This is a genomic window from Streptomyces graminofaciens (assembly GCF_030294945.1).
In the GTDB taxonomy this organism is placed as follows: Bacteria; Actinomycetota; Actinomycetes; order Streptomycetales; family Streptomycetaceae; genus Streptomyces; species Streptomyces graminofaciens.
Genome location: NZ_AP018448.1, coordinates 9,617,185 through 9,673,840, shown reverse-complemented (window position 1 = coordinate 9,673,840; position 56,656 = coordinate 9,617,185). Strand labels below are relative to the sequence as shown.

Annotated in this window: 50 protein-coding genes and 3 pseudogenes (2 of these 53 running past the window's edge); 23 read left to right on the top strand and 30 right to left on the bottom strand. The window is 69.7% G+C overall.

Annotation, left to right across the window (positions count from 1 at the left end; genetic code table 11):
* The 6 genes from gap to uvrC form a co-directional block, all read right to left on the bottom strand.
* On the bottom strand, window positions 1–181 hold the beginning of the coding sequence (gene gap / locus SGFS_RS42570) for a type I glyceraldehyde-3-phosphate dehydrogenase (protein ID WP_286257715.1). It extends 830 nt beyond the left edge of the window; only the first 181 of its 1,011 coding nucleotides appear in the window; its start codon is at window positions 179–181; the stop codon falls past the left edge of the window.
* 257 nt (window positions 182–438) lie between these two features.
* A complete protein-coding gene (locus SGFS_RS42565) occupies window positions 439–3,393 on the bottom strand; it encodes a M14 family metallopeptidase (protein WP_286257714.1) in 2,955 nt (984 codons plus the stop codon).
* A gap of 182 nt (window positions 3,394–3,575) precedes the next feature.
* Complete coding sequence (gene whiA / locus SGFS_RS42560) at window positions 3,576–4,565, bottom strand: DNA-binding protein WhiA (RefSeq protein WP_286257713.1); 990 nt, start codon at window positions 4,563–4,565, stop codon at window positions 3,576–3,578.
* On the bottom strand, window positions 4,556–5,626 hold the full coding sequence (locus SGFS_RS42555; protein WP_286257712.1) for a gluconeogenesis factor YvcK family protein: 1,071 nt from the start codon (window positions 5,624–5,626) through the stop codon (window positions 4,556–4,558). The genes whiA and SGFS_RS42555 overlap by 10 nt, the downstream gene beginning before the upstream one ends.
* Complete coding sequence (rapZ, locus tag SGFS_RS42550) at window positions 5,623–6,648, bottom strand: RNase adapter RapZ (protein WP_286257711.1); 1,026 nt, start codon at window positions 6,646–6,648, stop codon at window positions 5,623–5,625. The genes SGFS_RS42555 and rapZ overlap by 4 nt, the downstream gene beginning before the upstream one ends.
* Window positions 6,645–8,777, bottom strand: coding sequence for an excinuclease ABC subunit UvrC (gene uvrC, locus SGFS_RS42545; protein WP_286257710.1), 2,133 nt, complete (start codon window positions 8,775–8,777; stop codon window positions 6,645–6,647). The genes rapZ and uvrC overlap by 4 nt, the downstream gene beginning before the upstream one ends.
* Window positions 8,778–9,205: 428 nt before the next feature.
* Here uvrC and SGFS_RS42540 point away from each other — a divergent pair, with 428 nt between their 5' ends.
* Entirely contained in the window at window positions 9,206–10,171 is a 966-nt protein-coding gene (locus SGFS_RS42540; protein WP_286257709.1) for a hypothetical protein, read from the top strand.
* 220 nt (window positions 10,172–10,391) lie between these two features.
* Entirely contained in the window at window positions 10,392–10,970 is a 579-nt protein-coding gene (locus SGFS_RS42535; RefSeq protein WP_286257708.1) for a YceI family protein, read from the top strand.
* An 84-nt stretch (window positions 10,971–11,054) separates the two neighbouring features.
* Here the strand turns inward: SGFS_RS42535 and uvrA are convergent, their stop codons facing one another.
* Window positions 11,055–14,096, bottom strand: a complete 3,042-nt coding sequence (gene uvrA, locus SGFS_RS42530; protein WP_286257707.1) for an excinuclease ABC subunit UvrA — start codon at window positions 14,094–14,096, stop codon at window positions 11,055–11,057.
* A 224-nt stretch (window positions 14,097–14,320) separates the two neighbouring features.
* On the opposite strand from uvrA, the gene SGFS_RS42525 reads away from it, so the two are divergent.
* Window positions 14,321–15,007: a maleylpyruvate isomerase family mycothiol-dependent enzyme gene (locus SGFS_RS42525; protein ID WP_286257706.1), complete on the top strand. Its 687-nt coding sequence runs from the start codon at window positions 14,321–14,323 to the stop codon at window positions 15,005–15,007.
* 37 nt (window positions 15,008–15,044) lie between these two features.
* The gene (locus SGFS_RS42520) at window positions 15,045–15,698 is read left to right on the top strand and encodes an MBL fold metallo-hydrolase (protein WP_286257705.1); all 654 of its coding nucleotides are present in this window, start codon (window positions 15,045–15,047) and stop codon (window positions 15,696–15,698) included.
* Window positions 15,699–15,910: 212 nt separating this feature from the next.
* Here SGFS_RS42520 and SGFS_RS42515 read toward each other — a convergent pair whose 3' ends face one another.
* The 5 genes and pseudogenes from SGFS_RS42515 to SGFS_RS51560 all read right to left on the bottom strand — a co-directional run.
* On the bottom strand, window positions 15,911–16,672 hold the full coding sequence (locus tag SGFS_RS42515) for a metallophosphoesterase family protein (protein ID WP_286257704.1): 762 nt from the start codon (window positions 16,670–16,672) through the stop codon (window positions 15,911–15,913).
* 71 nt (window positions 16,673–16,743) lie between these two features.
* Window positions 16,744–16,935: a hypothetical protein gene (locus SGFS_RS42510; RefSeq protein WP_286257703.1), complete on the bottom strand. Its 192-nt coding sequence runs from the start codon at window positions 16,933–16,935 to the stop codon at window positions 16,744–16,746.
* A gap of 449 nt (window positions 16,936–17,384) precedes the next feature.
* On the bottom strand, window positions 17,385–17,747 hold the full coding sequence (locus SGFS_RS42505) for a hypothetical protein (RefSeq protein WP_286257702.1): 363 nt from the start codon (window positions 17,745–17,747) through the stop codon (window positions 17,385–17,387).
* A 133-nt stretch (window positions 17,748–17,880) separates the two neighbouring features.
* Window positions 17,881–18,105, bottom strand: a complete 225-nt coding sequence (locus SGFS_RS51565; RefSeq protein WP_350284052.1) for a hypothetical protein — start codon at window positions 18,103–18,105, stop codon at window positions 17,881–17,883.
* Between the two features lie 98 nt (window positions 18,106–18,203).
* Window positions 18,204–18,260: pseudogene (locus SGFS_RS51560) on the bottom strand (hypothetical protein); the annotation flags it as partial.
* A gap of 172 nt (window positions 18,261–18,432) precedes the next feature.
* On the opposite strand from SGFS_RS51560, the gene SGFS_RS42495 reads away from it, so the two are divergent.
* Window positions 18,433–18,765 (top strand): hypothetical protein, encoded by a 333-nt coding sequence (locus SGFS_RS42495; protein ID WP_286257700.1) that lies wholly within the window; start codon window positions 18,433–18,435, stop codon window positions 18,763–18,765.
* Between the two features lie 215 nt (window positions 18,766–18,980).
* Here the strand turns inward: SGFS_RS42495 and SGFS_RS42490 are convergent, their stop codons facing one another.
* Entirely contained in the window at window positions 18,981–20,033 is a 1,053-nt protein-coding gene (locus SGFS_RS42490) for an aldo/keto reductase (RefSeq protein ID WP_286257699.1), read from the bottom strand.
* Between the two features lie 107 nt (window positions 20,034–20,140).
* Between SGFS_RS42490 and SGFS_RS42485 the strand changes: the two genes are divergently transcribed.
* Window positions 20,141–20,770, top strand: a complete 630-nt coding sequence (locus tag SGFS_RS42485; protein WP_286257698.1) for a TetR/AcrR family transcriptional regulator — start codon at window positions 20,141–20,143, stop codon at window positions 20,768–20,770.
* A gap of 31 nt (window positions 20,771–20,801) precedes the next feature.
* Here the strand turns inward: SGFS_RS42485 and SGFS_RS42480 are convergent, their stop codons facing one another.
* Together SGFS_RS42480 and SGFS_RS42475 are read right to left on the bottom strand one after the other, a co-directional pair.
* On the bottom strand, window positions 20,802–21,107 hold the full coding sequence (locus SGFS_RS42480; protein ID WP_286257697.1) for a hypothetical protein: 306 nt from the start codon (window positions 21,105–21,107) through the stop codon (window positions 20,802–20,804).
* 103 nt (window positions 21,108–21,210) lie between these two features.
* Window positions 21,211–21,948, bottom strand: a pseudogene (locus SGFS_RS42475) (dienelactone hydrolase family protein).
* A 364-nt stretch (window positions 21,949–22,312) separates the two neighbouring features.
* Between SGFS_RS42475 and SGFS_RS42470 the strand changes: the two are divergent.
* Entirely contained in the window at window positions 22,313–23,092 is a 780-nt protein-coding gene (locus tag SGFS_RS42470) for a hypothetical protein (protein WP_286257695.1), read from the top strand.
* An 899-nt stretch (window positions 23,093–23,991) separates the two neighbouring features.
* Here SGFS_RS42470 and SGFS_RS42465 read toward each other — a convergent pair.
* The gene (locus SGFS_RS42465) at window positions 23,992–24,336 is read right to left on the bottom strand and encodes a hypothetical protein (protein ID WP_286257694.1); all 345 of its coding nucleotides are present in this window, start codon (window positions 24,334–24,336) and stop codon (window positions 23,992–23,994) included.
* 187 nt (window positions 24,337–24,523) lie between these two features.
* On the opposite strand from SGFS_RS42465, the pseudogene SGFS_RS42460 reads away from it, so the two are divergent.
* From SGFS_RS42460 to SGFS_RS42445, 4 genes and pseudogenes are all read left to right on the top strand, one after another.
* Window positions 24,524–24,709, top strand: a pseudogene (locus SGFS_RS42460) (MBL fold metallo-hydrolase); the annotation flags it as partial.
* 408 nt (window positions 24,710–25,117) lie between these two features.
* Window positions 25,118–26,017, top strand: coding sequence for an ABC transporter substrate-binding protein (locus SGFS_RS42455; RefSeq protein WP_286257693.1), 900 nt, complete (start codon window positions 25,118–25,120; stop codon window positions 26,015–26,017).
* Complete coding sequence (locus SGFS_RS42450; protein WP_286257692.1) at window positions 26,014–26,931, top strand: amino acid ABC transporter permease; 918 nt, start codon at window positions 26,014–26,016, stop codon at window positions 26,929–26,931. Before SGFS_RS42455 ends, SGFS_RS42450 begins: the two co-directional genes overlap by 4 nt.
* Window positions 26,928–27,698: an amino acid ABC transporter ATP-binding protein gene (locus tag SGFS_RS42445; protein WP_286257691.1), complete on the top strand. Its 771-nt coding sequence runs from the start codon at window positions 26,928–26,930 to the stop codon at window positions 27,696–27,698. Before SGFS_RS42450 ends, SGFS_RS42445 begins: the two co-directional genes overlap by 4 nt.
* Window positions 27,699–28,166: 468 nt before the next feature.
* Here SGFS_RS42445 and aroQ read toward each other — a convergent pair whose 3' ends face one another.
* The gene (gene aroQ, locus SGFS_RS42440) at window positions 28,167–28,640 is read right to left on the bottom strand and encodes a type II 3-dehydroquinate dehydratase (RefSeq protein WP_286257690.1); all 474 of its coding nucleotides are present in this window, start codon (window positions 28,638–28,640) and stop codon (window positions 28,167–28,169) included.
* A 228-nt stretch (window positions 28,641–28,868) separates the two neighbouring features.
* On the opposite strand from aroQ, the gene SGFS_RS42435 reads away from it, so the two are divergent.
* A complete protein-coding gene (locus SGFS_RS42435) occupies window positions 28,869–30,176 on the top strand; it encodes an MFS transporter (protein ID WP_286257689.1) in 1,308 nt (435 codons plus the stop codon).
* A 31-nt stretch (window positions 30,177–30,207) separates the two neighbouring features.
* Here SGFS_RS42435 and SGFS_RS42430 read toward each other — a convergent pair whose 3' ends face one another.
* From SGFS_RS42430 to SGFS_RS42405, 6 genes are all read right to left on the bottom strand, one after another.
* Window positions 30,208–31,308: a calcium:cation antiporter gene (locus SGFS_RS42430; protein ID WP_286257688.1), complete on the bottom strand. Its 1,101-nt coding sequence runs from the start codon at window positions 31,306–31,308 to the stop codon at window positions 30,208–30,210.
* Window positions 31,309–31,444: 136 nt separating this feature from the next.
* Window positions 31,445–32,458: a TerC family protein gene (locus tag SGFS_RS42425; protein WP_286257687.1), complete on the bottom strand. Its 1,014-nt coding sequence runs from the start codon at window positions 32,456–32,458 to the stop codon at window positions 31,445–31,447.
* Window positions 32,459–32,737: 279 nt separating this feature from the next.
* The gene (locus tag SGFS_RS42420; protein WP_286257686.1) at window positions 32,738–34,798 is read right to left on the bottom strand and encodes a TerD family protein; all 2,061 of its coding nucleotides are present in this window, start codon (window positions 34,796–34,798) and stop codon (window positions 32,738–32,740) included.
* Window positions 34,799–34,845: 47 nt separating this feature from the next.
* A complete protein-coding gene (locus SGFS_RS42415; protein ID WP_286257684.1) occupies window positions 34,846–35,424 on the bottom strand; it encodes a TerD family protein in 579 nt (192 codons plus the stop codon).
* Window positions 35,425–35,593: 169 nt separating this feature from the next.
* Window positions 35,594–37,732, bottom strand: coding sequence for an excinuclease ABC subunit UvrB (gene uvrB, locus SGFS_RS42410; protein ID WP_286257682.1), 2,139 nt, complete (start codon window positions 37,730–37,732; stop codon window positions 35,594–35,596).
* A 40-nt stretch (window positions 37,733–37,772) separates the two neighbouring features.
* Window positions 37,773–38,642, bottom strand: a complete 870-nt coding sequence (locus tag SGFS_RS42405) for an MHYT domain-containing protein (RefSeq protein WP_286257681.1) — start codon at window positions 38,640–38,642, stop codon at window positions 37,773–37,775.
* 277 nt (window positions 38,643–38,919) lie between these two features.
* Here SGFS_RS42405 and SGFS_RS42400 point away from each other — a divergent pair, with 277 nt between their 5' ends.
* Together SGFS_RS42400 and SGFS_RS42395 are read left to right on the top strand one after the other, a co-directional pair.
* Window positions 38,920–39,792 (top strand): glycerophosphodiester phosphodiesterase, encoded by an 873-nt coding sequence (locus SGFS_RS42400; protein WP_286257680.1) that lies wholly within the window; start codon window positions 38,920–38,922, stop codon window positions 39,790–39,792.
* Window positions 39,793–39,931: 139 nt separating this feature from the next.
* Entirely contained in the window at window positions 39,932–40,486 is a 555-nt protein-coding gene (locus SGFS_RS42395; protein WP_286257679.1) for a methylated-DNA--[protein]-cysteine S-methyltransferase, read from the top strand.
* An 82-nt stretch (window positions 40,487–40,568) separates the two neighbouring features.
* Here SGFS_RS42395 and SGFS_RS42390 read toward each other — a convergent pair whose 3' ends face one another.
* Complete coding sequence (locus SGFS_RS42390) at window positions 40,569–40,997, bottom strand: VOC family protein (RefSeq protein WP_286257678.1); 429 nt, start codon at window positions 40,995–40,997, stop codon at window positions 40,569–40,571.
* Between the two features lie 100 nt (window positions 40,998–41,097).
* Here SGFS_RS42390 and SGFS_RS42385 point away from each other — a divergent pair, with 100 nt between their 5' ends.
* Window positions 41,098–42,003 (top strand): pseudouridine-5'-phosphate glycosidase, encoded by a 906-nt coding sequence (locus SGFS_RS42385; protein WP_286257677.1) that lies wholly within the window; start codon window positions 41,098–41,100, stop codon window positions 42,001–42,003.
* Window positions 42,004–42,044: 41 nt separating this feature from the next.
* Entirely contained in the window at window positions 42,045–42,968 is a 924-nt protein-coding gene (locus SGFS_RS42380; RefSeq protein WP_286260333.1) for a carbohydrate kinase family protein, read from the top strand.
* 257 nt (window positions 42,969–43,225) lie between these two features.
* Here the strand turns inward: SGFS_RS42380 and SGFS_RS42375 are convergent, their stop codons facing one another.
* Window positions 43,226–44,020 carry a methyltransferase domain-containing protein gene (locus SGFS_RS42375; RefSeq protein ID WP_286257676.1) on the bottom strand — a complete coding sequence of 265 codons (795 nt, stop codon included), beginning with the start codon at window positions 44,018–44,020 and terminating at the stop codon, window positions 43,226–43,228.
* Between the two features lie 210 nt (window positions 44,021–44,230).
* On the opposite strand from SGFS_RS42375, the gene SGFS_RS42370 reads away from it, so the two are divergent.
* Complete coding sequence (locus tag SGFS_RS42370; protein ID WP_286257674.1) at window positions 44,231–45,358, top strand: magnesium and cobalt transport protein CorA; 1,128 nt, start codon at window positions 44,231–44,233, stop codon at window positions 45,356–45,358.
* 52 nt (window positions 45,359–45,410) lie between these two features.
* On the opposite strand, the gene SGFS_RS42365 is transcribed toward SGFS_RS42370, so the two are convergent.
* From SGFS_RS42365 to SGFS_RS42355, 3 genes are all read right to left on the bottom strand, one after another.
* Window positions 45,411–45,839, bottom strand: a complete 429-nt coding sequence (locus SGFS_RS42365; RefSeq protein ID WP_286257673.1) for a CBS domain-containing protein — start codon at window positions 45,837–45,839, stop codon at window positions 45,411–45,413.
* Between the two features lie 229 nt (window positions 45,840–46,068).
* On the bottom strand, window positions 46,069–46,464 hold the full coding sequence (locus tag SGFS_RS42360) for a PPOX class F420-dependent oxidoreductase (RefSeq protein ID WP_286257672.1): 396 nt from the start codon (window positions 46,462–46,464) through the stop codon (window positions 46,069–46,071).
* Window positions 46,465–46,535: 71 nt separating this feature from the next.
* A complete protein-coding gene (locus SGFS_RS42355) occupies window positions 46,536–47,177 on the bottom strand; it encodes a nucleoside/nucleotide kinase family protein (RefSeq protein ID WP_286257671.1) in 642 nt (213 codons plus the stop codon).
* Between the two features lie 92 nt (window positions 47,178–47,269).
* Between SGFS_RS42355 and SGFS_RS42350 the strand changes: the two genes are divergently transcribed.
* The 6 genes from SGFS_RS42350 (at window position 47,270) to SGFS_RS42325 (ending at window position 55,447) form a co-directional block, all read left to right on the top strand.
* Window positions 47,270–47,953 carry a DUF2293 domain-containing protein gene (locus SGFS_RS42350; RefSeq protein ID WP_286257670.1) on the top strand — a complete coding sequence of 228 codons (684 nt, stop codon included), beginning with the start codon at window positions 47,270–47,272 and terminating at the stop codon, window positions 47,951–47,953.
* 287 nt (window positions 47,954–48,240) lie between these two features.
* Entirely contained in the window at window positions 48,241–48,720 is a 480-nt protein-coding gene (locus SGFS_RS42345; protein ID WP_286257669.1) for an anthrone oxygenase family protein, read from the top strand.
* 130 nt (window positions 48,721–48,850) lie between these two features.
* Window positions 48,851–50,338, top strand: coding sequence for a glutamate synthase subunit beta (locus SGFS_RS42340; RefSeq protein ID WP_286257668.1), 1,488 nt, complete (start codon window positions 48,851–48,853; stop codon window positions 50,336–50,338).
* Between the two features lie 456 nt (window positions 50,339–50,794).
* On the top strand, window positions 50,795–53,605 hold the full coding sequence (locus SGFS_RS42335; protein WP_286257667.1) for a PEP/pyruvate-binding domain-containing protein: 2,811 nt from the start codon (window positions 50,795–50,797) through the stop codon (window positions 53,603–53,605).
* Entirely contained in the window at window positions 53,602–54,495 is an 894-nt protein-coding gene (locus tag SGFS_RS42330) for a hypothetical protein (RefSeq protein WP_286257665.1), read from the top strand. The genes SGFS_RS42335 and SGFS_RS42330 overlap by 4 nt, the downstream gene beginning before the upstream one ends.
* Before the next feature lie 310 nt (window positions 54,496–54,805).
* Entirely contained in the window at window positions 54,806–55,447 is a 642-nt protein-coding gene (locus tag SGFS_RS42325; protein WP_434028241.1) for a protein-tyrosine phosphatase family protein, read from the top strand.
* A gap of 32 nt (window positions 55,448–55,479) precedes the next feature.
* On the opposite strand, the gene SGFS_RS42320 is transcribed toward SGFS_RS42325, so the two are convergent.
* Entirely contained in the window at window positions 55,480–56,295 is an 816-nt protein-coding gene (locus SGFS_RS42320; RefSeq protein WP_434028144.1) for an SAM-dependent methyltransferase, read from the bottom strand.
* 129 nt (window positions 56,296–56,424) lie between these two features.
* Window positions 56,425–56,656: the 3' portion of a DUF397 domain-containing protein gene (locus SGFS_RS42315; RefSeq protein WP_286260332.1), read on the bottom strand. Its footprint extends 29 nt past the window's final position; only the last 232 of its 261 coding nucleotides appear in the window; the start codon falls outside the window, past its right edge; the stop codon is at window positions 56,425–56,427.

Sequence of the window (56,656 nt, the reverse complement as noted above, 5' to 3'; positions counted from 1 at the left end):
GCGACACCTCGGCCTTGAGACGGCCCAGGATGGTGTCGTACTTCAGGAGGTGTGCGGTGGTCGCGGTGTCACCCAGGTCGTTGACAGCCACGATCTCGATGTCTGCACCCTGCTCCAGCAGCGCGCGGAAGTAGTTACGACCGATGCGGCCAAAGCCGTTGATGCCTACGCGGATCGTCACGAACCGATCTCCTCGTTGGTACGCCGGCTCAGTGCCGGCGAGCTGTATGGGATGTCCCCGACCGCCTACGACCCTACCTCCCCGGGGCCCGCCGAGTGACATCGAGATGCCCTATACATGGCAGTGCGGCCCGTACCCGCCAGTAGAGGCACGGACCGCCCTGGTTTTGCAAGGTGATTACCTTTTGAGCGGCCCTCCGATCATCTGATTCCAGACGTTCGGGGCGCGCTTTTTATCCTCTTTATCGAGCTTTTGGTTCAGCCCTTCAGCGCCGCCAGCGCCTTGCCTATCAGTGCCGTGCGGTCGGCCGCCGCGGTGACCTGCTCCAGGCCGAAGCCCAGCAGCACGGTGTCGCGCGTGGTGACCGCTCCATAGGTCTTGAACAGCTCGCCGGACAGACCCCAGTCCTTGATCACCGCCGGGCTGCCCGCGGGCGGGCCCGGAGTGCTCCAGGCGCCGAGCGACGTCTCGAAGCCCTCGGTGGCGCCGGCCGTGCCGCCGATGACGACGGTGGCGTTGTCGGCGAGGACGCCGCGGCCTCCGGAGCCGGGGTCGGTGATGTAGCTGAGCGAGACCTCGACCTTCTTGCCGGCGTACGCGGAGAGATCGAACTCGACCTGCTGCCAGCCCGCCGAGGCCCCGGTGAAGCTGTTCCAGGAGCCGCTCGTGCCGGTGGCCTTGCAGCCGCCGTCGGCCAGGGTCAGATACCGCTTGAGCGCGGGGTGGCCCTGGATGAAGTACCCGGCCTCGCACTCGGCGGGCACGGTGGTGCTGGTCGCGCCGCCCTTCTCCGGGAGCGTGGTCCAGTCGTCGGCCCCGGCCGTGTGCGCCTCCAGCAGGGCGTGGTCGTAGCCCTCCTCGGTGTCCCACAGCAGCCGGGTCCGCAGCGTCGGCGCGTCGGCCGCGCTCACCGAGGTGAGGTCGATGGTGCGGGTGAGGCGGTTCCAGGCGTAGTCGGAGTGCGTGACGGCCGCCATGGACGCGCCCTCGTACGGCCCGTACGGGTTGACCGTGCCCGGGTACTGGCCCGCGCCCGCGCTCCTGAACTGCGGGAACGTGTTTGCGGGCAGGGTGTCCGAGGTGACGGTGAAGGAACCGGCCGAGTCCAGCGGGTTGCCGGGCGCGCCGCCGAGGGCCCCGGTGTAGCCCGCGAGGCCGCCGAGGCCCTGGAACGCCGTGGCGTTCGGGAGGTTCGTACGGCTGTAGGCGCCCAGGTAGTACTGGCTGAAGTCGTTCGACAGCGTGCCGCCGCCGAGGTCGACCGAGCCGCCGGCGCTCTCGCCGGACTCGACCAACTTGCCGCCCTCATTGAGGTAGGCCCGCAGTTCGAGCTGGGTGGCGACACCCGGACGGACGGCGCCCGTGTAGTGCACGACCGTCTTGAAGTGCTTCAGTACGCCCAGCGCGTCGGGAGCACCCTGGGTCGCGACATCCCAGACGAGCGCCTTCTTGCCGTTGGCCTTGAGCGCGTCGACGTACGTCTGGGCCTGGGTCGCGGTCGCGCCCTCCTCGGCCACGACGAGGGTGTCGGCCTTGGGCCGCTTGGCGATCGTGTACGTGAAGTGCTTACTGGAGGTGCGCTTTCCGGCCTTCGTCCTGCCGGTGAACCAGACCTCGACCTTGTCGCCCGGCTTGCCGTCCTTCACCTTGGCGCGGTACTCGTCGAAGTACAGGTTGTCCTCGCCGCCGAACGTCTCGCCGCCCTTCCAGGCCTTGAGCGTCTGGTGGTGCTTACGACCGCCGTTGACGCGGTACTTCAGCTCCTTGTCGCGCACGGACTTGCGTACGACGACGGAGACCTGCTGGTCCGCGCCGCGCGAGTACGACGTGCTGAAGCCGGCCGGAGTGAAGTCGGGGGCGTCGATACCGACCGAGGACTTCGGCTGGTCGGGCTTGGCGGCCGACTCGGCGACGGAGAGCGCGAACGGGATGTTCTTCTTGAACTCTTCCTGGATCAGCTTCTCGTCGTCCGGGAAGGTGAAGACGGACGCGCAGTCGGAGGCCACCCACGGGTCGTCCGGGTAGAGGTTCGAGACCGTCTGGCACGTCGACATCTCGGGGGTGAACATCGCGGTGCCGTTGACGTTGGCCGCGTGGCCGTCCGCCTCGCCGTTGGTGGTGTACAGCTCGGAGGAGAGCTGCGGGTGGTAGCCGGGGATCGCGGAGTTCTCGGGCGTGCCGGCGAGGGACTCGTAGAGCACGTCGTCCGGCGTCGGGCTCGCCACCTGCCAGCCGACTCCGTAGAGGAGCAGCTCGGCGGCGGAGTGGTAGTTGATGCCGTACTCGAAGCCGATGCGCTTCTCGAAGGCGTCCAGGGCCTTGGTCTCGGGCTCCGAGCCCGGGCCGGCGCCGCGGTAGGTCTCGCTGGTGGGGAACGGGGAGGAACCCTCGTTGTCGTAGCCCCATTTGTAGGCGAAGTTGCGGTTGAGGTCGACGCCGTCGCCGATGGCGATGGTGCCGTCGCCGTTGTTGTCGCGCAGGTTCTTGCGCCACTGGCGGTTGCCGTCGGCCTTGTGCGTGAAGTCGTAACCGTCCGGGTTGGCGGAGAGGACGAACCACAGCTCGGTGGTGTCCACGAGCTTCTTGATCCGCTTGTCCGTCTTGTAGTTGTCCACGTAGTAGTGCATCAGACGCCGGGTCATCTCCGGCGTGATCCACTCACGCGCGTGCTGGTTGGACATGTACAGGACGGAGGGCTTGGCGCCGTCCTTGGTCTTCTTGGCGTTCTTGGTCAGTTTGAGCGCCAGGATGTCCTGCCCCTGGAGGGTCTTGCCTATCGAGACCACTTTGGTGAGGGACGGGTTCTTCTGGCCCGTCCGGACGATCTCCTCCTTGAGGTTGCCCGCACCGCTGTACGGGCGGAAGACCCCGTCGCCGGCGGCGTCCACGCGCGCCTCGGCCTTCTTGGTGAGCTTGTGCTCCTTGAGGTCGACGCCCTGCTCCTCCAGGGCCTCGGCCTGCTTGTCGGTGAGGTAGACCTCGACCGAGGCGGTGCCCTTCTCTGGCGCCTGCTCGCTGAGTTCGTGGCCGTCCTGCCCGGCCGCGAGCAGCAGGGGTATCTGCTTCTTCGTGACCTCGGCACGGAAGACCTTGACCTCGTCCGCGTCCGGAGAACCGTCGCTCTCGGCCGCCTGCGCGACCGGCGCGAATCCGGCGCCGCCGCCCAGCAGGAGCGCGCCCGCGGCGAGGATCGATCTCGCTCTTCGTCTCATGAGCCCCCCTTGCAGTGGTCCGCCACAGTGGCGAACAGCTGCCAGGCTCTTGTCAGTTCAGGGTCAAGTCAAGGGCGTCTCGCAGGCCACACAAGGAATTCACGGGTAAGGCAAAAAACCGATGCCGACAACCCCAACGGGGCGTCGGCATCGGCTTGTTGAGCAGGAGTCCTGACGGGCTGTCACCCCACCAGGTTGTCGGCCATGTCCTCCGTAAGGCTGGATTCCGTCCCCGGAATACCGAGGTCCGAAGCCCGCTTGTCGGCCATGGCGAGCAGCCGGCGGATCCGGCCCGCGACGGCGTCCTTGGTCAGCGGCGGGTCGGCGAGCGCGCCCAGTTCCTCCAGGGATGCCTGCTTGTGCTCCATGCGCAGCCGGCCGGCCGCCGCGAGGTGCTCGGGCACGTCGTCGGCGAGGATTTCCAGGGCGCGGCCCACGCGGGCACCGGCGGCGACGGCCGCGCGGGCCGAGCGGCGCAGGTTGGCGTCGTCGAAATTGGCCAGGCGGTTCGCCGTGGCGCGGACCTCGCGGCGCATCCGCCGCTCCTCCCAGGCCAGCACCGACTCGTGCGCGCCGAGCCGGGTGAGGAGAGCGCCGATCGCGTCCCCGTCGCGTACGACCACCCGGTCCACGCCCCGGACCTCGCGGGCCTTCGCGGCGATCGACAGCCGACGGGCGGCGCCGACCAGCGCGAGCGCGGCCTCCGGACCCGGGCAGGTCACCTCGAGGGACGAGGAGCGGCCGGGCTCGGTGAGCGAGCCGTGGGCCAGGAACGCCCCGCGCCAGGCGGCCTCCGCGTCGCAGGTGGCCCCCGAGACCACCTGCGGGGGCAGACCGCGGATGGGGCGGCCGCGGCCGTCCACCAGGCCGGTCTGGCGGGCCAGCTGATCGCCGCCCGCGACCACGCGGACCACATAACGGGAGCCACGGCGCAGACCGCCGGGGGCCATCACGATCAGTTCGGAACTGTGGCCGAAGATCTCCAGGATGTCCCGCTTGAGCCGTCGGGCCGCCATCGCCGTGTCCAGCTCCGCCTCGATCACGATGCGCCCGCTCACCAGGTGAAGGCCGCCCGCGAACCTGAGAATGGCGGAGACCTCCGCTTTCCTGCAGCAGGTCCGGGTGACGGGTAGCCGGGAGATCTCGTCCTTCACCGCTGCCGTCATCGCCATGGGCCGATCCTTCCATGCATCCGAAAAATACGGTCGTACGCGGCGGCCAACAGCTCCGGATCGTGCCGCGGAGATCCATCGGGTCGGGCCACCGGCGCCAGCTCGACCGCGGCGCCGAACCGCGTGGCGGCGTCGGTCAGCAAGTCGCGATCGGGCACGGCGGCCTCGTCGGCCAGCACCACGTCCAGGGCGAGTTTAGGGGCGTGTCGTGCCAAAACCTCCAAATGACGCTGCGGGGAGAACCCATCGGTTTCTCCCGGCTGCGGCGCGAGGTTCAGCGAGAGTACCCGGCGGGCCTTGGTCTGCGTGAGCGCGTCGAGCAACTCGGGCACGAGCAGGTGCGGGATCACCGAGGAGAACCAGGAGCCGGGGCCGAGCACCACCCAGTCGGCGTCCAGCACCGCCTCGACGGCCTCGGGGACGGCGGGCGGGTCGTGCGGCACGACATGCACGGACTGCACCTCGCCGGGAGTGAGGGCGACGGTGGCCTGTCCCCGTACGGTGTCGACGTCGTCCGGGCGCGCCGGGTCGTGGCCCTTGACCAGGGCCTGGAGCTCCAGGGGGACGGCCGACATGGGCAGGACCCGGCCCTGGGCGCCCAGGAGTCTGCCGACCAGGTCGAGGGCCTGGACGTGGTCGCCGAGCTGTTCCCACAGGGCGACGATCAGCAGGTTGCCGACCGCGTGCTCGTGCAGGTCGCCCTTGGACTGGAAGCGGTGCTGGATGACCCGTGCCCAGGTCTGGCCCCAGTCGTCGTCGCCGCACAGCGCGGCCAGGGCCTTGCGCAGGTCGCCGGGCGGGAGCACGCCCAGCTCGTCGCGGAGGCGCCCGCTGGAGCCGCCGTCGTCGGCCACGGTGACGACGGCCGTGAGGTCGCCGGTGATCCGGCGGAGGGCGGCGAGCGAGGCGGACAGGCCCATGCCGCCGCCGAGGGCGACGACCTTGGGCTGGGCACCCCGGCGGCGCGGCCTTGCCCCGCGGGCCTCTGCGGGTCTGCCCGCGCGGCCCTCGGGGGTGACCCGGCGCAGCCTGCTCAGCCGCGACGCGGCACGTCCGCTCACTCGCGCCCCATGTCCCGGTGCACGACCACGGTCTCGACGCCCTGGGAGGCGAGGCGGGCGGCGAGCTTCTCGGAGGTGGCGACCGAGCGGTGCTTTCCGCCGGTGCAGCCGACCGCGATGGTCACGTACCGCTTGCCCTCGCGGCGGTAGCCTGCGGCGATCATCTGGAGGAGCTCCGTGTAGCGGTCGAGGAACTCCTTGGCGCCGGGCTGGTTGAAGACGTACGCCGAGACCTCCTCGTTGAGGCCGGTGAAGGGGCGCAGCTCCGGGACCCAGTGCGGGTTGGGCAGGAAGCGCATGTCCACGACCAGGTCGGCGTCGACCGGGAGGCCGTACTTGAAGCCGAAGGACATGACGGTGGCCCGCAGCTCGGGCTCCTCCTCGCCGGCGAACTGGGCGTCCATCTTGGCGCGCAGCTCGTGCACGTTCAGGCTGGAGGTGTCGATCACCAGGTCGGCGTCGCCGCGCAGCTCGCGCAGCAGCTCGCGCTCGGCGGCGATGCCGTCGACGATGCGGCCGTCGCCCTGGAGGGGGTGCGGGCGGCGCACCGACTCGAAGCGGCGGACGAGGGCCTCGTCGGAGGACTCCAGGAACACGATCCGCCGGGTGACGTTCTTCGTCTCCAGCTCGGAGAGGGAGTCGCGGAGGTTGTCGAAGAAGCGGCGGCCGCGCACGTCGACGACGACCGCGATGCGCGCCACGTTGCCCTGGGAGCGGGCGCCGAGCTCCACCATGGTGGGGATCAGCGCGGGCGGGAGGTTGTCGACGACGAACCAGCCGAGGTCCTCCAGACACTTGGCGGCCGTCGACCGGCCGGCACCGGACATGCCGGAGATGATCACCAGCTCGGGGATGGCCGCCTCGGGGACCCCGGCTGTTTCGATGCCCGTACTCACTTGTGCTCCGTCTTCCTGTGCCGCTGGGTGCTGCGAGGCATGGTCGCCCGTTTCCTTGTGGGCGTCCTCGTGCTGTGCTGTGTGCTCTTCGTGCGCTTCTTGGGGGCGCGCTTCGTGCTCGGTCATCTCTCCTGGCCCCGTCGCTCGCTCTGGGCGCCCGCGGCCACGGGCTCCTCCGGAGAGCCCGGCGGAGTGCCGGGCTCCTCTTCTTCAATGATCTCTCCGGTGGCCGTGTTCACGGCGGGTGCGGCCGGGGCGGCCTGTGCCAGGGCCGCGGCGATCGTCTCGGCGGTCTTTCGGCCTATGCCGGGGACCTCGCAGATCTCGTCGATCGTGGCGGAGCGCAACTTCTTCAGCGAACCGAAGTGCTTGAGCAGCGCCTGCTTTCGAGCCTCCCCGAGGCCGGGCACGTCGTCCAGGGGGCTCGCCCGGAATCGCTTGGCGCGCTTGCTGCGCTGGTAGGTGATCGCGAAGCGGTGGGCCTCGTCGCGGACGCGCTGGAGCAGATACAGGCCCTCGCTGGTGCGGGGCAGCACCACCGGGTCGTCGTCCCCGGGCAGCCAGACCTCCTCCAGCCGCTTGGCGAGGCCGCAGACGGCGATGTCGTCGATACCGAGGTCGTCGAGGGCTCTGCGGGCGGCGGCGACCTGCGGCTGCCCGCCGTCGACGACGACCAGCTGAGGCGGGTAGGCGAAGCGCTTGGGGCGGCCGTCGTCGTCCTTGAGGCCGCTCAGGGGGCCGCCGAGGCCGTTCAGGGAGCTGTCGAGGCCGTTCGTGGAGTTGTCGAGCCCATCCGCGGCGGCGTCGGAACCGTTCCGGGGCTCCGCGGAGTCGTCGACCCACTCGCCGGTCTTCTCCTTCTCGGCGAGATAGCGCCTGAAGCGGCGGGTGATCACCTCGTGCATGGACCGGACGTCGTCCTGGCCCTCGAAGCCCTTGATCTGGAAGCGGCGGTACTCGCTCTTGCGGGCCAGCCCGTCCTCGAAGACGACCATGGAGGCCACGACGTCGTCGCCCTGGAGGTGCGAGATGTCGTAGCACTCGATCCGCAGGGGGGCGCTGTCCAGGTCGAGGGCGTCGGCGATCTCCTCCAGGGCACGGGAGCGGGTGGTGAGGTCGGAGGCGCGCTTGGTCTTGTGCAGGACGAGCGACTGCTGGGCGTTGCGCGCGACGGTCTCCATGAGTGCCTTCTTGTCGCCGCGCTGCGGAATGCGCAGGGAGACGTTGGATCCGCGGCGCCCGGTGAGCCACTCCTGGACGGGCTCGACGGGGGCGGGCAGCGCCGGGACGAGGACCTCCTTGGGCACCGAGTCACCGGTCTCCTCGCCGTAGAGCTGCTGGAGCGCGTGTTCGACGAGGTCGGCGGTGGTGACGGCCTCGACCTTGTCGGTGACCCAGCCGCGCTGGCCGCGCACGCGTCCGCCGCGTACGTGGAAGATCTGGACGGCGGCCTCCAGCTCGTCCTCGGCGACGGCGATCAGGTCGGCGTCGGTCGCGTCGGCGAGCACGACCGCGTTCTTCTCCATGGCCTTCTTCAGGGCCTCGATGTCGTCGCGCAGGCGGGCGGCCCGCTCGTACTCCATCTCCTCGGCCGCGTCCATCATCTGCTTCTCGAGGCGGCGGATGTACGTGCCCGTACGGCCGGCCATGAAGTCGCTGAACTCCTCGGCCAGTTCCACGTGCTCCTCGGCGGAGATCCGGTCGACGCAGGGGGCCGAGCACTTGCCTATGTAGCCGAGCAGGCAGGGGCGGCCGGTGCGGGTCGCGTTCTTGAACACACCGGCCGAGCAGGTCCGGACGGGAAAGACACGCAGGAGGAGGTCGACGGTGTCGCGGATCGCCCACGCGTGCGCGTACGGCCCGAAATACCTGACGCCCTTCTTCTTGTGACCGCGCATCACCTGCACGCGCGGGTACTGCTCGTTCATCGTGACCGCGAGATACGGGTAGCTCTTGTCGTCGCGGTACTTGACGTTGAACCGGGGGTCGAACTCCTTGATCCACGAATATTCCAGCTGGAGCGCCTCGACCTCCGTGGACACGACGGTCCACTCCACGGAGGCGGCCGTGGTGACCATCGTGCGGGTGCGGGGGTGGAGACCGGCCAGGTCCTGGAAGTAGTTCGCCAGGCGTTGGCGCAGGCTCTTCGCCTTCCCGACGTAGATCACCCGGCGGTGCTCGTCACGGAATCTGTACACCCCGGGAGAGTCCGGGATCTGTCCCGGCTTGGGGCGGTAGCTGGAGGGGTCGGCCATGTTTCACACCCTACTGGCGGCCACCGACATCACGACGGCCCCGTGGACAGAGCGGAGCCACCCTGCGCAGCGAAGCCCTGACGCTGCGTGGGCGGTGACGCCCGGTGCGGGGATCGTCGCCGAGTCGTCGTCGCCGGGGGAAAGCGACACGGGGCCTCGCGGGGACCCGCCCCCTGGCCCAGGCACGGCGGATGCCCCGGGCGGTGCTGTCCGGCCATGTCGCGCACCAGGTGTTGTCCGGGCTTGGTCAACACGCTTCAATGCGGGGGAACTCGGGACCGAACGCCGTCGTACGGGTGTGAAGACGTGACGTCGGGACGCGGGGACGCGGGGACGCCGGCCGTCCCACGCGTCCACCGGACGTCCCCGATCGGTCCGTGCGAGCGGTCCGGTCGGCCGTCGCGCCCCCTCACAGAAAGGCCCCCTGCATGCCGCACGCCACAGAGCACGCGGACGTCGCGGACGTCGCGGACGTCGCCACGGCGGAGTTGGAATCCGCCCTGCGGGGCGGCCCCTTCCATGTCGCGCTGCGCGCCGCGATCGCCGCGCGGAGACTGCCGCTGCAGCGCGTGCAGCACCATCTGTCGCGCTACGGGGTCAAGGTCGGCGTCACGAGCCTCAGTTACTGGCAGCAGGGGGCCCGCCGCCCCCAGCGCCCCGAGTCGCTGCGGGCCGTCCGCGCCCTGGAGGAGATCCTCGAACTCCCGGACGAGTCACTGATCCGCCTGCTCGCCCAGGCCGACGGGCACTCCGCCCGGCAGGGCCCCACGGGCCGCTCGTACCGCTCCCTGGTGGCCGCCTCGGGTGCGCTGGAACGTCTGCTGGGCGAGTTGGAGACACCGCTCGACGGCGGGGTGCACACCATCGGCCACCACGAGCGGGTACACGTCGGCGCGGGCCGGGAACTGCTCGGCCGCGAGTCCCAGCACATCGTGCGCGCCCACAAGGACGGCGTGGACCGCTATGTGGCCGTCCACCACGGCGACCCGGGCTGTGCGCCCGAGCGGATGACCGTGCGCGCCCTGGAGAACTGCCGTGCGGGCCGCGTGCGCTGGGACGGCGACTCCGGCGTCCTCGTCGCGGAACTCCTCTTCGACACCCTGCTGCGCACCGGCGATACGTTCCTCTTCCGCTACGGGGTCGACGACGGCACCGCCGGCGCCTCCACCGAGTACGTCCGCGGCTTCCGTTCCGCCGGCGGCCAGTACGCCCTTCAGGTGCGGTTCGACGAACGCGCGCTCCCACTCCGCTGCCACCGCTTCACCCAGCACTCCACGGCCGCCCCGCGCACCGCCCGCCAGGACCTCCCGCTGAGCGCCCTCCACCACTCGGTCCACCTCGTGGAACCGCGCGTGCGGACGGGGTTCCTGGGGATCGGATGGGACTGGGAGTGAGGGGCTGGCGGACAGACGGGGCCGAGGTTCTGAAGGGGCGCCCGGCGGCGTAGGCGCTTGCGCAAGCATTTACGCCACTCCTGGTTGCAGTACGTCCCGCCTGGGGGCACTCGCGGGAGAGGCACTCCCGGGGGAGGAACTGTTAAGGCTCACGGAGGGTGGCCATGTCACTACGCCGCCCGGCCTCCCTCTCGCGTCGCCGCCGGCGCAGGCTGGAGGTATGACTCACGACAACTCTCCCGACACCTCCGCCACCTCGCGCGCCACGCTTCCACTGGCGCCCGGCGACTGGGAGCTCGACCCCCTTCACTCGTCCGTCAACTTCACCATCCGCCACCTCGGGATCACGAAAGTGCGCGGCCGCTTCGGCGAGGTGAAGGCCGAGCTGCATGTCGGTGGGTCGGCCGACGACGTGAGGGTGAGTGCCGAGATCGCGCTCGCGTCCATCGACACCGGGAACGCGGACCGTGACGCGCACACCCGCTCGGCGGAACTGCTCGACGTGGAGAAACGTCCGACGATGACGTTCCGCTCGACTCGGGTGTCCGGAAAGGGCGAGGACTGGTCGATGGCGGGCGACCTGACCATCGGGGACGTGACGCGTCCGGTGACGCTGGCCGTCGAGTTCGGCGGTGCGGTGGACTCCCCCGGGCGACAGGGAAGGCGTGCCGGGTTCGAGGCCACGGGTGAGATCCGGCGCGGCGACTTCGGCCTGGACTTCGGGACCGGACTTCTCGGTGATCTTGTCAAGGTTCAGTTGGACATGCGGTTCATCGAAACGCAGGGGCGGGGCGGCTGACTGTGCAACGGTCGGTGCCCCGCGGGGAGTTCCCGCGGGGCACCGACCTTTTCCCGATTTCTTCGGACCTGTCGCCCGTGTGTCTCAGGCCTTGCGTGCCCGCGTGGTCTTCTTCGCGGGAGTGGCCTTCTTCGTGACCGCGGCCGCCTGCTTGGTCGCCGCGTTGTTGGCGGCACCCTTGGTCGTCCGGGCCGTCGTCGCCTTCGTCGCCGTCGACCTGGCCGCGACCGTCTTCCTGGCCGCGGTCTTGCGCGGGGCCTTCACCGGGGCGGCGTCGCTGATCCGGTCGGCGCCGAGGATGTCCCTCAGGAACTTGCCCGTGTGGCTGGCCGGTACCCCGGCGACCTGTTCGGGTGTGCCCTCGGCGATGACGAGGCCACCGCCCGCACCGCCCTCGGGACCCATGTCGACGACCCAGTCGGCGGTCTTGATGACGTCGAGGTTGTGCTCGATGACGATGACCGTGTTGCCCTTGTCGACCAGGCCGGACAGCACCTTGAGGAGCTTGCTGATGTCCTCGAAGTGCAGACCCGTGGTCGGCTCGTCCAGGACGTAGACCGTACGGCCGGTGGAGCGGCGCTGCAGCTCACTGGCGAGCTTGACGCGCTGGGCCTCACCGCCGGACAGGGTGGTCGCGGACTGGCCGAGCCGGACGTAGCCGAGGCCGACGTCCTTCAGCGTGTTGAGGTGGCGGGCGATCGCGGGGACCGCCTCGAAGAAGCCCGTGGCCTCCTCGATCGGCATGTTCAGCACATCTGCGATGGACTTGCCCTTGTAGTGGACCTCCAGGGTCTCCCGGTTGTACCGGGCGCCGTGGCAGACCTCGCACGGGACGTAGACGTCCGGGAGGAAGTTCATCTCGATCTTGATGGTGCCGTCGCCCGCGCAGTTCTCGCAGCGGCCGCCCTTGACGTTGAAGGAGAAGCGGCCGGGTAGATAACCACGGACCTTCGCCTCGGTGGTCTCGGCGAACAGCTTGCGCACATGGTCGAAGACACCGGTGTACGTCGCCGGGTTGGACCGGGGGGTACGGCCGATGGGCGACTGGTCGACGTGCACGACCTTGTCGACGAGGTCGTCGCCGTCCACGCGCGTGTGGCGCCCGGGGACGTTCCTCGCGCCGTTCAGCTCGCGGGCCAGGTGCGTGTACAGGATGTCGTTGACCAGCGTCGACTTGCCGGAGCCGGACACACCGGTGACGGCGGTGAAGACGCCCAGCGGGAAGGACACGTCGATGTCCTGGAGGTTGTTCTCCCGGGCGCCGTGCACCGTGAGCTGCCGGGTCGGGTCGAGCGGGCGGCGTATGTCGGGCAGCGGGATGGCCTTCCTTCCCGCGAGGTACTGCCCGGTCTGCGACTCGTCGTTGACGAGCAGCTCCTTCAGGGAGCCGCTGTGCACGACCTTGCCGCCGTGCTCGCCGGCGCCGGGGCCGATGTCGACGATCCAGTCGGCCATCTTGATCGTGTCCTCGTCGTGTTCTACGACGATGAGCGTGTTGCCCATGTCGCGCAGCCGGACCAGGGTCTCGATCAGCCGGTGGTTGTCCCGCTGGTGGAGCCCGATGGACGGCTCGTCGAGGACGTAGAGGACGCCGACGAGGCCGGAGCCGATCTGGGTGGCCAGGCGGATGCGCTGTGCCTCGCCGCCGGAGAGCGTGCCGGCCGCGCGGTTCAGCGACAGGTAGTCGAGGCCGACGTCGACCAGGAACCGCAGCCTTTCGTTGACCTCCTTCAGCACCCGCTCGGCGATCTTCTTGTCGCGGGCGTTGAGCTTCAGCTCGCCCAGGAAGTCCGCGCAGTCGCTGATCGACATGGCGGAGACCTCGGCGATCGACTTCTCCATGATCGTGACCGCGAGGACGATCGGCTTCAGGCGGGTGCCCTCGCAGGTGGGGCAGGGCACCTCGCGCATGTAGCCCTCGAAGCGCTCCCGGCTGGCGTCGCTCTCGGCCTCGCTGTGCCGCCGCTTCACGAAGGGGACGGCGCCTTCGAAGGCCGTCGTGTACACCCGCTCGCGGCCGTACCGGTTGCGGTAACGCACCTCGATCTGGGTCTTGTGGCCGTACAGCAGGGCCTTCCTCGCGCGCTGCGGGAGACCGGCGAAGGGGATGTCGGTCCGGAATCCCAACGCGTCCGCGAGAGCTCCGATGAGGCGGCCGAAGTAGTCCTTGGTGTGTCCGTGCGACCAGGGGTGGATGGCGCCCTCGTCGAGCGACTTGTCCTCGTCCGGGACGATCAGCTCGGGGTCGACCTCCATGCGCGTACCGATGCCGCTGCAGTCGGGGCAGGCGCCGAAGGGCGAGTTGAAGGAGAAGGAGCGGGGCTCCAGCTCCTCGAAGGACAGGTCGTCGTACGGGCAGTACAGGTGCTCCGAGAACATGCGCTCGCGCTCGGGGTCGTCCTCGGGGAGGTCGACGAAGTCGAGCACGACCATGCCGCCGGAGAGACCGAGCGCGGTCTCCACGGAGTCCGTGAGGCGGCGCTTGGCGGAGTCCTTCACCGTGAGGCGGTCGATGACCACCTCAATGGTGTGCTTCTCCTGCTTCTTCAGGGTGGGTGGGTTGGAGAGCTGGACGGTCTCGCCGTCCACCCGCGCACGGCTGTAACCCTTGGTCTGGAGATCGGCGAAGAGGTCGACGAACTCGCCCTTGCGCTCGCGCACCAGCGGCGACAACACCTGGAAGCGGCTCCCCTCCGGCAGCTCCAGGACCCTGTCGACGATGGCCTGCGGCGACTGGCGCGAGATCGGGCGGCTGCACTGGGGGCAGTGCGGCTTGCCGATGCGCGCGAAGAGCAGACGCAGGTAGTCGTAGACCTCGGTGATCGTGCCGACCGTCGAGCGCGGGTTGCGCGAGGTCGACTTCTGGTCGATGGAGACCGCCGGGGACAGCCCCTCGATGAAGTCCACGTCCGGCTTGTCCATCTGACCGAGGAACTGCCGGGCGTACGAGGAGAGCGACTCGACGTAGCGGCGCTGCCCCTCGGCGAAGATCGTGTCGAAGGCCAGCGAGGACTTGCCCGACCCGGACAGGCCCGTGAAGACGATGAGCGAGTCTCGTGGGAGGTCGAGCGAGACGTTCTTGAGGTTGTGCTCGCGCGCGCCACGGACGATGAGACGGTCGGCCACGCCGGTCCGCACCTTTCTTGAGTGAAGTGAGCAGGAGCGGAGCCCCCGTCCTTCACAGACTAGGGGGAGCCACTGACAGCGCCGGTCCTGTTTCCCCGTTCCACAACAATCCCGGGCCTTCAAGCATGCCCGACGCAGGACTCGACCATATAGCACGTGCATTCGATTTGCGGCCGTGGTCAGCCACCTTCACCCGAAGGTGTGGCGGAGCTAGGGTCGGCGTCATGATGGATCACGCACGTGACCTGGACTCTGTACGTGAGGCGACCGACCGGCTCCTCACCGCAGCCGCCGAATTGGACAACGCCACCGTCGCCGAGCCGTCACGGCTGCCCGGCTGGAGCCGCGGCCATGTCCTCGCCCACCTCGCCCGCAACGCGGACGCGCTCGTGAACGTCCTCCAGGGCCGCCCCATGTATGTCTCCGGGGAGGCGCGGGACGCCGACATCGAGCGGGACGCGCCGCGCCCCCTGGAGGTCCAGCTCACCGACGTACGCGAGAGTGCGGCCCGTTTCCAGGAGGCGGCGGCCGCGCCCGCGGACTGGTCGCGGACCGTGGAGCTGCGCAACGGGGTGACGGATTCCGCGTCCCGGGTGCCGTTCAGGCGGTGGGTGGAGGCCGAGCTGCACCACGTGGACCTCGGGATCGGGTACGAGCTGGAGGATCTGCCGGGGGAGTTCGTGGAACGGGAGATCGACTTCCTCACCGACCGCTTCAGCGGGCATCCAGAGGTGCCTCCCACCCGGGTGACGGACGGCACGCGCGCGTGGAACACCGGTAGGGCCGCTTCCGCTCCCGAGGTCACGGTTGCGGGGCCCGCGCCGGTACTGCTCGGATGGCTGGCCGGACGTCGGGACGGAGCCGCTCTGACCGTGGAGGGCGGGCCGCTCCCCGTGCTGCCCCCGTTGTAGCGACGCCACCTGTTCCCCGCGACCTAGACTGATGGTCATGACGTACAGCGGAGCAGTGAAGGTCGGCGGCCCTGCGGATGTGCACGAGCTGCCCGACCTGATGATCTCCAAGGTCGCGGTCGGCCCGATGGACAACAACGCCTATCTGCTGCGCTGCCGGGCCACCGACGAGCAGTTGCTGATCGACGCCGCGAACGACGCCGACACCCTGCTCACACTGATCGGCGCCGACGGGATCGCGTCCGTCGTCACCACGCATCAGCACGGCGACCACTGGCAGGCGCTCGCCGAGGTGGTGTCGGCCACGGGGGCACGCACATACGCGGGCCGGGACGACGCCGAGGGCATCCCGGTGGCGACCGACGTCCTCGTCGAGGACGGGGACACGATCCGGGTGGGGCGCGTGGAGCTCACCGCACGCCATCTGGTGGGTCACACGCCGGGTTCGATCGCCCTGGTCTACGACGACCCGCACGGACATCCGCATGTGTTCACAGGGGACTGCCTCTTCCCGGGCGGTCCTGGCCGGACAACACGTCCGAAAGAGTTCAACTCCCTGATGGACGGCCTGGAGACCAAGGTATTCGACGTCCTGCCCGATGAGACCTGGGTCTACCCCGGCCACGGCAACGACACCACCCTCGGCACGGAGCGGCCCCACCTCGCGGAGTGGCGCGCACGAGGCTGGTAACCGTCCAACGACGACCGCCCCCGTTTCGAAAACCGAAGCGGGGGCGGTCGCGCGTCGGCCTGTCGACGCTCGGGCAGCATCAGCCCCACGGACGGTGGCGTCCAGAGCTCCGTCACCGACGCGGGCAGCAGTGACCGTGGGTGGGATTGGTAGGCGTCGTTGATCGTGTAGTCGGTGTTCGGCTGCCCGCTGTCGTGGATGGGGAGCGGGTGTCACGGGCTGTGGTCGCGCCCGTCCCGTGGTGCGAAGGCTGTGAGGGCGTCGGCGTCGGTCGCGCGAGCGTGCAGGAAGTAGTCGGCCCATTCGGTGATGTCGGGGTAGGACGAGTCCTGGCTGAGCTGGGTGGCTGCGGCTTGGAGGTCGAAGTGCGTGGTGCGGAGTTCGACGCCCGGGCCCAGGAGGGCCCAGTGCGCTCCGGTTCGTCCGTAGGGCATGCCGATGCTGCCGGGGTTGATCACGAGTCGGCCGTGAGCGAGGCGGACGAACGGCATGTGGGTGTGGCCGCAGACCACGGTGCGAATATCGGCATCGAGTCCGTCAAAGACTTCCTCCCAGCGGTCGAGGCGGGAGTCGACCAGGACGACCTCCTCGTCGTCGCGAGGGGTGGCATGGCAGAACAGCACCTTTCCCAGGCCGTTCACGGACAGGGAGAGTGATCGTGGAAGCGAGCTGAGAAGGTCGAGATGGTCCTCGCGGAGCTGTTCGGCTGCCCAGGGGACGATCGGATCGGGGATCGTTTCGCGTTGCCCCCGGCGGTATTCGAGGAGTTCGCGGTCGGCGTTGCCGCTGATCCAGACGACGCGGTCACCGAAGCTGGTCAGCAGGTCGAGGACCTGGGTCGGTTGCGGGCCGGCGGTGATGTCGCCGGTCAGCACGACGTGATCGGCAGTGCTGACGTCTGGTTCGGCGAGTACTGCCTCCAGGGCCGGCAGGACTCCGTGAATGTCGGACAGAACGGCTACTCGGTTCAGCATGGTCACCACTGTGGGGCGAAGGCAGCCGAGTGGTGTGATCTTTCGCCGGGCGCGTAGTTCGAGGGGGCCGTTCAGCGTTTGTGGTCGCCGGGTGCGTAGTTCTTCCAAGGGGCTCCGGCCTCAGTGGCGATGCGGGTGGTGCTCTTGTCGTGGTAGTCCAGTGCCTGGGCGATGACGGGCGCCGGGGCCTGAAGGACGAGCTGGCGGATGGCCGAGGTGCGGCCCTTCTCGGCCGGGACGCCGAGTTTGCCGGAGCGCGTCACGCAAAGTGCCGGGGTTCATCGGCTGGCTCGGGCGGCGGCCTGGGAAGAGCCAGGGTGAATCCTGGTTGATGGCAGGGGTCTTGCCGGGCAGGGCCTGGAGGTAGTCGAGCAGGAGGACGGCCACCGGCTCGGGGACTGGGGTGGGCGGATCGCCGAGTCGGAGTACGACATGCTGGCCGTCGTGGACAACATCGTCGGTGACCATGCGGACGATCCGGCTGTACGGGCTGGGCGAACAGCAGGACCAGACAGGCGGCGAGCCGGACTCTCGGCGAGCTGCTGTCGTCGGCGAGGACCCGTTGCAGGGCGGTGATGCGCTGGTGTTGGCCCATCGGCTGGGGGTTGGTGGTCGGGCGGTTCGGGATGGTCAGCCGCGGCATCCGGCGGGTCTCCATGCACCAGCGCAGGAATGACTGTGCGGGGCGCCGGGTGGCGTACTTCTCCGCGTGTCAGGCATCGAGATCGGTCTGGGTGCAGGCGTCCAGCGTGACGTGTCGGGCGGCGAGCCAGACCAGGAAGGCGCCTGCCTGGGTGATCTGCTGACGGGATTCCTGCGTCGTGCTGGTGCCCAGCGGGCTCCTGGCCGCCTTGGCGCGGAGCTTGCGGAGCTGGTGCCAGGTGGCGAAGTGCTGGAGCATGCGGGCGTGTTCGGTGTTCTCGGTGGTGGCGATTCGCTGGGCGAGCCACCGCTCGAACAGCAGGAGTCGACGGTCGAGGTGAGGCAGGACGCCGCTGTCCATGAGCAGGTCGCGCAGGTAGGCGGCGGTCCGCCAGTTCGGCAGGGCCTGGATGGCGTCGTGTGTGAGCGGCACTGGTCCGCCGACCTGCCATGATCATCCGGACGGGTCCCGTGATGGGAGGCAAGAGTCGCTGTCGTCCCCAACCACATATGCACGCCGGTGAATCTCGTCGAGGAGCTGCTGGTCGTCGTCACCTCGCCAGCTTTCAGACGCCCGGCGCTGCGCCGTCCGCTACATAGGCCAGGGCGGGCGCGTAGAGCCCGCGCGGCACATACTCGGGAATCTGTTCGAGGGTGACCCAGGCGACGGCGGAGACTTCCCGCAGGGAGGCCGTTCCGGCTTCGCCTCGGAGGACCCGGCAAGCCACGTGGGCGATGCGTCGGCCGGTATCCGGATGGATCCGCCCACCAAGGGACTTGATCGCCTCCACGGAGACGCAGGTCTCTTCCTGCGCCTCTCGGACAGCTGACCCGGCGCAGTCTCGTCGGCTTCAACCTTGCCGCCAGGTAGCGCCCACAGCAGTTCCCCCTCGGCCACGCTGCGTCGGACCAGCAGGAGACGGCCGCCATCGACGATGACGGCCATAGACACCTGCGACAGGTCAGCCATCCGCCAGCGTCTCCGTGTTCACGATTCGGCGCACCTACTGGCGGGTGTACCCCGTGGCCTCGCAGATGTCCTTCTGCTCGGCTTCGCCCAGGAGCGCGGAGACGGCTATGGCCGACACCGGCCAGGAACTCGGAAGAGGATTGCCCTTGTGCCTGTCCGTCGTAAGCTGCCCGGCCCACGCCCGTTCCTGTTCGGTACCACCGTCTCCAAAACACGACTCCTCCGGTACCGGACATGGATCGCGCGGGTCTGGGCCTTCGACCTGAACGACGCCGTCCGCCTGAACCGCCAGCTGAACCGGCTCGCCCGGCAGGCCGCACGAAAACGGTTCCCCTGGGACTGGGGTAACCGGAGCGCGGTCAAAGCGCACCGCCGCTACCTCCTCCAACGCCGGATCATCCTGGGCAATGCGACGTCGTGCACGTTCCCCGCGAAGGCCTTCCATCAGGTGGGCCGTGAAGGGCCCGGGACGGTCGCTTAGGGGTCCAGCACTGGCGACCTCGCGTATTCGGCTGTCGCGTATTCCTCTCTGCAGGAGGTTCTCTGGTCACCGTCTGTGGTCGTGCCGACAAGTTGACGGACAGGCGGAGAGGCTGTCACCGCAGCTGTCCAGGCCCGGGCAGGCGTTGAGCGAGGGAGCCTCCCAGTCCGAGTCTGGGACGCGCGGCTATACGCTCCAGCTGCTTGACGCGGATGTCATGCAGCGGGCGGAGGCGCGACAGCTGGTGGGTTGAGGCGGGCGAAGCCTTCCTGGCGCTGGTAAGGGAAGTACGGGTAGGGCGCTGTCTTGCCGCTCGCCGCATCGAGCTTCGCCATCTGGTCGGGCGTGAGCGTCCAGCCGACGGCACCGAGGTTCTGGCGAAGCTGGTTCTCGTCGCGGGCGCCGATGATGACGGAGGAGACGGTCGGTCGCTGCAGCAGCCAGTTGATGGCGATCTGCGGAATGCTTTTGCCGGTCTCCTGCGCGATCTCGTCGAGGGCCTCGACCACGCGGTAGAGGTGTTCGTCCTCCACCGGCGGGCCGTAGTCGGCGGTATGGTGCAGTCGGCTGTTGGCCGGTAGCGGCCGGCCGCGGCGGACTTTGCCGGTGAGCCGGCCCCAGCCGAGCGGGCTCCAGACGAGGGCTCCGAGGCCCTGATCGAGCCCGAGGGGCATCAACTCCCATTCGTAGTCGCGGCCGATGAGTGAGTAGTAGACCTGATGTGCGACGTAGCGCGGGTGGCCGTACCTCTCCGCGCTCGCGAGGGACTTCATCGCCTGCCAGCCGGAGAAGTTGGAGATGCCGAGGTAGCGGACCTTCCCTGCTCGTACGAGATCGTCGAGTGCGGACAGGACTTCCTCGATCGGCGTGCCGGCGTCAAAGGCGTGCAGCTGGAACAAGTCAAGGTAGTCCGTGCCGAGCCGGCGCAGGGCGTCCTCACATGCGGTGATCAGGCGCGAACGAGAGGAGCCCGCATCGCCTGGACCGTCACCCATCGGCAGGCCGGTCTTGGTGGACACGATCACCTGGTCCCTGCGGCCTTTGATCGCTTCGCCCAGCACCTCCTCGGAGGCCCCGCTGGAGTAGACGTCGGCGGTGTCGAACATCGTGATCCCGGCGTCGAGGCAGATGTCCACGAGACGGCGTGCTTCGTGCGCATCGGTGTTGCCCCAGGCACCGAACAGCGGCCCCTGGCCGCCGAACGTGCCGGCGCCGAAACTGAGTGCAGGGACCTTGAGGCCGGATGCGCCCAGCCGCCTGTATTCCATGGCTGTTCCTCTCTCGTCGCCCGCACCTAACTAATGGGCTTAAAGTTCCGTTAGCGTGGTGTCTCAACGTAGCAGGCGCGAGTGGTTAACGAAACTGGAGTCCCGTTATGGGGTTTGAGGGTGCGGATCCGGGGACCGTCCGTCCTGGAGGGCGCACGGCGCGGGTGCGGGCGTCGGTGCTGCAGGCGGCTGGGGACGCCTTGGCGGAGCATGGCTTTGCCCACCTGGACCTCGCCGACATCGCGCGCCGTGCCGAGGTGGGCAAGACCACCGTCTACCGCCGCTGGGGAACGGTGACCAGCTTGGTGGCTGACTTGCTTGTGGAGATGGCCGAGCAGTCACTGCCGCGTACCGAGACCGGCTCGCTGCTCGGTGACCTCAAGGCCAACGCCCGGCTCGTGCAGCGCACCCTGGCCGACCCGCGGCAAGGAGCGCTGTTCAAGGCAGTGGTCGCCGCCGCCACCTGCGAGGCGAAGACAGCCGAGGCCCTGCACCGCTTCTACGACATCCGCGTCAAGGAGTGGGCACCATGCGTCCAACAGGCCATCGACCGGGGCGAGGTGCCCGAGGGCACCGATGTCCACGAGGTAATCCGCGCTGTCTCCGCCCCCCTCTACTACCGCTTGCTGACCAGCAACGACCGACTCGACGAAGCCGCCGCAGACCAGGCCGCCGAGGCCGCAGTGGCTGCAGCACGTGCGGGAGCGTACCTGCGGGGCGACGAAGGCCGTGCGTGACCGGCTTCCCGCATCCGTCGCTGAGCGCGGGTCACCTTGCGTGATCCCCGGGGGCATAACGTTTCCAGGTTCCTCCGGCCTCTTCGGCGAGACGGGTGGTGTGGTCGTCGTTGTCGCCGAGCATCCGGGCGATCACTGGGTCCGGGGCTTGGAGGACGAGTTGGCGGATCGCCACTGTGCGTCCTGGCCGGGTCGGGAAGCCCAGCCGGCGGAGCCGAGGTGCCATGCCTTCCGGGGTCATGGGCTGTCCGGCCCGGCGGCCGGGGAAGAGCCATCGGGCATTGAGGTTGGTCGCGGTCTTGGTGTTCGGTCGCTGCCCCAGATAGTTGAGCAGCATTGCGTCGAACGGGGCGGGGCCGGGCGACGGTGGGTCGCCGAGCCGGACGAGAACCTTGCCGTGCCCGACGCGGGCCAGGCCTGGCGCCAGGCTGTTGCCGGGGTCATGCCCCCAGATCCTCCGTCACGGGCAGGCACTCGGCGAGCAGGTCGACGACGTCGCGCCAGGCTCGCTGCGCGTGCTGTGGGTGGTAGCCGACGCCGGGGACCGCGGGGTGGTCGACCGGCGGGTGATGGAAGGCGTGCAAGGCGCCGCCGTAGACAGTGAGGCGTCAGTCGACGCCCGCGGCCTGCATCTCGGCGGTGAACGCGTTCCGTTGCGCGGGCGGCATGATCGGGTCTTCCGACCCGACCCCGGCCCACACTGGGCAGCGAATGCGCGCCGCCTCGCCCGGTCGGCCCGTGGTCAGTGCGTTGACTGTCCCGATCGCGCGCAGGTTGACGCCGTCGCGCCCGAGTTCCAGCCCGATGGCGCCCCCGGTGCCGTAGCCGACGGCGGCGATCCGGTCGGGGTCGGTCCGCGGTTCGGTGCGCAACACGTCGAGCGCCGCATGGCCGATGCCCCGCATTCGGTCGGGATCAGCGAGCAGTGGTATGCAACGGGCCAGCATCTCCTCGGGGTCGCCCAAATAGCGTCCGCCGTGAAGGTCGAAGGCCAGCGCTACGTATCCCAGCTCGGCGAGGGCATCGGCCCGGCGGTGCTCGACGTCGCCGGGCCCCATGCCCTCGGGTCCGAGCAGCACCGCAGGCCGGCGGTCGATGCCGGTCGGGAGCGCGAGGTGCCCGATCATCGTCAAACCGTCCGCCGGGTACTCGACCGTGCGCGTCGTAATCGTCGTCATGAGCCTGGCCTGTAGTGATCTTCGAGCCTGGTCCGGCCGGTGTTCTGCCGCTGGCAGAACAGCGCGCGTGTCCCTCTGAAATGCGAGGGCCGAGCGCTCAGGGCTTCAAGATCATCCCATTGCCCCTTTGGCGAGTACCTCGGTCGCACCCCGCTTACTTCGCCGAGGGGCTGGGTGGGGATCTGGATCGGCTGGTGCTCGCGCTGAAGAGGCATCAGACCGCTGCGGCCAAGGCGATCGGCGAGGTCGTCACGGCCCGGGCACGGAACCTGAAGTACGCCTGCCAGTAGAACCAGCGCGCCGCTACTCTGCGTTCTTCAGCAAGGGGGCGCATGACCGATCACATTAGGGAGCGTTTCTTCCGATGACCGCACAGCCCGCACGCCCTGAGCGCGGCGGTCCCAAGACCGCCTCGGTCATGGATGTCTCGCCGTTCAAGCCTTCTCTCGTCAAAGCGGTGTTCAGGGACGTGACCTCGATGCACGTCTCTCGGTCGGCCGCATGGGCCGCCGCGTCGGTGACGCGGACAGTGCTGACGGAGATCATCGACGGCGCGAAGAGAGCGGCGGCGGAGGAGGCCCGGAAGAAGCTGATTCCCGGGGACCTTCTCTCGGCGATCGACCGGAACGTCGAGCTCGAGGTGGGGGACAAATGGTACGATCACAGCCCGACGTTTCAAGGCCTGACCGGTGTCCTGTACGACGCCGAGGGAGTCATCGCGCCTTCTCGTAAGCGCAGCAGGTCACGCAAACCGAGTGCTGTGGTTGGCGCCCACAGGTTCGAGGCCGGGGTCAAGAAGCTGTTGCGGAGCCAGGGGGCGACGGCCGTCCCGGCGATGGTCCGCGACCTGGACGGAATCGCGAGCGTGTTCCTGACGGACCTCGCCCGGGACGCGGCGTTGGTCGTCCGCGAGGGCGGGGTCAAACGTTTCGGTACGGCCACCCTGGCGATCTCGGGCGAACCGGCCCCACCTCCGTTCCTCCAGGATTCCCTCCGGGCCCTGTCCGCCCGCAGGGGGGACGGGCGGACCATCGGCAGGGATGACATCCTGGCCGCCACCACGATTCAGTTGTTCGGAGGCAACCTCAGGCAGCGAGCCCTCACCGAGGCACGCAAGGCGACACAGAACACTTCGGCCGACTGAGCGGGTGCGACACAGAATCGCCGCCTGCACTCTCATCTGCTACCGCAGACTCGCCAAATGAGATGGCCTCTAGAGAGCATTCGTTTTCCTTCGAAGTGAATACAGCGGACGCTTCTATGTATTCCATTGCCGATTTCAGGTGTTGATCTACTGGCCGGTGGGGTTCCGGGACAGCCGTACGGGTCGGGGAAAGTGGCAGGCGAACCCTCGACTGGGGTGGCCATGGTCCGGGGGTGCCGACCAGTAGGAAGCGGAGAGTCAGCAGGGGAAGCGTCCGGGCGCGCAGGTGTCGGGCAACCCGCAGGTGGAGCGCGTCTCTTCGCCGCGAGGTCGGCTTCGGCCGTTCTTCAAGCTGATGGAGGATGTGACGTCGGCGGCAGACAGGGCCGTACTAGAGACACCTGATATCGAGAACCAGCTCACCCGGTTCGACGCGGAGATCCTTGTGCGAGGGATCAACAGCCTAAAGGCTGTGCGGTCTTTGTCGGAGCATGGCCATTGGGAACATGCTGTCGGTGTGACGCGTCAGCTGTTCGAACTGTTCGTCAATATGGAGTATCTCGGCACAGTAGAAAACCGCGGGGAGGCGACTGTGCGGTTCGCACGATTCGGTCTGCTTCAGTTCCTGTTGGCGGAGGAAAGACGGTTCGCTTACAACCGCAAGAAGGGGCATCCGGTTGATGACCAGATGACCGCCATGGTGGATGGACATCTGAAGATGGGGCGGTGGAGCAGGCTGTTGCGGAGAATGATCGGTCGAGCAGGGACACCATTGCGTTCACGCTCATGTTCTTCTTGCGCCTGTGGGTGGCGCTGCCTCACATGGAGGTGTCGCGTGAGCGTGCGGCTGTGCGGTTGGGCAAGTTGAGCACGCTGAATGGTGGGCCCGGCCTTCCGCCTCATCCTTGGACTGCCGAGGAGGTTTCCGCGTTGTGATCGGGCGCTGGGTTCTCACCGTGTGAGGCCAGTCGGGCCAGATGGTGATCGGGTAGAACGATCCCCCTTTCCTCGAGAGCCTGCTCGAATGTGTCACGGATGCCCCGGGGGTCCGCATGACGTAGCACACCGGCCAGTTCACGCAGGACCGGCGAGTTCATTCCCATTGCGAGCGCCTGGGCCGCGGTCATCGGCAAGCCTTCCGGACACACCCGATCCGCCTGATACGGCCACGCTTCCTCCAAAAGGGGCGGACAAGCACTGCGGAAAGAGCCGTCAGGCTCGGATGTGCCGTCAATCGCCGCCATGGTTCATACGATGCCGGCACGACTCCCGGGAGGGCCTGGAATATTGGACTATCCCGGCAAACCACCCCCAACTCACACTGTTGTCGCGGTGACACTCCGCAACCGCTCCCCGAGATCTGCGCCAGAATCCCCCTCTCGCGAACAGAGCCAAGCAGTCCAGAGCTCGCGGTCGCCAGCACCCCCAGGCTTCCCGGGCGGCGTGGGCAACACCCGCAAGGACCCGCAGGCGTTCGCCAGCCTGATCCATGACGTCGAGACGAAGATCTTCGACGCGCTCCCCGACGAGACCTGGGTCTACCCGGGCCACGGCAACGACACGACTCTCGGCGCGGAGCGTCCGCACCTTCCGGAATGGCATGCGCGGGGCTGGTGACCGGAGGGCGGCATGAGTGACCGCCGAAATGACCGACCGTCATCGCTGCGGTCGGTGAACTGCCGACCGACCGGAGGGAGTTGGCAGATCTCTTCTCAGGGGCGCGCGGCCTCAGCTCGCACGCCCCGTGTGAATCGAACACACACACCGGTGCCACGCGCGCGCTCCCGGCGTGCGCCGTGGCGTAGTCCACTGGAGTCAGTTCCGCGCGGGATGACGGCTCCCGTGCGGATGGGCCGCCGGCCTCTCCAACCCCGCCCTCGGCCGGCGGCCCCGCCCGAGCTTCTCGCGACCGCGTCCGGCGGGTTCACAGCGAGCGTTCACTGGATTGCAACACGCGTTCCCACTATGCGGACAATTGCCCACGTGACCTCGACAAACAGGACGTCGCGCTGTCAGTCTCCCGCCATGCGTCCTGCCTCTCGGAACCCGCGCTCCCCGTATCGCGCCGCCTCCGCCGCCACCGCCGCCCTGCTCGCCGCCGTCGCGGTGGGCTGTGCCCCACAGCCGGAGAACGACGCGTCCGGCTCGGCCTCCGCCTCGGCGTCCGGGGCGACCTGCGCCAAGGGCGAGTTGAGCACCGAGGCCTCCGGAAAGCTGACGATAGCCACCGACTCACCTGCCTACGAACCCTGGTTCAAGGGCGACGACCCCAAGAACGGCGAGGGCTTCGAGTCGGCCGTCGCGTACGCCGTGGCGAAGCAACTCGGCTACGACAAGGCCGACGTGGTCTGGCAGAGCGTGCCGTTCAACAAGGCCTTCGCGCCGGGTGAGAAGACCTTCGACTTCGACATCAACCAGGTGTCGATCAGCGACGAGCGCAAGAAGGCCGTGGACTTCTCCTCCGGCTACTACGACGTCCGCCAGGCCGTCATCGCCCTCAAGGACTCCAAGGCCGCGAAGGCGACGAGCATCGCGGACCTCAGGAAACTGCACCTCGGCGCCCAGGTCGGCACCACCAGCCTCAACTACATCGACGACGTGGTGAAGCCCGCCCAGGAGGCCGCCGCGTACTCGAAGAACGACCAGGCCAAGTCCGCGCTGAAGAACGGCCAGATCGACGCCATCGTCGTCGACCTGCCGACCGCCTTCTACATCACCTCGGCCGAGGTGACGGACGCCGAGATCGTCGGACAGTTCGAGAACCAGGGCGGCGCACCGGAGCAGTTCGGTCTCGTCCTCGACAAGGGCAGCGCCCTGACGTCGTGCGTGACGGACGCCGTGGACGCCCTGCGCGAGGACGGCACCCTCGCGAAGATCGAACAGAAGTGGCTCTCCGACGCCGTCGACGCCCCGGTGCTCAAGTGACCTTCGTGAAGCAGGAGTCCGGCCAGGAGGGCTCGGACGACGACAGCGACATGCCCGGCGCGGACGACACGTACGTCCCGTCGCAGCGGCGGATCGACCGGGAGCGCTACAAGCGCACCCGGTCCCGCCGCGCGACGGGCATCGCCGCGTTGTCGACCCTCGTCACGGCCGTCGTCCTCTATCTCGTCGTCGTCAACGCGCCCGGCTGGCCGCGCACCAAGGAGACGTTCTTCAGCGCGAAGTACGCGCGCGAGGCGCTGCCCAAGGTCCTCGAAGGCCTCTGGCTGAACGTCCGGCTGCTGCTGATCTGCGGTGTCGCCGTGCTGGTCCTCGGCATGCTGATCGCCGTCGCGCGGACCCTGCGCGGCCCGGTGTTCTTCCCACTGCGGGCGCTGGCCGCCGCGTACACCGATTTCTTCCGCGGACTGCCGCTGATCATCAACCTGATGATCGTGGTCCTGGGCGTCCCCGCGCTGCGGCTCCAGGGTGTCACCGTCGACCCGGTGCTGCTGGGCGGCACGGCGCTGACGCTGACGTACTCGGCGTACGTCGCAGAGGTGTTCCGTGCCGGCATCGAGTCCGTGCATCCCTCGCAGCGCGCGGCGGCACGCTCGCTGGGCCTGACCAATTGGCAGGCGCTGCGCCATGTCGTGCTCCCCCAGGCCGTACGCCGTCAGGTGCCCCCTCTCCTCAACGACCTGGTGTCGCTGCAGAAGGACACCGGTCTGGTCTCGATCGGCGGCGCGATCGACGCGGTGCGCGCCGCCGACATCATCGTGGGCCGCAGCCTCAACTACACGCCGTACATCGTCGCGGGACTGGTCTTCGTCGCCCTGACCATCCCGATGACCCGCTTCACCGACTGGGTCACGGCCCGGATGGACCGGCAGCGGGCGCAGGGAGGCACGATATGAGCGACACCTCCGGGCCCACCGCCGCCCCCGTGCTGCGGATGGAGTCCGTCCGCAAGACCTTCGGCGACTCGGTCGTCCTGCGGGACGTCGACCTGGAGGTCGCCCCGCACACGGTGACCGCGCTGATCGGCGCCTCCGGGTCAGGCAAGTCGACGCTGCTGCGCTGCGCCAATCTGCTGGAGGACATCGACGACGGTGCGATCTGGCTGGACGGCGAGGAGATCACCGACCCTCGGGCCGACCAGGACGCCGTACGCCGCCGGATCGGTGTGGTCTTCCAGTCGTACAACCTCTTCCCGCACATGACCGTGCTGGACAACATCACGCTCGCGCCGCGCCGGGTGCACGGTGTGGGCCGCGCCGAGGCCGAACAGCAGGCCCGTGAGCTGCTCGACCGGCTGGGGCTCGGCGCGAAGGCGGCCGAGTACCCGGACCGGCTGAGCGGTGGTCAGCAGCAGCGGGTCGCGATCGTCCGCGCGCTGGCCGTACGGCCCCGGCTGCTGCTGTTCGACGAGATCACCGCCGCGCTGGATCCGGAACTCGTGGGTGAGGTTCTCACCGTCGTCCGGGATCTGAAGGACGAGGGCATGACCATGGTGCTGGCCACGCACGAGATGGGCTTCGCCCGTGACGTCGCGGACCAGGTGTGCTTCCTGGACGGAGGCGTGGTCCTGGAGCGCGGCACCGCCGAGGAGATCTTCGGCAGCCCCCAGCAGGAGCGCACCCGGCGCTTCCTGCGCCGGATCGTGGAGTCGGGCCGCCTCTGACCTCCGTCGCGCGAGTGCCGCCGCGGTGTCGTACCCCGAGGGCTCAGCCCAGCAGTGCGCTGCCCTCGGACATCTCCGCCCAGGCGGCGGGTGTCACGCGACAGGACGGCGGTCGGTGAGGCGTCTGCCGCCCAGGCGGGAGGCGTACGCCGACTGGCAGGCGCCCCGCGTGCCCGGCTTGTTCCACTCCCAGAAACGGTACAGCCGGTGGAGGTCGGGCTCGCCGCCGAAGACGAAGCCGATCTCTTCGCTCAGCTCTCCGCGGCCGTCGCGAGAGAACTCTCCGAACGCCCCTCCCTTCGGGTTGAACAGCCACTAGGCGGTCGCGCCCGGGGACATCGCGTCGAGGACGCTCGCCGTGCCGAGGCGGTAGCCGGTCGGCTGGATCAGCACACGCCCGTCGAGCACTCCCGTCACACCCAGTCGATCGTGGCATCGACCACTGACAATCGGGCTTCGCTATTCCGTTCAGGCGTCCGCCTGCGCCGCCCCCACCAGCGCCGCGACCCGCTCCACCCCGAACACATAGCCCTGCACACCGCACCCCGCGATGACACCGTCGGCGCGCAGCGAGACGTACGAGTGGTGCCGGAACGTCTCGCGCTTGTGGATGTTGGAGATGTGGACCTCCAGCACGGGCAGTCCGTCACAGGTGTTGAGCGCGTCCAGAATCGCTACGGAGGTGTGCGAGTAGGCACCAGGGTTGATGACGATTCCGCAGTGGTCGAGCCGTGCCTCGTGGATCCAGTCGACCAGCTCGCCCTCGTGGTTGGACTGTCGGAAGTCCACCGTGCCGCCGTGCGCGGCCGCCGCCTTGGCGCACATCGCCTCGACGTCGGCGAGCGTGTCGGAGCCGTAGATCTCGGGCTGGCGCTGACCGAGGAGGTTCAGGTTCGGTCCGTTGAGGATCATGATCGGGGCGTTGGCGAGAGTGCGGGGCACGGTTCCTCCGGTCCGGTCGTGCGTGACGTCGGCCCGTTTCGGGACCGCTGCTCGGACCCGGTCTATCACGGTGCGCCGACATGGCGACCGGCCCGTCCGTCCCGAGCGGGATCACCCGTGCGGACGAGCGGCCCCGGCGCATCACGACGTCCCGCCGAAACGCGGTGGCGTCGAACGGGCCTCCGTACGCCCCCGTAACCATCGCTCACTGTGGGTAGTTGAGGCTGCATGCACAGTGCACGCACCGTAGAACCGCCCTCCATGTTGCGGCTCGCGGCCGCCTCCCTCGCCGGGACGGCCATCGAGTTCTACGACTTCTTCGTCTACGGGACGGCGGCGGCCCTCGTCCTGGGGCCACTGTTCTTCCCGACGTTCTCCCCCCTGGCGGGAACCCTCGCGGCCTTCGCGACCTTCGGCGTCGGCTTCGTGGCACGGCCGCTCGGCTCGGTGCTGTTCGGGCACATCGGGGACCGGCACGGACGGCGGCCGGTCCTTGTCGCCTCACTGCTGCTCACCGGGGGCGCGACCGTGGCCGTCGGCTGCGTCCCCACGTACGAGTCGATCGGGGTGACCGCTCCCTTCCTCCTGCTCGTCCTGCGCTTCCTGCAGGGGCTCGGGCTGGGCGGGGAGTGGGGCGGGGCGGTGCTGCTGACGGCGGAGCACGCGCCGGCCGAGCGGCGCGGGCTGTGGTCGAGCTTCCCCCAGGTGGGTCCTGCGGTGGGGTTCCTGCTGGCCAACGGTGTGATGCTGACGCTGTCGGCGACCTTGTCGGACGCGCAGTTCGCGGCGTGGGGATGGCGGGTGCCGTTCTGGGCGGCGGGCGTGTTGGCCGTGGCCGGGCTGTGGCTGCGTTCGTCACTCAGGGAGAGCCCTCAGTTCCTGGAGATCGACGACCACGCGCGCGTGCCGCTCACCGAGGTGGTGCGCGGCCACTGGCGGCTCGTCCTGCTGACGGCCGGGGCGCTCTCGATCGGGTACGCCGTGTTCTACACGGTGACGACCTGGTCCCTCGCGTACGGGACCGAGCGGCTCGGGGTGAGCCGTACGGTGATGCTGACCTGCATCATGGCCGCCGTGGTGGTGAAGGGGGCACTGACGCCTGTGGCTGCCGTGTTGGGCGACCGCTACGGGCGGCGTCCCATGTGCCTGGCGGGCTGCGCCGCCACCGTGCTGTGGATGTTCCCGATGGTCGCGTTGCTGGCGACCGGCGAACCTCTGCTGATGTTCCTCGGCTTCCTGGTGGCGATGGTCGCGTTCGTCACGATGTTCGCCGTCATCGCCGCGTACCTTCCGGAGCTGTACGAGCCCCGGGTGCGCTGCACGGGGGCCGCGGTGGGCTACAACCTCGGCGGGGTGCTGGGCGGCGCCCTGACGCCGATCGTGGCGACCGCGGTGGCCCAGGGCGGGCGGGTGCCGTGGGGAGTGGGTGCGTATCTCACCGGGATCGCGCTGCTGAGCCTGGGCTGTTTCGCGCTGCTGCCGGAGACCCGGCCGGTGCCTGCGGCGGCCCCCGCGGCGGAGGCCGCCACGGGGTGACCCTCCGGACGCCACTCGTCCGACTCGGCCGCTACGGGTTGACCGCCAGTTCCAGGTACGCCGCGAACAGCACCAGATGGACGCCGCCCTGCAACGGTGTCGCGCGCCCGGGGACGACCGTCAGGGAGGCCACCACCACGGTCAGCGCGAGCAGCACCATGTGGGTGGCGCCGAGGCCGAGGACGAGTGGCCCGGAGAGCCAGACCGAGGCCAGCGCCACGGCCGGGATGGTCAGGCCGATGCTGGCCATCGCGGAGCCGAGGGCGAGGTTGAGGCTGGTCTGCACGCGGTCCCGGCGGGCCGCGCGCAGGGCGGCGATGGTCTCGGGGAGCAGTACGAGAAGCGCGATGATGACGCCGACGACGGCGTGCGGCAGTCCGGCCGCCTCGACGCCGTTCTCGATCGTGGGTGAGACGCCCTTGGCGAGGCCGACCACGCCGACGAGCGCGAGGCCGAGCAGTCCGAGGCTGATCCCGGCGGTGCGGGCCGTCGGCGCCTGGGCGTGGTCGTCGGCGGTGATCACCTCGCCGTGCCGGGTGATCGGCAGGAAGTAGTCCCGGTGGCGGACGGTCTGGGTCGCCACGAACAAGCCGTACAGCAGCAGTGAGGCGAGTGCGGCGAAGGTGAGCTGGGCCGTGGAGAACTCCGGGCCGGGCTTGCTGGTAGTGAAGGTCGGGAAGACCAGGCTGAGCGTGGCAAGGGTCGCGACCGTCGCGAGGGCGGCGCCGGTGCCTTCCGGGTTGAAGACCGCCAGACCGTGGCGCAGTGAGGCGACGAGCAGGCAGACGCCGACTATGCCGTTGACGGTGATCATCACCGCGGCGAAGACGGTGTCGCGGGCGAGGGTCGAGCTCTTGTCGCCGCCGTCGGCCATCAGCGTGACGATCAGGGCGACCTCGATGATCGTGACGGCGACGGCGAGCACGAGGGAGCCGAACGGCTCGCCGACCCGGTGGGCGACGACCTCGGCGTGGTGCACGGCGGCAAGTACCGCTCCGGCGAGTACCAGCGTCACCAGTGCGACGGCCGCCCCCGGCAGGTCGCGGCCCCAGGTGAGAACGAGCAGGACGATCGCGGCCACGGGGACCACGGCCGTCCATCGGGCCGTGAGTGACCGGAGCCGAGCGATCATGCGGAGATCCTTTCAGACGTGAAAAGGCCCCGCACTCCGGTGGACGCGCCTGCTCTGCGTCTCCGGTCGTGCGGGGCCCCGTCGATCGGTGTTGGCTGTCCGATGCCGGTGCGCGTGTCCGGCGGGTGGGCCGGTGTCAGGCCTCGATGCTGTCCTTCTCGGCGCCTTCGACCTTCTTCTGCTCGGCCTCGGCCTCGGCCTCCGCCGCCGCCTGCTTCTTGGAGGCGATCAGGCTGGTGACCGTGGTGACGGCCAGGACCGCGCAGATCACGCCGAGCGAGACCGGGATGGAGATCTCGGGCACGTGGACGCCGGACTCGTGCAGAGCGTGCAGCACGAGCTTGACGCCGATGAAGCCGAGGATGACGGACAGCCCGTAGGAGAGGTGGACCAGCTTCTTCAGCAGACCGCCGATCAGGAAGTACAGCTGCCTCAGACCCATCAGCGCGAACGCGTTGGCCGTGAAGACGATGTACGGGTCCTGGGTCAGACCGAAGATCGCGGGGATCGAGTCCAGGGCGAAGAGCACGTCCGTGGTGCCGATCGCGAGCATGACGACCAGCATCGGCGTCATGACGCGCTTGCCGTTCTGCTCGATCCACAGCTTGGTGCCGTGGTACCGGTCGGCCACGCCGAAGCGCTTCTCGGCGGCCTTGAGGAGCTTGTTCTCCTCGTACTCCTCCTCGGACTCGTCGGCCCTGGCCTCCTGGATCAGCTTCCAGGCCGTGTAGATCAGGAAGGCGCCGAAGATGTAGAAGACCCAGGCGAAGCTGGAGAGGATCGCGGCGCCCGCTGCGATGAAGATCGCGCGGAGCACCAGGGCTATCAGCACTCCGACGAGCAGGACGCGCTGCTGGTACTGCGAGGGCACCGCGAACTTCGCCATGATCAGTACGAAGACGAAGAGGTTGTCGACACTGAGCGACTTCTCGGTGATGAAGCCCGCGAAGAACTCCCCGGCCGGCTGACCGCCGGAGAAGACGAGCAGGCCCAGCCCGAAGAGCACGGCCAGGACGATCCACACGACCGTCCAGATTCCGGCTTCCTTGATGGACACGTCATGCGGCTTGCGGCCGATGAAGAAGTCGACCGCGATGAGGGCCGCGAGGCCCACAACTGTGAGGACCCATAGGGTCACGGAAACATCCACTGCGCCTCCGGCAGTACGTAACGGCAAATTTCAGCGTCGTCGCTACCGGAGGTCTCTTCCACCCTCGGACCCAGGCGTTCGGTGACGCCTGATGCCTTCGGGCCGACGCCCCGGGATCTGGCCAGATCCGTATTGACGGGTACGCCGCAGCAGGTAGGGAGTACTCCCCTCCGTACGAACGAGAGTACCCAATCACCAAGAAAAGGTAAAGGCCGAGGCAAAGAAACTATCAAATCGCCAGGTCAGGCGGCTTTGCAAGGTCTTGAGGGAGGCGGTGGCTCACCGCTTCCAGGCGCGGCGGGCATCCGCGACCTGGGTGAGCACCCGGTCGAGAATCCGACTGCCGGGCGGCACACACGACGGCTCATAGGTCCACGCGTGACCGACCCAGGGGTCGGCCAGGTGGTCGTCCGGGGTCGGGGTGAGTCGCAACAGCGAACGCCACAGCGGGTCGAGCAACGGCCCGTAGGCGGCGGCGTCCTCCCGGTCGGCGACCATCATCAGGTGGACGCCGACGGCCGGGCCCTCGTCCGCGAGATAGCGGAGCTGGGTCACGGCACGGTCGTCGAAGCCGTGCGGGAAGTCGTTGACGATCAGCAGCTGCTCTGCCGTGTCGAAGCCCGAGGGCAGTGCGTCGGGGGCGCCGCCGCGCAATGCCATCTGCACGAGGTCGACACGCTGGGTGAGTCGGCCCAGGACGTCCGAGACTCCTGCGGCACCGGCCGCGGGCGGACCGGCCAGCACTCCGCTCCGGACCAGGGGCGCGAGCGCGGTGACTCCGGCACCGGCCGGGTCGATGACGTGGACACCGAAGTCGCCCGGTGGGTAGACCGCGAGCAGCCGCGCGGCGAGCACCACCGCCGTGTCCAGGGCGAGGCGGCGCAGCTCGTCGGAGTCGGCGGGTGCGTCGTGGGAGCCGGCGCGGCCGCTGTCGATCCACAGTCCGCGCTCCAGCGGCAGCCGGACCAGCATCGGGATGCGAAGCCCCTCGCTCTCCGGCAGATGAAGATCGCCCAGGCGCACGGCCATCGGGATCTCCATCGGAACGTGGTAGCCGTGCCAGACCGGGTTGTCCCAGCGGGCGTATGCCGGGGGCAGCGCGGGCTCGACGACATCGGCCTCGGCCTGGAGCTGGGCGAGGTCCCGGTCCAAGGCCTCCCTGGCCTGGTCGACGAGCTGGGCCTGCTTGGTGCGGGCGGCGTCGCGCGCGGCGTCTCCCTGGCCGCCGATGCGGTTGCGCGGGTCGGAGAGGACCTTGTCGAGCTCCTGTTCCATGCGCGATTCGGCGAAGTCGACGGCGCTGCGGTACGCGGCCGTCGTGCGCGCCAGGTCCTCGAACATGCCCCAGACCTGGTTGTAGAGCCGCTCCTCCATCGACCAGCCGGTCGCGTCACCCGCCACCGGCTGCGCGGGTTGCCCCGGCTGGACCGGGGGCGCGGTCGGCGCAGGCGGTGGGGGTGCGGTGGTCTGCCGCCCGGGGTGGGTGTAGTTGACGGGGCTGCCCGCGGCCGGCGCGGCAGCGGGCTGGTCCGCCGGTGCGGGGGCCGGGTGGTCGGGCAGGGTGTCGTCCTGCGGGCCCTGGGGCCCGTACGGGGACGTCGAGCCCTGCGGCCCGGGAGTGCCGTACGGAGCGGTGGGCTGAGGACTCTGCTGCGGCGAACCGTTTCCGGCGGTGCCCTGGGGTGCGGTGGTGTGGTGGGTCTGGTCGGCGCCCAGCGCGGGTGCGGCGGTCTGCCGGGAGCGGTCCGGGTCAGGGACACGCGGCGGGGGTGCCGCCACCGAGCGGGCGAGGCCCTGGGCCACCGCTTCGTGGATGGCCGCCGCGAGTTGGTGGGCCTCGGGCAGGCCCTGGTCGGTGAGCAGCTCGGCGAGGCCGCCCGCGTACCCCTGGCCGACCGCGCGGACCTTCCAGGCGCCCTGTCTGCGGTACAGCTCCAGGGCGATGACGGCCGACTCGGCGTCCAGACCGGTGAGGGTGTAGCTGGCCACCTCGGCGCCGTCGAGGCCGGTGACCGCGACGAAGGGGGCGGCGACGGCGCCGAACCGCGCCGGGCCACCGGGCCCGGGCGGCAGTGCGAGGAGCACGGTCACCCGGTGCACGGACTCCGGCAGGGCGTCCAGGTCCACGGCGAGGCGGTGGTCGGCCGCCGCCTGTTTGGAGACCTCGAGGCCCGGCAGGGTGGGCGCGCCCGGGTGGGCCACCCACTCCACGCCGTGCACCCGGCCGTGCTCGTCGCCGAGGGTGGCCCCGGCCACGATCGGCTTGCCCACCGAGACGCGGATCTCCAGTCGGACCTCGGGGAGCGGATGGTTCTGCCCCCTGACCAGCTCGGCCGTCATCGCCTTCGTCCCCCCTGTGTCGCTTCGTGCGGCTTGCGTCAGGCTGCCTAGAGGACCGGCAGGATCGACGGCATCAGGTCCTGGAAAGTACGGCCGTTGGCGGGCGAGCCGATGGCCGTCATCTGCCAGCCGCTGCCCGCGCGATGCACCTTCGCCATGATCTGGGCCGTGTAGGCGCCGCCGCCCGCGAGTGTGTAGCGCGCGAGTTCCTGGCCGTTGGTCTCGTCGACCAGACGGCAGAACGCGTTCTGCACCTCCTGGAAGGTCTGGCCCGTGAAGGAGTTCACGGTGAAGATGATCTGGTCGATGTGGACCGGGACGCGCGCGAGGTCGACGAGGATGGCCTCGTCGTCGCCGCCCTGGCCGACGCCGCCCACGAGGTTGTCACCCGTGTGGCGCACGGAGCCGTCGTCGCTGACGAGGTGGCGGAAGAAGACGACGTCCACCGGCTGCTTGTCCGCGAACAGGACGGCCGAGGCGTCGAGGTCGATCTCCCGGGTGCGGGAGCCGAACAGGCCGCGGCGCGGGGCAGCCTGCCAGCCGAGACCCATGCGCACGGCGGTCAGGCTGCCCCCGTCGTTCTTCTGCAGACTGATGGCCTGACCCTTGGTCATGTTGACGGTCACGCGCTTGTTCCCCTCTCGAACTGTCCCCTGTTGCCGCGGAGTCCACGGATGTCCAGCACCCTACGCAGCAGCACTGACAATGCCCCATCGATGTCGCACTTTGTGTCGGTCTTGCAACACTGTGCCCGGCCGGGGGATCGCTCCCTCCCCCGGCACCTCTGCTGGGCCGTCAGGCCAGGCCCGCCTCCTTCATCTGCCGCAGCTCCTTCTTCATCTCCGAAACCTCGTCGCGCAGCCTGGCGGCGATCTCGAACTGGAGATCGGCGGCTGCCGCGCGCATCCGTGCCGTCATGTCCTCGATCTGCTGGGCGAGGTCGGCCGCGGGACGGTCGGTCGGGACGGTCTCCTTGGCCTTGCCCTTGGCGGCCTTGGTGCCCTTGGCCGCCTTTCCGCCGAGGGAGGGCACGGGAGCCTTGGCGCCCTTGCCGTCCTTGCCCTTGCGGTAGCCCGTGCCGAGCAACTGCTCGGTGTCGACGTCCTCGCGGGCGATCTGGGCGACGATGTCGTTGATCTTCTTGCGGAGTGGCTGGGGGTCGATGCCCTTCGCCTTGTTGTAGGCGACCTGCTTCTCCCGGCGACGGTTGGTCTCGTCGATGGCCTTCTCCATCGCCGGGGTGATCTTGTCGGCATACATGTGGACCTGGCCGGATACGTTGCGCGCCGCGCGGCCGATGGTCTGGATGAGGGACGTCCCGGAGCGCAGGAAGCCCTCCTTGTCGGCGTCGAGGATCGCCACCAGGGAGACCTCGGGCAGGTCGAGGCCCTCCCTGAGGAGGTTGATGCCGACCAGGACGTCGTACTCACCGGCGCGCAACTCGCGCAGCAGTTCGACGCGGCGCAGGGTGTCGACGTCGCTGTGGAGATAGCGGACCTGGATGCCGAGTTCGAGGAAGTAGTCCGTGAGGTCCTCGGCCATCTTCTTGGTCAGCGTGGTGACCAGGACGCGCTCGTCCTTCTCGGTGCGCTTGCGGATCTCGTGCACCAGGTCGTCGATCTGGCCCTCGGTGGGCTTGACGACGACCTCGGGGTCGATCAGGCCGGTGGGGCGGATGATCTGCTCGACCTGGCCGTCGGAGCGGGACAGCTCGTACTGTCCGGGGGTCGCCGAGAGGTAGACCGTCTGGTCGGTGCGCTCCTGGAACTCCTCCCACTTCAACGGGCGGTTGTCGAGCGCGGACGGCAGGCGGAAGCCGTGTTCGACGAGCGTGCGCTTGCGGGAGGCGTCGCCCTCGTACATCGCGCCGATCTGGGGCACGGTGACGTGGGACTCGTCGATGACGAGGAGGAAGTCGTCGGGGAAGTAGTCCAGCAGCGTGTTCGGCGGGGAGCCGGGCTCGCGGCCGTCGAAGTGCATCGAGTAGTTCTCCACGCCGGAGCAGGAGCCGATCTGGCGGAGCATCTCCAGGTCGTACGTCGTGCGCATGCGCAGCCGCTGGGCCTCCAGGAGCTTGCCCTGCTTCTCCAGCTCCGACAGTCGCTCCCCCAGCTCCTTCTCGATGTCGTTGGCGGCGCGCTCCAGGCGCTCGGGGCCGGCGACGTAGTGGGAGGCGGGGAAGACGTACAGCTGCTCGTCGTCGCTGATGATCTCGCCGGTGAGCGGGTGGAGGGTGGAGAGTGCCTCAATCTCGTCGCCGAACATCTCGATGCGGACGGCCAGCTCCTCGTAGACCGGGAAGATCTCGATGGTGTCGCCGCGGACGCGGAAGGTGCCCCGGGTGAACGCCAGGTCGTTGCGTGTGTATTGGATGTCCACGAAGCGGCGCAGCAGCTCGTCCCGGTCGATCTCCTCGCCGACCTTGAGGGGAACCATGCGGTCGACGTACTCCTGGGGCGTGCCGAGGCCGTAGATGCAGGAGACGGAGGCGACCACGACGACGTCGCGTCGGGTGAGCAGGGAGTTCGTCGCGGAGTGGCGCAGGCGCTCGACCTCCTCGTTGATCGAGGAGTCCTTCTCGATATAGGTGTCCGACTGAGGGACGTAGGCCTCGGGCTGGTAGTAGTCGTAGTACGAGACGAAGTACTCGACCGCGTTGTTCGGCAGCAGCTCGCGGAACTCGTTGGCCAGCTGGGCGGCCAGGGTTTTGTTCGGCGCCATCACCAGGGTGGGGCGCTGGAGCTTTTCGATCATCCACGCGGTGGTGGCGGACTTGCCTGTGCCGGTCGCGCCGAGCAGGACGACGTCCTTCTCACCGGCTTCGATGCGCCGGGCGAGGTCGGCGATGGCCGTGGGCTGGTCGCCGCTCGGCTGGTAGGGGCTGACGACCTCGAAGGGCGCCACCGTGCGTTCGATCTGGGAAACGGGCCGCATGAATCCACCGTACGACCCCCCACTGACAACGGGGTTCGCGTCACCAGTTCTGCGGGGTGCGGGTACTGCGGTCGCCGCGCTGCCGGCCGATGCGGGCGAGAGGCCGCCGGGTGGTGTGCGCGGTGACGGTGTGGGCCGGGATGCCCGGTCGCCGCTCGACGGGGACGCCACGGGCCTTGTCCATGATCATCAGCGGGTCGAACATCACGACGGCACCCGCCAGGAGCAGGAAGAGGAGCGGGCCGACCATGAGCGGGGCCAACAAGGTGGCGGGCGAGTCCCCGGCCGGGGTTGCGTCGGTCATCGCGTGTAGACGAACGCTGAGGGCGGCCATGCCGGTGTAGTGCATGCCGCTGACCGCGACGCCCATGACGAGACTGGCGCCCACGCTCCACAGGAAGCCGCGCACCTGTCCGGCGGCCCACAGAGCGGCGATCGCGGCCACGACGGCGATCGCGACCGAGGCCGCCACGGTGACGGTGTTGTACTCGAGTCTGCCGTTGAGGCGCATGCCGGCCATGCCCAGGTAGTGCATGGAGGCGATGCCCAGACCGGTGATGGCGCCGCCGCTGAACAGCGCCGCTCCGGTCGCCCCCTTGGAGGCGACCATGAAGATCCCGATGCCGACCATGACGATCGCCACGGCGAGGCTCGCGAACGTTGTCGGCGCGTCGTAGTGGACCGGTGTCTCGACGACCTTGAAGCCCATCATCGCGACGAAGTGCATCGTCCATATGCCGGAGCCGATGGCCGCCGACCCGAGGGCGAGCCAGCCGATTCTCCAGGAGCCGCCGACGAGCATCGCTCTTGTGGTGCAGCGCAGACCGAGTGCACCCCCGAGGCAGGCCATGAGATAGGCCACCAAGGGTGTGACGAGTCCATAGCTGAAGCCGTCGACCGTGCCCTGCATTCGCGGCTGCCTTTCCCGCCCTGACGCGTCCCTGAATTCGCTGTGATCCCCCGGCCCCGGGACCGCCAGCGGTCAGGGGTGTCGCAGAGAGTATGACCCCCACCGGAATGGTCGAACGATTTTCCGGCAAAGAAACACGTCCTTGCCCCACTTGTGCGGCGCCCGTGAGCGGACTTAGGCAACTCCATTCAATTGATGGCCATCCTGCACCCCTCTTCCGTTGACCCTCTGCTGTCACCCTTGAGCTGACCGTGATCGCTCGACGCGAGGAGTACGCATGCACGTACGCGCAGTTGCCGCCGCGGCCACCGCGTTCATCGGAACCGCCGTCCTCCTGTTGCCCGCCCCCACCGCGCAGGCGGCGGCAGATGACGACAGACCGCTCGTCGTCGCCCACCGCGGAGCTTCCGCGTACGCCCCGGAGAACACCTTGGCCGCCGTGGACATGGCCGCCGACATGGGCTTCTCCTGGGTGGAGAACGACGTGCAGCGCACCAAGGACGGCGAACTCGTCGTCATCCACGACGCCACGCTCGCGCGCACGACGAATGTGGAGGAGTTGTATCCGCGCCGGGCGCCCTGGAACGTGCGGGACTTCACATCCAAGGAGATCTCCCGCCTGGACGCGGGCAGCTGGTTCGGCACGCGCTACGCGGGCGCGCGCGTGCCGACGCTTGAGCAGTACATGACGCGGGTGTCGCGCAACAACCAGAAGCTCGTCCTGGAGATCAAGAACCCCCAGCTCTACCCGGGCATCGAACGGCAGACGCTCAAGGTCCTCAGTAACGAGGGCTGGCTCAGCCCGGCGCGCCTGCGGAGTCGTCTGGTGGTCCAGAGCTTCAGCGCCGCCACCGTGCGGACGGTCCACGAGCTGCGTCCGGGCGTCAGAACCGCTTTCCTCGGCACTCCGAAGATCGCCGAACTGGCCGAGTACGCGACGTTCGCCGATCAGATCAATCCCTCGTACATGACCATCTCCAGGGGGTACGTCGCCTCCGTCCAGGCGTTCGACGGGCCGCACGGCAGGCCGCTGGAGGTCCTGACCTGGACCGTGAACACCGCGGCCGACGCCCGACAGATGGCGGAGTACGGCGTGGACGGCATCATCACGAACAAGCCCGACGTGGTCAGGAAGGCGACGAAGAGCTGACAAAGAGTCGCTGAAGGCACAAGGCCGCCGAGCGGTCCCGCCCGTGCGTGGGCTCCGAGCCGGGAGCCCACGCCACGGGCGTTGCCTCCGGAACCCGAGTATCAGCATCAATGTCAGTGCCCGGCCGTACGGTGGTCGCATGAACAGCCATGGGCAGTACGAGCGGCAGGTCGTGTGGGCCGTCGTCGGGACGGACATCGGTCCGCTGCTGCTGGCCGCGACGGACGACGGCCTGGTGAACATCGTGTTCCACGCCACGGACGCGGTGCGCGACAAGGCGCTCGACCGGCTCGCGTCCCGCCTCGGTACCGAGCCCGTCGAATCCCCCGCCTCGCCGCTGCTGACCGAGGCGATACGCCAGGTGGGGGCGTACTTCGCGGGCGAGCGGCGCGACTTCGAGCTGCCGTTGGACTGGTCGCTGATCTCCGGATTCAACCGCCTGGTGCTGCGTGAGCTGGCCTCCGGTGTCCCGTTCGGCTCGGTCGTGGGCTACGGCGACCTGGCCCGGCGAGTGGGGCAGCCTGGTGCGGCCCAAGCGGTGGGCATAGCCATGGGGTCGAATCCGCTGCCGGTGGTCGTGCCGTGCCACAGGGTGGTGGAGAGCGACGGCGGCATCGGGGGCTTCGGCGGTGGGCTGGAGACCAAGCGGAGGCTGCTGGCGCTGGAGGGGGTGCTTCCGGAGCCCTTGTTCTGACCCCTATGGACCCCTGTGTGCCCCTGTGTGCCCCTGTGTGCCCCTGTGTGCCCCTGAGACCGGTGCCTGCCGCTCCGTGCCGCTACTCGTAGTGCCGTGCCTCGAAGACGTTGCCGTCGGGGTCACGGAAGTAGAAGCTGCGCTTCGCCTTCCCACGCGCGCCGAAGGAGTCGTAGGAGAGGTCGGAGACGGGAGCGGACCGTTCCGTCAGGCGGGTGCGCAGTTCGTCGAAGGCGCCGCCGGGCAGGGCCAGGCAGACGTGGTTGACGGGGTGGCCTGAGCTGTCGGCGGCGCCGGGGAGCATCTTCATGTGCTCCGCGGCGGTGAGCGGCATGAGGTCGAGAATGGTCTCGTCGTTGAGGCGTACGGAGGGGAAGGGTGCCTCGCCCGAGATGAATTCGGGGATCCTGACGGGCTCAAGGCCGACGGCCTTCTCGTAGAAGTCGGCGGCGGTGACCGGGTCCCGGACCCAGAGGACGACGTGGTCGAGGCGGGTCGTGTTGTCCGTCATGCACCCCAGGTTGGTGTCGTCCACCACAACCCGCAAGGGTTTGGCCGGGCGTGCCGCCCGCCAGAGATCAGGGGAAGAACGACAGACAGGAGGCAAGCGCGTGCTGGTGGTGTCGGAAGAGGTGCGGGAGGCGGTCGACGCGCGTCGACCCGTGGTGGCGCTCGAGTCCACGATCATCGCGCACGGGCTGCCCCGCCCGCGCAATCTGCAGGTGGCGCTGGAGCTGGAGGACGTCGTACGGCAGGAGGGCGCCGTACCGGCGACGATCGCCGTGCTCGACGGAAAGCCCCATGTGGGCCTCGACAAGGAACAGTTGGAGCGGGTCGCCAACGAGGACGGGATCCGCAAGCTCGGCCACCGGGACCTTCCGCTCGCGGTGGCCTCTGGGGTGAGCGGCGCCACCACTGTGTCGGCGACGGCGCTGCTGGCCGCCCTCGCAGGCGTACGGGTGTTCGCCACCGGTGGGCTGGGCGGTGTGCACCGGGAGTGGACGGTGACGCAGGACGAGTCCGCCGACCTGGGGCTGCTGGCGCGCACGCGGATCACTGTGGTGTGCGCGGGTGTGAAGTCGATCCTGGACGTGCCGGCGACCCTGCAGCGTCTGGAGACACTGGGCGTCGCCGTCGCGGGGTACGGCACCGAGCGGTTCCCCGGCTTCTATCTGTCCGACTCGGGCTATCCGGTGGAGTGGGCGCTGGACTCGCCGGGCGCGGTCGCGGAGGTCATGCGGGCCCAGGACGCGCTCGACGTGCCGGAGTCCGCGCTGATCGTCGCCAACCCCGTACCCGAGGAGGAGCAGCTCGATCCCGAGCTCCACGCGCGCGTGCTCGCCGATGCGCTGGCGGCGTGCGAGACGGAGGGCGTCACGGGACAGGCTGTCACCCCGTTCCTGCTGGACTATCTGGTGCGGCACACCGACGGCGCCTCCCTGAGCGCCAATCTGGCTGCCGTACGGGGGAACGTGCGGCTCGCGGCGCGGATCGCGGGCGCCTGGGCCACGGTGTGAGCAGCGCGGCCCGCGGTGCTGCGGGCGGGCCCGAGGCCGAGGTGAGCGGGCCCGCGGGAAGGGCGGGCGGGGCGTTGCTCGTCGTGGGGGACATCGTCACGGATGTCGTCGCCCGGCACCGCGGTCCGCTCGCACCGGGCACCGACACGGCCGCCGCCATCCGGACACTGCCGGGCGGGGCGGGCGCCAACGTGGCCTGCTGGGCGGCTCACTCGGGCTGCGCGGACGTACGACTGCTCGGTCGAGTCGGTACGGACGCGGCCGCCTGGCACGAGCGGGAGTTGCGGGCTTCCGGTGTACGGCCCCATCTGGTCGTCGATCCGGAGGCGGCGACCGGGACGGTCATCTGCCTGGTGGACACGGGGGACGCGGGCGAACGCACGTTCCTCACCGACAGCGGTGCCTCGCTGCGGCTCGACCCGGACGACTGGTCACCGACGCTGCTCGACGGCGTCGCGCGGCTGCATCTGTCGGGGTACCTGTTCTTCTCGGAGCCGAGTCGGGCGCTGGTCGCGGTGGCCCTGGAGTCGGCACGCGCGCGTGGAGTTCCGGTGAGCGTGGATCCCGCGTCGGCGGGGTTCCTGACGGGGCTGGGCGTGGACCGTTTCCTCGAACTCGCCGAGGGTGTCGACGTCCTGCTGCCCAGCCTCGACGAGGCGTGTCTCCTGACCGGGCTGCCCGATCCGGACGACGCGGCGGCCAAGTTGAGCCGTCACGTTCCGCTGGTCGTCGCCAAGCTGGGGGCCGACGGGGCGCTGATCGCCCGCGCGGGAGCCGTCCGGGCGCGGGTCCCGGCGGCCCCCGCCACGCCCCGCGACACCACCGGCGCGGGCGACGCCTTCACCGGCGCGTTCCTCGCCGCGCTGCTCGCGGGCGCGGAGGCCGAGGAAGCCGCGGCGGAAGGGTGCAGGGCGGGGGCGTCGGCGGTGGAGAAAGTGGGCGGGAGGCCGCCGGCTCGGGGGTGAGGACCGGGGGTGAGGCTGGGAGGGTGAGGGCTGGGGCACCGGGCAGCTGAACGGCCGGGTGCTGGGGGCGGGTGCTGGGGGGCGGTGGAGCGATGGGGCGGCAATCTGCCCAAACGCCCTGGGCAGCTCCGGCCCTGCCGCGCTCGCCCGCCGGCTCCCGGCTCCCGGCTCGCCCCTGGCACGCGGAGCCTTGTCGCCCCGTTGCCCAACCCTCGCTCCCGCGCTTGCACCTCGGCGCCGTCCACTCCTGCTCATTCCTACGCCTTGCGCCCCCAGGCCGAGATCAGTGGCACCGTGGTCACGTCCATCGTGCCGGAGGCCACGTTCGTCAGGTGGCGGTCGATCTCCTCGTCCGTGGCAAGGCCCGCGGAGACGAGTTGGGCGCGGAGGCCGCGGATCATGGTGGACTCCAGGGCGGCGCAGGCGGGCGAGGCCACGGGGAAGTAGGCGCCGGCCTCCACACCGCGCAGGCCCGCCTCGCGGAGCAGACGCGGGAGCCGGCGGCCGTACGACGGGTCTACGCCGTGATCGGCGAGGAGGGTACGGACGGCGTGGCGGAGCCGGTTCGCCAAGTGTTGCTCGGGGCCGGACTCCTCGGGGCAGGCCAGGGGCTGGAGCGCGAGGTCGGCGTCCTCGACCAGCAGCCTCCCGCCGGGGCGCAGCGCCCTGATCATGGAGTGCAACGCCCGTTCCCGGTGCGCGACATGAGCCAGCGTCAGCCGGGCGTGCACGAGGTCGAAGCCCTCCCCCGGCGGTTCGTCGACGCCCACGTCGTGCACACGTACCTCGACCGGCGCGCGCGGCGGCGAGGTGACCCATGAGGTGTCCGTGTTCGTCGCCACGACCTTCCCGGTCGGCCCGACCTTCTTGGCTAGCCAGGAGATCACGGAGACGTCGCCTGCGCCGACTTCCCAGCAGCGCCAGCCGGAGCCGAGACCGAAGCTCGCCATGTGCCGGAAGGTGGTGGGGTCGAAGAGGGTGGCGAAGGCGTCCGAGCGTTGTCCCGTCTCGGTCTGCTGGTGGTCGAGGAGATACCCGTCGGTTCGCATCATGGCGCGATCATCCCATTTAACCGACTTGTTGCGATTAGCGACGCTCCCGCAGCCCGCCGGGTTCGCTCCGTCACCGCCTGACGGGTCGGAGGGAAACGAAGTGGAATGTTCCGTTCCCACAGCCTTACCCGGTGCTCACGCCGCCCTGGCAAACTGGCCGCGGCAAGGCACGAAGTGCGGTGCGAGGAGATCCACGCGAGGAGATTCCAGATGTCCATGGCAGGGAATCTGCGGAAGGTGACGGGCCTCGACAAGGTCGGCGGCTTCCGCAGAATGGCACGGCTGGCCCGTCGTCGCGCCCGCGTCGACCTCAGTCACCCGGCACGCTCCCCGCTGGGCTCCGCGGTGGTGAACTGCGTGACGTACCAGAAGGGGGTCCGGGTCCCCGGCGGCCGCGATGTCGTCGAGGCGGTCCGCCAGGTCCGCAGGACCGACCAAGGCTTCGTCTGGCTAGGGCTGCACGAGCCGACGGAGCGGGAGTTCGCCGGTATCGCCGAGTTGTTCGATCTGCACCCGCTGGCCGTGGAGGACGCGGTCGAGGCCCATCAGCGCCCCAAGCTGGAGCGGTACGGCGAGACACTGTTCTCCGTGTTCAAGACGGTCTGCTACGTCGAGCACACGGAACTCACCGCGACCAGTGAGGTGGTGAACACCGGCGAGATCATGGTGTTCGTCGGCCCGGACTTCGTGATCACGGTACGGCACGGACGGCACGGCTCGCTCGGTCCGCTGCGCGAGGAGCTGGAGTCGAATCCGGAGCAGCTCGCCAAGGGCCCGGCCGCGGTGTTGCACGCGATCGCGGACCATGTGGTGGATGACTATCTGACCGTCATCGACTCGGTACAGGCCGACATCGACCAGGTCGAGACCGATGTGTTCGCGGCGAACGGCGCGCGTGTCGACCCTGGGCGGATCTACCAGCTCAAGCGGGAACTGCTCGAACTGAAGCGGGCGGTGGCCCCGCTCGCCCGCCCGCTCCTGGAGCTCACCTCACGCCCGATCCGCGTGGTCGACCCGGAGATACAGGCCTACTTCCGGGATGTCTCCGACCACTTGCTGCGGGCGACGGAGCAGATCGCCGCGTTCGACGAACTGCTGAACTCGATTCTTCAGGCACATCTCGCGCAGGTCAGCGTCGCGCAGAACGAGGACATGCGGAGGATCACGGCGTGGGCGGCGCTCATCGCCGTGCCGACCATGGTGTGCGGGGTGTACGGGATGAACTTCCAGTACATGCCGGAACTTCACTGGAAGTTCGGTTACCCGCTCGTCCTGGGTGTCATAGCCATCGGCTGCCTCACCCTGTACCGCGGCTTCAAGCGCAACGGCTGGCTGTGACCCCAGGATCGGCGGGCCCCGGCGAAAGCGGGGAAGCGGACGGGTCAACGGGTCAGAGCGTCGCGCCCTGGGCGTAGACGCTCTCGGCGAACGAGGCGATCTGGTCCTCCGGCAGATGCCGGGCCAGGTCGGCTTCGCTGATCATTCCGACGAGGCGCTTGTTCTCGATCACCGGGAGCCGACGGATCTGGTGCCCCTTCATCTCCTGGAGCACCTCACTGATGTCGGCGTCCGCGTCGATCCAGCGGGGGGTGCCCTTGGCCATCTCACCCGCGGTGGTCTTCGCCGGGTCGTGGCCCATGGCGACACAGCCGACGACGATGTCGCGGTCGGTGAGGATGCCGCAGAGTCGTTCGTTCTCGTCACTGATGGGCAGCGCTCCGACGTTCAGCTGGCGCATCAGCTGGGCGGCACGGTCCAGGGTCTCGTGGGCGGGGATCCACTGGGCGCCGCGGTGCATGATGTCTCCGGCGGTGGTCATGAAGTACCTCCTGATGCCGGACGGCCGGCGCGGCGCAGGACGCACCGCTAGTCCCGGCGCCCTACATTCTGGCCGCCTCCAAAGGGAAGCGCACCCTGAAGGGACCGGGAGGGCGGAGGGCCGGGGCTCGGAGTCCGGAGGGCCAGGGTGCGGAGGGCGTGCCGGAGGACCCATTGGGGCCGGGTACCGGGGCTGGAAGGCGCCGAGCGGCTCCGGCAGAGATGGCGGCTCAGGCGGAGAACCCGATGATCCTCTCCGGGACGATCCGGACGATCACGCGGACCTCGTCGTCCTTCTCCGCGGGAGGGTCGATGCCGAGGTATTTGTGCGAGAGCTCGTGGGGCAGGCGTTTGTCCTCGTCGGGGAGTATCTCGGCGGTGCCGCGGATCTCGACGGAGGTGTAGGGGTTGGCCAGGTCGAAGACCGAGACGCTGACGCGCGGGTCGCGTTCGAGGTTGCGGATCTTCTGACGGCCGGCGGTCGAGGAGAAGAGGACGGTGTCGCCCTCACGCTTGATCCAGACCACCGAGTTCTGGGGAGCGCCGCCGGGGCCGAGGGTGGCCACGCTGGCGAAGTTCTTGGCGTCGAGCAGTTCACGGACAGATGGATCGAAGGAGATCGGCATGGCTCGCACAGTAATGAAATGCGCGAGCTGTCCAAGAGCGTTCTGCTGGATCCGCGGAGACTTCGCCAGGTTCAGCCGTTCCACGCCGGATGGCGCGGGTCGTCGGCGCGCACCAGGACGTCGGCCGTGGCGGCCGGGTCCGTCTCCGACTCGTAGCGTTCGAAAGCGGGGAGGGTCCAGTGCTCGGCCTCGGGGGTACGGCGGCGGAGGGCGCCCGGGGAGAGAAAAACATGGACGGACAGATCGAACGGGAACCAGTGCTTGAGGAGGAGGGGGCCATGCATCAACAGAAGCCCGCCGGGCGGCAGTTCGACGTAGGGGCTGCGGGTCGCACGATCGGTGGCGGGGTCCCAGAGGTCGGGCAGGACACGGCCGGAGCCGCCGGGTTCGAGGGGGCCGAAGACCTCGCGCCACAGGGCGGGGGTGTCGAACCAGCCGTCGTAGTACGCCTCCACGTCCCTGTGGCCGTACTCGAACCGGAGCGACGCCGGCCGGAGGAAGCCCTCGGTGCCCACGACCAGCGAGGACCGGCCGCGTATACGCAAGGCCTCGAAGACGCGCGCCGCGAGGTCACCCGGGCGGGCCGCCGGGGCGCCGTCGAAGGCGATGCGCGGCCAGGGGCTGCCGTCGTCCGGCTTCAGGTCGAGCAGGCGGTCGGCGAGGAGGTCGCCGAGCCGTTCCCAGGTGATCGCTTCGAATCGCACACGGCCCATGATGCCGCGCGCGGCACACCCCGCCCGACCCGCTCCCGAAACCGCCCCGGCAACCGCGTAGCTCCCGCGTCACCAGGGGGAATGAACCGCATATGGCAACGCTCGCCGCTCCCCCGTTCCGGACCGGACCCGTCGTCGTCCAGCCGCTGAGGAAGAAGCACTGCGCCGAGTGCCGCAGTGGTCCGATGGGGCTGCTGATGCTGGAGGAGGGGGCGCCTCGATGTCTCGACTGCGCGGATCTCGGGCATCTGGTCTTCCTGCCGCGCGGGGACACGGCGCTGACGCGGCGGGCGCGGGAGGAGAGTTCACTGTCCGCGGTGGTCGTGCGGTTCAACCGGCGCAGAAGCCGGTACGAACGGCAGGGCGTCCTGGTCGAGGAGGCCGCGCTCGCCCGCGCCGAGGAGCGGTGTCTGGCGGACGCGGAGGCCCGGCGGCGCCGCCGGGTGCGGGACGCGCGGCGGCGGACGGCGGAGGACGTGCGGTTCACGGACGCGTTCGCGGCGGAGATACGGCGGCTGTTCCCCGGCTGCCCCGCCGACCGGGCACGGGCGATCGCCGCGCACGCGTCGGTGCGCGGCAGCGGACGGGTCGGCCGGAGCGCGGCGGGCCGGGCCCTGTCGGATGTGGCCGTCACCTCGGCGGTCATCGCGTCCGTACGCCACGTGGACACGGCATACGACCAGTTGCTGATGAACGGGGTGGTCCGGTACGAGGCGCGGCTCCGGATCGCGGGGGTGGTGGAAACGAGGCTGCGGGAGTGGCGGGGGGAGGGGTGAGAGAGGTGGGGTGAGGGGGCGGGCTGGACAAGGCCGGCGGCTTCTGGTGCGTTCGGTCGAGATCGTGGGCGGAAGGACGGAAGGGCGGAGGGAGGGGCGAGGGGGGAGGGTGGGAGGGGGGACCCCCGGAGGGGACCCGGTGAGCAACGAGCGGATCCGTTCCGAACCCTTGCGTATCGAACGGCGAATCTCGGCCACGGTGACTGTCGCCGTACGGGTTTTCACTTGTGGTGCGGGCGGGTGCTGGGCAGGATCCCTGGGTTCGGGGGATCTAGGTGGGAGCGGACATGATCGATGGGCCGTACTTCGTACTGACGGTGCTGGGGGTGCTCGGGACCGGGCTGGTGGCGGGTGTGTTCTGCGCGTTCTCGACGTTCGTGATGAAGTCGCTCGCCGCGTTGCCGCCCGCGCAGGGAGTCGCCGCGATGCAGGCGATCAATGTCGGCGCGCTGACGCCGGCGTTCATGATCGTGTTCACCGGTACGGCGGTGCTGTGTGTGGTGCTGGCCGTCGTCACGTTCGTGCTGTGGCCGGACGAGGGGAGGGTGGAGCTGCTGCTGGGCAGTGCGCTGTACCTGTTCGGTTGTTTCGGGGTCACGATGGTGGCGAACGTGCCGCGCAACGACGCGCTGGCCAGGCTGGACGCGGGTGCGCCGGAGGCCAGCGCCTACTGGCCGGCGTATGTGCGCGAGTGGACGGTGTGGAACCACGTGCGCGGGGTCGCCTCGGCCGCAGCGGCGCTGTCGTATTTGCTGGCGCTCGTCTGAGGCGGGGGCGGCGGCCTCGTCGTATCGTGGCGGGGAGAGTGCCGCCCGAAGGTGTACGGCCTCGCGTCGGCTTCGGTCCGTCGGCGTAGGGCCGCGCCGTACGCGTACGCAGGACGTGAGGGAGACGGCCATGGCCGATCCCAAGGGTTTTATGACCACCCCGCGCGAGGAGTGGCCCCGTCGGCCCGTCGAGGAGCGGGTGCGGGACTGGAACGAGGTGTACGTTCCCGGTGCGCTGCTGCCGATCATCAGCAGACAGGCGGATCGGTGCATGGACTGTGGCATCCCGTTCTGCCATGACGCGTGCCCGCTGGGGAACTTGATCCCGGAGTGGAACGACCTGGTGTCCCGGGAGGACTGGCGGGCGGCGAGCGACCGGCTGCACGCCACGAACAACTTTCCGGAGTTCACCGGGCGGTTGTGTCCGGCGCCTTGTGAGGCGGGGTGTGTGCTGGCGATCAACCAGCCCGCGGTCACCATCAAGAACGTCGAGGTGGCGATCGCCGACCGGGCCTGGGAGGAAGGGTTCACTCCCCCGCGCCCGCCGGACCGGCTGTCCGGGAAGACGGTCGCCGTGGTCGGTTCCGGGCCTACGGGACTCGCGGCGGCGCAGCAGTTGACGCGGGCCGGGCACACGGTCGCCGTGTTCGAACGGGCGGACCGGATCGGGGGGTTGCTGCGGTACGGGATCCCCGCGTTCAAGATGGAGAAGCGGCATCTGGACCAGCGGCTGGCTCAGATGCGGGCGGAGGGCACTAAGTTTCGTACGTCGACCGCCGTGGGGAGGGACATCGGGGCGGCGGAGCTGCGGGCCCGGTACGACGCGGTGGTGATCGCGACGGGGGCCACGGCTTGGCGGGAGCTCGAGGTGCCCGGGCGGGAGTTGGGCGGTATCCATCAGGCGATGGAGTATCTGCCGCTGGCGGACCGGGTGTGCGAGGGCGATCTGGAGGTGTCGCCTCTGTCGGCCGCCGGGAAGCATGTCGTGATCGTCGGGGGCGGTGACACCGGGGCGGACTGTCTGGGGACGGCGGTGCGCGAAGGGGCCGCGTCCGTGACGCAGTTGGACATCTACGCGTTGCCGGAGGCCGAACGCGACGAGGATGTCGAGCCGTGGCCGACGTATCCGAAGATCTACCGGCTCTCGGCGGCGCACGAGGAGGCGCGTGATCTGCGGACCGCGCCGGCGGCGGACGCGGACGCGCGGTTGTTCGCGGCGTCCACGCTCCGCTTCTCGGGGGACGAGGAAGGGCGTGTGCGGTCGTTGCACCTGGTCGAGGTGGACGAGCGGCGGCAGCCGCGCCACGGTACCGGGCGGACGCTGCCCGCCGATCTCGTCCTGCTGGCGCTCGGTTTCTCCGGGCCGGACCGCGATGACGGGCTCGTCGACCAGTTGGGGCTCGCGCTCGATCCGCGCGGGACGATCACGCGGGACGTGGACTTCGCGACGAACGTCCCCGGCGTGTACGTCGCCGGGGACGCCGCCCGGGGACAGTCGCTCATCGTGTGGGCGATCGCGGAGGGGCGGGCGGTGGCCGCCGCGGTCGATCGCCGGCTGACCGGCACGGAGCGGTTGCCCTCGCCGATCGGGCCGTACGACCGGCCGATGACGGCGTAGTCGCTGCCGCGTGGGACCGCTGTGGGGCCGTGTGGGATCGGTGGTCGGCCGGCCGACCACCGATCCCGGTGGGTCGTGGCTGATCCGCGGCTCCCCGCGCCCCTCACGGGTCCCGGTTGGCGCGTCCGGGCGAGGGGCGGTTGTCGCGTCGCCGCAATGGCCGGTTGTCTGCATCACCGCGGTGCGTCGCGTCACCCCGGTGGCCGTCGCGTCACCGCAGTGATCGTCGCGTCACCGCAGTGATCGACCGCCGGGTGTTCGGGGCGGCCGGAAAGTAACCCACAGTCGACAGAAATTCAACTGCGGGGGATCATGGGCGCAGGAGGTGCGTCACCGCCGCTGCCCCTGGGATCCACAAAATATGGCGGTGTCCCGCCCCCATCCTTCGTACCGTCGTCAGGCGTAGGGCCCTCCCACGCGTCCCCCCTGTTGACGGCCGGTCCTGGAGGGTGCCTGATGACGACGCTCGATGAACGTCACGGAGATCACGGAGAAGGCGCGAACGACGGGGTATTGCCCCGCCGTGACGGCACACTCGGTCCTCACGTCGTCCCCCTGAACCGACCGACTGCCGCGCTCCCCCTGCTGGCGGGCTCGAAAGCCGCGCATCTCGCGCGGGCGTCCGCCGCCGGGCTGCCGGTGCTGCCCGGCTTCGTGATCCCGCATGACGGGTCGCATGGGGTGCATGGCGCGCATGGGGCGTACGAGGGTTTCGATGAGCCCCTATCCGTGCTGCGCGCCTGGGAGGAGCTGTCCGGCCAGGGGGCGCGCCCCCTCGTCGTCCGGTCCTCCTCGCCGCAGGAGGACACGGAGGAGTCCTCTCTGGCCGGTCGGTTCGACTCGGTGCTCGATGTGCGTGGCTGGGAGGAGTTCCGTACGGCCGTACGGACCGTGCTCGACTCGGCGCGTGGGCCCGACGGCGGAATAGCTCCCATGGCGGTGCTCGTCCAGCCGATGCTCAGGGCGCGGGTCGGCGGAGTGCTGTTCGGCGCGGATCCGGTCGCGGGGCGGACGGACCGGATGCTGGTCAGCGCGGTGCGGGGCGGGCCCGACACGCTGGTCAGCGGTGAACAGCCGGGGACGAGCTACTGGCTCAGCCGGTGGGGGCGGCTGTTGCGGACGGAGGCGGCTGGGCCGGCCGGGGCGGAGTCGGCAGTGTCTGCCGGGACGGGGTGGGAGGCCGTCGGCGAGGAGTTTCAGCCGGCCGTAGGTGGGGCGCCGCAGGAGGATGGTGCCGCGCCGTCGCAAGAGGGCATTGCCGAACGGTCGCAGGAGAGCACGGCCGAACGGTCGCAGGAGAGCACAGCCGCACCGTCGCAGGACACCGTCGCCGCACCCTCGCAAGAGACCGTCGCCGCACCCTCGCAAGAGTCCGTCGGCCGGATGCCGAAAGCGGTCGTCGGCGAGCCCTTGCTCACCCGTTCCGAGCTGCGGCGGCTCGCTCGGCTCGCGCGTCATGTCGCTCGCGTGTTCGATGGGCCCCAGGACATCGAGTTCGGCTTCGACGAGGAGGGGCGGCTGTGGCTGTTCCAGAGCCGCCCGATCACGGCCATGGCTGCCCGGCCGCCACGCCGGGCCCGGCTGCTCGGCCCCGGGCCGGTCGCGGAGACACTGCCGGGCCCGCTGGAGCCGTTGGAGGAGGACCTGTGGGTGGCGCCCATGACCCGCGGGCTCGCCTTCGCGCTCGACATCGGCGGCAGTGCGCCCCGGCGGCTGCTGCGGGCGCTGCCGGTCGTCACGGCGGTCGGCGGCCGGGCGGCGGCCGATCTGCGGCTGCTGGGCGCGGTCCCGCCCAGGCACCGCTGGCTCGCGCTGCTCAACCCCGCGCCGGGCGCCCGGCGGCTCGGCGCCGCCTGGCGGGTGGGACGGCTGGCCTCGACGCTGCCGGGGCTTGCGACGGACCTGGTGGCCGATGTGGACCGCCGGCTCGCCGAGACGCCACGGCCCTCCGAGCTGCCGTCCGCCGACCTGGTGTCGTCCCTGCGCTGGACGCGCGCCACCCTGGTCTCGCTCCATGCCCAGGAGGCCCTCGCGGGCGCCCTCCTCCCGGACTCCCACGTCACGGCGGCCGGTACGGCCCTGGCCGTGCTCGCGGAGGCGGGGCCTCTGGGCTTCTCGGATCACCGGATGGTGGCCGCCGAGCCGGTGGTACTCGCGCTGACGTCACCGAGCCTGTGGGGTGAGCTGCGGCTGCCCCGGGCCGAGGGGGCGAGTGGGCACGATGCCGACGGGGTCGCTGCGGCTGCCGGTTCACCCGGGGTCACCGGCGGCACCGAAGCCACCGAAGCCACCGAAGCCACCGAAGCCACCGAAGCCACCGAAGCGTACGGATTCACCGAGGTCGACGGATTCACCGAGGTCAGCAGGTTCACCGAGATCACCGATTTCTCCACGCCCACCCCTACAGGAGTGCCTCCGACCGCGCCCGCCACCCCCGAGCCCACCGCACCCCGTTCCGCCGCACCCCGTTCCGCCATCCACGAGCCCACCGCACACCCTTCCGCCACCCAGGACACCGTCCCCACCCTCCCTTCCCCCCGCCGCACCACCTCCATCGGCGCCCTCCCGCCCCGCGAGGCCCTGCGGCTGCGTATCCGGTGGGTGCAGGAACTGCAGGTCCGGCTGGTGCGCGAGGGGGCGCGCAGACTGACCGTGCGCGGGGTGCTGGGCGAGACCCGGCGCGTGGGGCTGTTGCGCTGGAAGGAGTTCGTCACGGCGCTGGAGGGTGGCCCCCTGCCCCGTGACCTCGGCGAACGGCTGCCGATGGCCGTCTCCGCACCGCTCCCCGACGCGTTCCGGCTCACGGACGAAGGGGTGGTCGTCGCCGAGCGCACCGTCGGCCGTTCCGGGGACGCTGGCCGGGGTGTCTCGGCCGGGCGCGTCATCGGCACCGCCTGGGACGGCACCGGTCCCCGGCCCCCGGACGCCGTACTCGTCGTTCGTACGCTCGACCCGGTGCTCGCCCCGTTGCTGCCGTTCCTGTCGGCGTTGGTCGCGCAGACCGGCAGCCCCTTGTCCCATCTCGCCGTCCTGGCCCGGGAGTTCGGGGTGCCCACGGTGGTCGGTGCCGCCGACGCGGTACGCCGCTTCCCGCCGGGCACCCGACTGACTGTCGACGGCACATCCGGGGACGTACGCCGGGAAGCCTCCCTCCACCCACCACCGGAAGCCTCCAGCGCCGTACACCACGTACGTCAAGCACATGACATACACGATGTACACGACGTACGCGACGCACGCGACGTACAGCCGGAGGCCCCCCGATGAAACGCCTCGCCTACCTCTTCGGAGGCACCGCGGCACTCGGCGCGGGCGCCTACCTCGTCGTCTATCTCTACCGATGGCAGTGGCAGCGGGCGATCATCTGCGGCGTGCTCCTCCTGATCGTCGAGGTGATGCTCCTCGGGATCGTGCTGTTCGGCCGACTCGCGCGGATCGAGGAGCGGGTGCGTGAGAGCGACCGGCGGCAACAGGACGTGCTCGCCCGGCTCCGGCAGCCGCAGGTGCGGGAGCCGGGCGACCGGTTCCGCTGGCTGGACGACCCGGCGAGCCGTACCTACGTCTTCGTGCCGGTGTTGATGGTCACCGGCGTGGTTCTCTCCGGCATCGCGTGGCTGATACAGCGGATCGCGTCGATGACGGCCCGACCCACGGCCGAGCGGCACCTCGCCGGCCAGTTGTCCGTCCTGACCGCGCCCGATCCGGCCCCGGACACCGATCTGGAGGACACACGACCGCTCGGGGGCGGCAGCCGTGGCCCGAGGGCGGCGCGGCTGGTCACCACGGGTGTCGTCGGAGCCGCGCTGGTGGCCGCCCTCGCGGTCGGGCTCGCCGAACTCACCCAGACCAGGAAGGAGGAGAGGAACCGGGCCGAGGCGACGTCCTTGCTGGTCCGGGTCGACATGCGGGGTGTGACCGGAACCGCCGAGCGGCAGTCCATGGCCGCGCGCCAGGCATGGGAGCACTGCCGGAACTCGACATCGATACCCCTGCGGCGGACCACGCTCGGCGACCTGGGCGACGGCCTGTTCGCCGGGGTCGTACGGCCCGCCCTCACCGACCACGACCTGCTGCGGCTGCGCGGCTGCCTGGAGGACGTGGACGTGGACCGCGCCCATCTCACGGTGGTGGGCATCGGCGACGCGGACGAGGACTGACCCCCGCCCCGGATTCCGGCCCTCGCCCCCGCCCCTGCCCCTGCCCCCAGAAGTTGGGCGAACCGATCAATGACTACCAGATCGGTAAATATGAATCTCAAAGGGGTGAGATGTCCCACACTCCCCCGAATCCCATCACCCGTCCGCGTTACGATGCCGAACAGGCCCTGTATCCCCTGGGGCTTGCCCGCGCTCCCGTCCCCAAGCCCTCGGGTCGCCCATGTCTGCCGCTCTCGCGCCGTCGCCCCCACACCCGCTCGCACCTCCCTCCGGCCGCTCCGGCCGTCCCGGCACGCTTCGCCGCCGGGTGGTGCGTGTGCTCCTCGGAGTCCTGCTCGGCTACGTCGCCCTGTGGGCCACCGGCGCGCTCGGCATCCTGGCGGTGTCGTACTGGGTCCGTGAGGGGACCCCGGCTCCCGAGGGGACCAGGGTGGTGCAGGGCATCCACAACTTCCAGCCCGTCGGCAAGGCCGGGAAGCTGTGGCGCGGGGCGGCGCCCTCGCCCACCGGCTACCAGGCGCTCGCCGACCTCGGCTTCACCACCGTCGTCGATCTGCGCGCCGAGGACCTCACCGCCGCCCAGCTCGCCCTGCCGCGTGACGCGGGCCTGGACGTCGTACGGCTGCCGATCCGCGACGGGCAGACGCCGACCGCGGATCAGGTGCGGCGACTCCTGGACACCGTCTCGCACGCGTCCGGGCCGGTGTTCGTGCACTGCGGTGCCGGAGTCGGCCGCACGGGGACGATGGCCGCTGCGTATCTCGTGCAGACCGGGCAGCAGTCGCCGTCGGCGGCGGTCCGGCGCAACCTCGCGGTCGGACCGCCGTCGATCGAGCAGATCTACTACGGGCTGAACCTGAACCAGGAGCAGACGGCCGAGCAGCCGCCGCTCCCGGTGGTCACGGTGAGCCGCCTCGTCGACGCGCCCCGCCGCGTCTGGTCGTACCTGTAGGTCGGCCTCGCCGTCCTGGCGTACGCAGGTGGCTACGCCTTGCGCCCCACCGCCCCGTACCCCGGGATGACCCCGTCGTCCTGGCCCGGAATCGGCTCGCCCAGTTCGGGATGCCACTGATGGGGCACCGCGACGCCGGGGTCCACCAGCTCCAGCCCGTCGAAGAACCGCGCGAACTCCTCGCGCGAGCGCAGCGCCAGGGTCACGCCCGCGGCCTTGAGTTTCTCCGTGGCCGCCTTGGATTCCTCGGGAGTGAAGTCGGCGGTGGCGTGGCTGACGACCAGGTAGCTGCCGGAGGGCAGTTCGGACATCAGCCTGCCGACGAGGGCGTGCGCGCCGTCCGCGTCGGAGACGAAGTGCAGCAGCGCGATGAGGGACAGGGCCACGGGCCGGCCGAAGTCGAGTACCTGCTTGGCGCCCTCGATGACGGCGTCCGGGTCGCGGACGTCGGCCTGGAGGTACTCGGTGCGGCCCTCGGGCGTGCCGCGCAGCAGGGCCGCCGCGTGGGCCAGCACGATCGGGTCGTTGTCGCAGTAGACGACGGACGACTCAGGGGCGACACGCTGTGCGATCTGGTGCAGGTTCGGCTCGGTGGGGATGCCCGTGCCGACGTCGAGGAACTGCCGTACGCCGTTCTCGGCCAGCCAGCGGGTGGCCCGGTGCATGAACGCGCGGTTGACGCGTGCCATCACCGGCACCCGGGGGTCGAGGGCCAGCATCTGCCGGCCCATCGCCTCGTCCACGGGGTAGTTGTCCTTGCCGCCGAGATACCAGTCGTACATCCGCGCCGGATGGGGTCTGCTCGTGTCGATCTCTACGGGGGACCGCCCGCTCATGACGAACTCCATAACGTTCCGCGGCAGTGGGTAAGCAAGTCAGGGCTCGAATCAGGACTCGGAATCAGTGCAGTCAGTGCAGTCAGTGCAATCAGTGCAATCAGTGCAATCAGTGCTCAATACTCAGGTGCGCAACAAGTCTCAGGAGAGCAGGAAGTCGGCCGCCCCCGCTTTCGCGCCCTGGATGAACGCGTTCATCTCGTCGGGCGTGTAGATGAGCGCCGGTCCGTCCGGGTCGGTGGACTGGCGTACGGCGATTCGGCCGTCGGCGAGCTTCATGGCCTCCAGGCAGTTGCCGCCGTTGCCGCCGCTCCAGGGCTTGTGCCAGCCCTCGCTGCCCAGTTCCCGGGCGGGCATGCCGTTGTAGACCGGC

Bases quoted from the DNA above. Each gene is read 5' to 3' on its own strand.
- SGFS_RS42400 (WP_286257680.1), top strand. From the start codon at position 38,920: ATGCACGTACGCGCAGTTGCCGCCGCGGCCACCGCGTTCATCGGAACC.
- SGFS_RS42540 (WP_286257709.1), top strand. From the start codon at position 9,206: ATGCCGCACGCCACAGAGCACGCGGACGTCGCGGACGTCGCGGACGTC.
- SGFS_RS42515 (WP_286257704.1), bottom strand. From the start codon at position 16,672: ATGCTGAACCGAGTAGCCGTTCTGTCCGACATTCACGGAGTCCTGCCG.
- SGFS_RS42480 (WP_286257697.1), bottom strand. From the start codon at position 21,107: ATGCTGCTCAACTATCTGGGGCAGCGACCGAACACCAAGACCGCGACC.
- SGFS_RS42390 (WP_286257678.1), bottom strand. From the start codon at position 40,997: ATGACGGACAACACGACCCGCCTCGACCACGTCGTCCTCTGGGTCCGG.
- SGFS_RS42360 (WP_286257672.1), bottom strand. From the start codon at position 46,464: ATGCCGATCTCCTTCGATCCATCTGTCCGTGAACTGCTCGACGCCAAG.
- SGFS_RS42445 (WP_286257691.1), top strand. From the start codon at position 26,928: ATGAGCGACACCTCCGGGCCCACCGCCGCCCCCGTGCTGCGGATGGAG.
- SGFS_RS42535 (WP_286257708.1), top strand. From the start codon at position 10,392: ATGACTCACGACAACTCTCCCGACACCTCCGCCACCTCGCGCGCCACG.
- SGFS_RS42435 (WP_286257689.1), top strand. From the start codon at position 28,869: ATGCACAGTGCACGCACCGTAGAACCGCCCTCCATGTTGCGGCTCGCG.
- SGFS_RS42420 (WP_286257686.1), bottom strand. From the start codon at position 34,798: ATGACGGCCGAGCTGGTCAGGGGGCAGAACCATCCGCTCCCCGAGGTC.
- SGFS_RS42455 (WP_286257693.1), top strand. From the start codon at position 25,118: ATGCGTCCTGCCTCTCGGAACCCGCGCTCCCCGTATCGCGCCGCCTCC.
- SGFS_RS42405 (WP_286257681.1), bottom strand. From the start codon at position 38,642: ATGCAGGGCACGGTCGACGGCTTCAGCTATGGACTCGTCACACCCTTG.
- SGFS_RS42365 (WP_286257673.1), bottom strand. From the start codon at position 45,839: ATGACCACCGCCGGAGACATCATGCACCGCGGCGCCCAGTGGATCCCC.
- SGFS_RS42340 (WP_286257668.1), top strand. From the start codon at position 48,851: ATGGCCGATCCCAAGGGTTTTATGACCACCCCGCGCGAGGAGTGGCCC.
- SGFS_RS42470 (WP_286257695.1), top strand. From the start codon at position 22,313: ATGACCGCACAGCCCGCACGCCCTGAGCGCGGCGGTCCCAAGACCGCC.
- SGFS_RS42525 (WP_286257706.1), top strand. From the start codon at position 14,321: ATGATGGATCACGCACGTGACCTGGACTCTGTACGTGAGGCGACCGAC.
- uvrC (WP_286257710.1), bottom strand. From the start codon at position 8,777: ATGGCCGACCCCTCCAGCTACCGCCCCAAGCCGGGACAGATCCCGGAC.
- SGFS_RS42565 (WP_286257714.1), bottom strand. From the start codon at position 3,393: ATGAGACGAAGAGCGAGATCGATCCTCGCCGCGGGCGCGCTCCTGCTG.
- SGFS_RS42355 (WP_286257671.1), bottom strand. From the start codon at position 47,177: ATGGGCCGTGTGCGATTCGAAGCGATCACCTGGGAACGGCTCGGCGAC.
- whiA (WP_286257713.1), bottom strand. From the start codon at position 4,565: ATGGCGATGACGGCAGCGGTGAAGGACGAGATCTCCCGGCTACCCGTC.
- SGFS_RS42465 (WP_286257694.1), bottom strand. From the start codon at position 24,336: ATGGCGGCGATTGACGGCACATCCGAGCCTGACGGCTCTTTCCGCAGT.
- rapZ (WP_286257711.1), bottom strand. From the start codon at position 6,648: ATGACCGAGCACGAAGCGCGCCCCCAAGAAGCGCACGAAGAGCACACA.
- SGFS_RS42520 (WP_286257705.1), top strand. From the start codon at position 15,045: ATGACGTACAGCGGAGCAGTGAAGGTCGGCGGCCCTGCGGATGTGCAC.
- SGFS_RS42330 (WP_286257665.1), top strand. From the start codon at position 53,602: ATGAAACGCCTCGCCTACCTCTTCGGAGGCACCGCGGCACTCGGCGCG.
- SGFS_RS42490 (WP_286257699.1), bottom strand. From the start codon at position 20,033: ATGGAATACAGGCGGCTGGGCGCATCCGGCCTCAAGGTCCCTGCACTC.
- SGFS_RS42395 (WP_286257679.1), top strand. From the start codon at position 39,932: ATGAACAGCCATGGGCAGTACGAGCGGCAGGTCGTGTGGGCCGTCGTC.
- SGFS_RS42320 (WP_434028144.1), bottom strand. From the start codon at position 56,295: ATGGAGTTCGTCATGAGCGGGCGGTCCCCCGTAGAGATCGACACGAGC.
- SGFS_RS42345 (WP_286257669.1), top strand. From the start codon at position 48,241: ATGATCGATGGGCCGTACTTCGTACTGACGGTGCTGGGGGTGCTCGGG.
- SGFS_RS42430 (WP_286257688.1), bottom strand. From the start codon at position 31,308: ATGATCGCTCGGCTCCGGTCACTCACGGCCCGATGGACGGCCGTGGTC.
- SGFS_RS42350 (WP_286257670.1), top strand. From the start codon at position 47,270: ATGGCAACGCTCGCCGCTCCCCCGTTCCGGACCGGACCCGTCGTCGTC.
- SGFS_RS42375 (WP_286257676.1), bottom strand. From the start codon at position 44,020: ATGATGCGAACCGACGGGTATCTCCTCGACCACCAGCAGACCGAGACG.
- uvrB (WP_286257682.1), bottom strand. From the start codon at position 37,732: ATGCGGCCCGTTTCCCAGATCGAACGCACGGTGGCGCCCTTCGAGGTC.
- SGFS_RS42370 (WP_286257674.1), top strand. From the start codon at position 44,231: ATGTCCATGGCAGGGAATCTGCGGAAGGTGACGGGCCTCGACAAGGTC.
- SGFS_RS42335 (WP_286257667.1), top strand. From the start codon at position 50,795: ATGACGACGCTCGATGAACGTCACGGAGATCACGGAGAAGGCGCGAAC.
- SGFS_RS42485 (WP_286257698.1), top strand. From the start codon at position 20,141: ATGGGGTTTGAGGGTGCGGATCCGGGGACCGTCCGTCCTGGAGGGCGC.